Raw genomic sequence first — 57,671 nt, forward strand, 5'->3', positions numbered from 1 at the left:
GGCTTCGCCACTGGGCTTGGCGTTGGGGCTGATGGCCCGGTCGGAATAAGTGACTCGCCCATCAGGGCCTACACTGCGATAAAGGTTCTGGGCCTGGCTGACTCCGCTCGCCAATGCGGCAAAGGCGGCTACAAGCATCGTCAGCTGCAGGGCGTTGCGGGAGGTCGGTTTCTGGGCCGAAGGCCGGGCAATGAAAGATCGTGGCATCTCAATCTTGATCAATGAAGTGCAATGAAGAGGTCTGAGGGCGCGAGCGCCAATGGACAGAGCATAGCCTGCATGAAGGACTGTCTGCTCCCACGCTCCGACTTGCCTTGATCAGGTTCCGGTGCGGGAGTCAGCCAGTGTCAGTTTATGGCAATCACCGGCATGAAAAAGCGCCCTTGGAAGGGCGCTTTTGAGGAGGCGGCAGCAGAAGACTCAGGCCGCCTGACTCATGCCTTGATGGCGCAGCAGCGCGTCGATCTGTGGCTCGCGGCCACGGAAGGCCTTGAAGGACTCCATGGCAGGACGGCTGCCGCCGGCCTCCAGGATCGACTCGCGGTACTTGCGGCCGGTCTCGGGATTGGGCGAGCCATCGGCCAGCATGGTTTCTTCGAAAGCCGCATAAGCGTCCGCGCTCAGCACTTCGGCCCATTTGTAGCTGTAGTAACCGGCGGCATAGCCACCGGCAAAGATATGGCTGAAGGTGTGGGCCATGCGGTTGTAGGCTGGTGATTGCAGCACGGACACCTCGGCGCGCACCTGGTTCAGCAGTGCCATGAAGTCGTCTGCCGGGTTGTGCTCGGTGTGCAGCAACATGTCGAACAGCGCGAACTCGATCTGGCGCAGGGTCTGCATGCCGGACTGGAAGTTCTTGGCGGCAATCATCTTGTCGTACAGCGTGCGGGGCAGGGCATCACCCGTGTCCACATGGGCGGTCATGTGCTTGAGCACATCCCATTCCCAGCAAAAGTTTTCCATGAACTGGCTGGGCAGCTCGACCGCATCCCATTCCACGCCGGCAATGCCCGAGACATCGCGTTCGTTGACCTGCGTGAGCATGTGGTGCAGTCCGTGGCCGGTTTCGTGGAACAGGGTGATTACGTCATCGTGTGTGAGCAGCGCGGGCTTGCCGTCCACGCCGGACGCGAAATTGCAGACCAGATGGGCCACAGGCGTTTGCAGCTTATGGGTGTCGGGGCGCAGCCAGCGCGTGCGCACATCATCCATCCAGGCGCCGCCACGCTTGCCCTTGCGCGCCTGAGGGTCCAGATAGAACTGGCCGACCAGCTGAGGGCCTTGTGCGGTGGAGCGCTCGATCCGGTAGAACTCCACGCAGGGGTTCCAGACTGGAGCTTCATCGCGGCGGATGGAGACTTCGAACAGCGTCTCGACAATCTTGAACAGGCCTGCCAGCACCTTGGGAGCCGGAAAGTACTGCTTGAGCTCCTGCTCGCTGAAGGAATAGCGGGCTTCCTTGAGCTTTTCGCCGATGAAGGCCCAGTCCCAGGGCTGCGGGTCGGCAATGCCGAGTTCAGCCTTGGCAAAGGCACGCAGATCGGCTGCATCCTTTTCAGCATAGGGGCGGGCACGTTTTGCCAGATCGCGCAGAAAGTCAATGACCTGCTGGGGCGAATCGGCCATCTTGGGCACGATCGAGACTTCGCCGAAGTTCCTGTAGCCCAGCAACTGGGATTCTTCCAGGCGCAGCGCGAGGATTTCCTTCATCACTGCAGTGTTGTCAAAGCGTTTGCCATCGCCCTCGGCCTGATCGGACGCTCGGGTCACATAGGCCTGATAGATTTTCTCGCGCAGTGCGCTGCTCTTGGCAAACTGCATCACGGGCAGATAGCTGGGCATCTTTAGCGTCAGCTTGTAGCCTTCCTTGCCATCGGCATCGGCGGCAGCCTTGGCCGCGGCGATCACATCGGCCGGAACGCCGTCCAGCTCGTCAATCCTGGCGTAGTAGGCAAAGGCATCGGTGGCGTCCAGCGCGTTCTCGCTGAATTTCTGGGCCAGCTCTGCCGAGCGTGCCTGAATCTGCGCAAAGCGTTCCTTGGCAGCTCCCTGCAGTTCGGCACCGGAGAGCACAAAGCCCCGCATGGCATGGTCCCAGGCGGCGCGCTGTTCCTTGTTGAGGCTGGCTGGGTCGATAGCTTTGTATTTGGCGTACAGGCGTTCGTCAGCGCCCAGATTGGTCCAGAACTCGGTGACTTTGGGCAGGGCTTCGTTATAGGCCGCGCGCAACTCTGGCGTGTCGGCCACACTGTTGAGGTGATTGATGGCCGACCAGGCGGTGCCAAGCTTTTCGGTCGCCACGTCCAGCACGGCAGAGATGGCTTCCCACTGTGCGGGGAAGTCCGGTGCAACCACGGTCTCCAGCGCCTCGCTGGCACGGGCCAGCAAAGTGTCGATGGCGGGTGCCACATCCGCTGGCTGAATGCGGTCAAACAAGGGCAGGGAGGAGGATTCGAGAAGTGGATTGCTCATGCTGTATTAGGTGCCGGCAAGGTCGGGAAAATCAAGCGCTCTCAGGGTATTTATTGCTATCGCCTTCATAGCGTCAGCCTGCGGTCAGAAGCGTGCTTGCGCCTGGGAAGCGAACAGGCGCCGCGCGGGGCAAGCCGTCGCCCTCTCGGGCGCTCGGCGCCAGAGAGGGGCAGGCCGCGAAGCGGCTCTGAAGGATCAGCCCGCGGCGCGCTCAGCAGACTCCATGGTGTTGACCAGCAGCATGGTAATCGTCATGGGGCCGACACCACCGGGCACAGGGGTGATGTAGCCCGCCACTTCCTTGACGCCGTTGAAGTCCACATCGCCGCAGAGCTTGCCTTCGGCGTTGCGGTTCATGCCCACGTCGATGACCACGGCACCGGGCTTGACCATGTCGGCTGTCAGCACGTCGACCTTGCCCACGGCTGCGACGACGATGTCGGCTTGGCGAGTCATGGCAGCCAGATCGGCAGTGCCGCTATGGGTGATGGTGACCGTTGCGTTGGCGGCCAGCAGCATCATGGCCATGGGCTTGCCCACGATGTTGGAGCGGCCGATGACCACGGCGTGCTTGCCGCGCAGATCCTTCATGCCGATGGATTCCAGCATCTTCATGCAGCCATAGGGCGTGCAGGCCTTGAAGCCGACTTCGCCGACCATAAGTGCGCCGGCGCTGGCCACGTGGAAGCCGTCCACATCCTTGGCGGGGGAGATGGTTTCGATGACCTTGTGGTCGTCGATGTGCTTGGGCAGGGGCAACTGCACCAGAATTCCGTGAATGCTGGGGTCGTTGTTCAGCGCTTCGACACGTGCCAGCAGTTCGGCTTCGGTCATGGAGGCATCGTACTTTTCCAGCACCGAGTGGAAGCCCACGTCTTCGCAGGCCTTGACCTTGTTGCGCACATAGACCTGGGAAGCCTGGTTGTCGCCCACCAGAACTACGGCCAGGCCGGGCGTGATGCCCTTGGCCTTGAGTGCTGCCGCGCGTGTGGCGACTTCCTTGCGCAGTTGTTCTGAGAGGGCTTTGCCGTCGATGAGTTGGGCTGTCATTGCTGGAGTACCAATAAAAAATGCTGCTAGCCCTTGAAGTACAAGCACTAGCAGCTATCAGAATAGGAGTTGGCTAAAGCGCGAGGCCTGGCCAGTGCTCCCTGGATTATCTCGCGATTGGAATGGCTTCCAATTTCGCGGGGAGCACTTAATTGACGGCTGCCGCCGCCTTGGCCGCAGCGCTGGTCTGGCCCTGGCCCAGCGCAATCTTGAGCAGATCGGCCACGGTGTTGGCGTTGAGCTTTTCCATGATGTTGGCGCGGTGGGCCTCCACGGTCTTGATGGAGATGCCCAGATCGTCGGCGATCTGCTTGTTCAGGCGGCCGGCGACGATGCGTTCGAGCACCTGGGCTTCGCGGCCCGTGAGCTTGGCCAGCAGCGCATCGCGGCTGGCGGCCTGCTGGTGGCCGGTAAAGGCTTCGCGGGCGTGATCCAGCATGCGCTCGACCAGACCCAGCAGCTCTTCTTCGTTGAAAGGCTTCTGGATGAAGTCCAGTGCGCCTTTCTTCATGGTGTTCACAGCCATGGGCACATCGCCGTGACCGGTGATGAACACAATGGGCAGAGGAGACTTGCGCTCGATCAATCGGTCCTGCAGTTCCAGGCCGGTCATGCCGCCCATGCGGATGTCGACGATCAGGCAGGCCACTTCACGCGGGTCGTAGCGCGACAAAAAGGTCTCGGCTGAGTCAAAGCAACGCACGCGGTAGTCTTTGCCTTCCAGCAGCCATTGCAGCGAATCACGGACTGCTTCGTCGTCGTCAACTACGTAAACAGTGCCTTTTTTGGGAATCAAACTCATGCAATCGTCCTCTTTATGGGTTCGCTTGTCGTGGTGAGTGTTGTCGTCTCCACACCCGTTGCCAACGGTAGCCAGAATGAGAACCGGCAACCAGTGACTTCGCTTCCATTGTAGAGGTTCTCGGCATGCATTCGACCCTGATGTGATTCGACAATCGAGCGGCAAAGGTTCAGGCCTATGCCCATGCCTTCACTCTTGGTGGAGAAGAAGGCTTCGAACAAGTGTTCCAACACTTCCGGCGGCAGGCCCTTGCCCGTGTCTTCCACGGTGAACTCCACACCCGGCAGGCTTTCAAAGACCTGGGGGCGCACGCGCAATTCCACATTGCGCTGACCCAGAGGGCGGTCGGACATATCAATTGACTCAGCACTGTTTTTCATCAAATTGATGAGAACCTGCTCGATGAGGATGGCATCGGCCATTACCGGCGGCATGCGTTCGGCAATATGCGAGGTCAGCTGCACATTGCGGCGGCGCAACTCGATACCGGCAAGCTCCAGCGCCTCGCTCACCATTTCGCCCACCTGGGCCAGCATGCGATTGGGCTCGCTCTTTTTCACGAAGGAGCGGATGCGCTGAATGATCTGGCCGGCACGCTGGGCCTGATGTGCCGTCTTTTCCAGTGCGAACTTCATCTGCTCGGGTGTGAGCGTGCCGTTTTCCAGGCGTGTCAGCATGCCGGAGCTGTAATTGCTGATGGCGGTCAGGGGCTGGTTGAGCTCGTGCGCCACGCTGGATGCCATTTCGCCCATGGTGATGAGGCGGCTGGCGGTCTGGGCCTTTTCGGCCTGGGCCGCAGCCTGCTCCTCGGCCAGGCGGCGCTGGGTGATGTCGGTGGCAATCACCATCTGGGCCAGACGGCCGTCCACCCAGCTCAGATAGCGCGAGCGGACTTCCAGCCACTTGCCCAGGCTGGGCACGAAGATTTCAGCGTTTTCGCTGCGCGATTCGGTGATGGAGCCCGTGGGTAAACCCATCAGCCCGTCCTCGTTCTCGGCTTCGGGCTGGTGGCGAACCGGCAGCTTGCCGGCCTGCGCGACCAGTTGCAGATGCCCTTCGGTATGAGAGCCAAACCACTGGCGATACAGCTTGTTGGCAAACAGCAGCTCGGCGCTGCCCAGAGGGGCCACCGAAACAGAGGCATCCAGCGCTTCCAGCACGATGGTGAAGCGCTCGTATGAGGCGGAAAGCTGTTCGCGAATCCGGTTGGGCTCGGTAATGTCCGTCATGGACGACATCCAGCCTGTATGCTGGCCGTGGGCATCGATCAGCGGCGAGACATACAGGCGCGCGTCGAACAGGCTGCCGTTCTTGCGTTTCACACGTACCTGAAAGCCGCCAACGATGGTCTTGCCCGACAGCTCTTCGCGCAGCTGCGAATGCAGATTGTCGTAGTCGTTATCGGGCCAGTAGGAATAGGGCGGAACCTGGCCGACCAGATCCTTCTCGCTCCAGCCCGTCATCTGGCAGAAGGCCGCGTTCACATAGGTGATGCGGCCGTGCAGATCCAGTGCTCGCATGCCGGTCAACACGGAATTCTCCATGGCACGGCGGAAATTGGTCTCGGCCACCAGAGCCTCCTGGGCACGCTGACGGCGGCGCGTGTGGCGCCAGGTGGCCAGCAGCAGCCAGGCCGTCATGGCCGACAGCGTGCCCACCAGCCAAAACAGGCCGCTGCCGACAACGCCCAGCGAAGTCTGGTAGGCCTGGGCGCGCATCATCAGCGCCGTGCCCACAGGGGAGACTGGCACTTCGTATTCATTCGCTATGGCACGCCAGTGCAGCAGCTCGGTCGGTGTCTTGCGCGGTGCCAGTGGAGTGCCGGCCAGCACATGGTTGTCGGCATCGCGCATGGTGATGGCGTAACGGGCCATCACTTCCGTGGGTGTGCCATAGCGCAGCAGACTGTCCACCGAAAACTCGGCCAGCAGCTCGCCCTGGTAGCGGCTGTTGGAGCTGATGGGCACATGCAGCTGCAGCAGTGGCGGCAACTCATTGGGCTGGGCTTTTTCCTGCACATAGATGGGCTGCAGCATTTCGCGGGCCTGCTCATAGGCTTGCAGGGTTTCGCCTTGATGCAGGTTTTCGCCCACGGCACGCAGCTGATCCGTGGCCACCGTCGGAGCTGACTGGCTGTACACAACCTGACGCTTGTCATTGATCCAGGTAATCGATTGCAGCTCGGGGTACTGGCTGATCAGCGCTTCGGTGCGGCCGTCAAAGTCGGCTTTGCGCATCTCGCGGTTGCCGATGTCCCGGGCCATGCGCATCAGTTGCTCCTGGCGTTCCAACAGGCGCAGGCGCACGCGCTGCTGGGCGTATTCCACATCGCGGCGCAGTGCCTCCTGCTCGCGATCCACTTCTTCCGTGCGCAAATACCAGAACGACGCAATGATTGCAGCCATGAACATCAGCACCGATGCCAGCGGCGCGAGCGCGGCATAGCGATCCTGCCGGGTCGGCGACAGGCTACGCCACCAACTGCGCCACCAGCGCACAGGGGATGCAACGGATTGCGCGCTTTTTGCGTCCTCTTTTTCTCGTTCGTGATTGCTTGTTTGCATGTCTCCAGTGTAGGGGAGAGACCTAGTGGAATCTGCGACTATTTCTGTCGCGTAAAAGACAATCTATAGAGGCTTCACTGTATGTGCATTCGCAGCATTTTTTTATATAATGAAATCACAAAGCACAATTTGAAATTCAAAAAAAATGTGCGAAACTCGCCAGCGATCGACACAGTGAATCGGTTTAATCCGGGGAGCACCCGAAGGTGCTGTGCCACGCGTTATGCGGTGTGGCGCTTGCCGCACCCGTGTGATGCCGCACTCACTGCTTCGTGATAAAGCTACCCCCCTCTCGAAGGAGACACTCACAATGACAGCTCAGACTGATCCCAAAGGCGCTGGCTTTCCCGCCGGCCTGGACCAACAAGAATCGCGCGAGTGGATGGATGCCCTCTCTGCGGTGATCGACCGCGAAGGTGCGGACTATGCTCACAGGCTGATCGAGGATCTGCTTGAACACGCTCGCCAGAACAGCGTGGACATGCCTTTCTCGGCCAATACCGGCTACGTGAACACCATCGAAGTCGACCAGGAAGAAAAGTGCCCCGGCAACCTCGAAATCGAAGGTCGTCTGCGTGCCTATATGCGCTGGAACGCCATGGCCATGGTGGTCAAGGCCAACCGCATTCACCCCCCCGAAGGCGGTGATCTGGGCGGTCACATCGGCTCCTTCGCTTCGCTGGCCAATATGTTTGCGGCCGGTTTCAACCATTTCTGGCACGCGGAAAACGAAAACCACGGCGGCGACTGCCTGTACATCCAGGGGCATGTTTCGCCCGGCATCTATGCCCGCGCCTACCTGGAAGGTCGTATCTCCGAAGAGCAACTGCTGAACTTCCGCCAGGAAGTGGACGGCAAGGGTCTGTCGAGCTACCCCCACCCCAAGCTGATGCCCGACTTCTGGCAGTTCCCCACGGTGTCCATGGGTCTGGGCCCGCTGATGGCCATCTACCAGGCGCGTTTCCTGAAGTATCTGCACGCACGCGGCATTGCCAACACCGAAAACCGCAAGGTCTGGGTGTTCTGTGGCGACGGTGAAATGGACGAAGTGGAGTCCCTGGGCGCCATCGGTCTGGCCTCGCGCGAGAACCTGGACAACCTGATCTTCGTGATCAACTGCAATCTGCAGCGTCTGGACGGCCCCGTGCGCGGCAACGGCAAGATCATCCAGGAGCTGGAAGGCGAATTCCGCGGTGCCGGCTGGAACGTGATCAAGCTGCTGTGGGGCAAGGGCTGGGACGAGCTGCTGGCCAAGGACAAGGACGGCGTGCTCAAGAAGATCATGATGGAGTGCAACGACGGCGACTATCAGGCCTTCAAGGCCAACGACGGTGCCTATGTTCGCCAGCATTTCTTCGGCCGCGATCCTCGCGCCCTGAAGATGGTCGAGCATATGTCCGACGACGAGATCTGGAATCTGCGCCGCGGCGGCCACGATTCGCAGAAGGTCTACGCAGCGTTTGCCGCTGCCAACGGCCACAAGGGTCAGCCTACCGTGCTGCTGATCAAGACCGTCAAGGGCTTCGGCATGGGCAAGGTCGGTGAAGGCAAGAACAACGTTCACCAGACCAAGAAGCTGAGCGACGAGGACATCAAGGCCTTCCGCGACCGCTTCAACATCCCGATCCCCGACAGCCAGATCGCGGACATTCCCTTCTACAAGCCGGCCGACGATACGCCGGAAATGAAGTACCTGCACGAGCGTCGCAAGGCCCTGGGCGGCTACCTGCCACATCGTCGCCAGCAGGCTGACGAGCAGTTCACCGCTCCTGCGCTGGACACCTTCAAGGCCATCCTGGAGCCCACACCCGAAGGCCGTGAGATCTCCACGACCCAGGCTTATGTGCGTTTCCTGACGCAGCTGCTGCGCGACAAGAACATCGGCCCCCGCGTGGTGCCCATCCTGGTGGACGAGGCCCGTACCTTCGGTATGGAAGGCCTGTTCCGTCAGGTCGGCATCTACAACCCCCACGGTCAGCAATACACCCCGGTCGACAAGGACCAGGTGATGTACTACCGCGAGGACAAGGCCGGCCAGATCCTGCAGGAAGGCATCAACGAAGCCGGCGGCATGTCCAGCTGGATCGCTGCAGCCACCAGCTACAGCCATAGCAACCGGGTCATGATCCCGTTCTATGTGTACTACTCGATGTTCGGCTTCCAGCGCATCGGCGACCTGGCCTGGGCGGCTGGCGACCTGCAAGCGCGCGGCTTCCTGCTGGGCGGCACCTCGGGCCGCACCACGCTGAACGGCGAAGGCCTGCAGCACGAAGACGGTCACAGCCACATCCTGGCCAACACCATCCCCAACTGCGTGACCTACGACCCCACCTTCGCTCACGAAGTGGCCGTGATCATGCAGGACGGTCTGCGTCGCATGGTGCAGAACCAGGAAAACATCTTCTACTACATCACGCTGCTGAACGAAAACTACCCCATGCCTGGCCTGCAAGCCGGCACGGAAGAGCAGATCCTCAAGGGCATGTACATGGTCAAGCCTGGCCAGAAGGTGCCCGAGAGCGGCCTGCGCGTTCAACTGCTGGGCTCCGGCACCATCCTGCGCGAATCCTTCTTCGCCCAGGAACTGCTGGAAAAGGACTGGGGCGTCGCTGCCGATGTCTGGAGCTGCCCGTCGTTCAACGAACTGACCCGCGAAGGTCAGGAAGTGGACCGCTTCAACATGCTGCATCCCCTGGAAGCCGCCAAGGTTCCGTTCGTGTCCCAGCAACTGGCTGCCCACCCCGGCCCCGTGATCGCTTCGACCGACTACATGAAGGCCTACGCCGAGCAGATCCGTCCCTACATGCCCAAGGGCCGTACCTACAAGGTGCTGGGTACCGACGGTTTCGGCCGTTCTGACTTCCGCGCCAAGCTGCGCGAGCACTTCGAAGTCAACCGTCACTACATCGTGGTGGCTGCACTGCGCGGTCTGGCCGATGAAGGCAAGATCAACGCCACGACCGTGGCCGAAGCGATCAAGAAGTACGGCATCAACGTCGACAAGATCAACCCGCTGCACGCCTAAGAAGGGGAGACAGACAACATGGCATTGACAGAAATCAAGGTCCCCGATATCGGCGACTTCTCCGAAGTCGGCGTGATCGAAGTGCTGGTCAAGGTGGGTGACACCATCAAGGTCGAGCAGTCCCTGATTACCGTGGAGTCCGACAAGGCCTCCATGGAAATCCCCTCCAGCCAGGCTGGCGTGGTCAAGGAAATCAAGGTTGCCCTGGGCGACAAGGTCAAGGAAGGCTCCGTGGTCGTGATGCTGGAAACCGCTGATGCGGCTCCCGCACCTGCCGCTGCAGCACCTGCACCTGTTGCCGCCCCCGTGGCTGCTGCACCTGCTCCTGTGGCTGCAGCCCCCGTTGCCGCCGCTCCTGCAGCGTCTTCCACCGTGGACATCAAGATTCCCGATATCGGCGACTTCAAGAACGTGGCCGTGATCGAGATGCTGGTCAAGGTGGGCGATACCGTGGCTGTCGAGCAATCGCTGTTCACCGTGGAGTCCGACAAGGCCTCGATGGAAATCCCCTCACCCTCGGCCGGCACCATCACGGCGCTGACCATCAAGCTGGGTGACACCGTCAACGTGGGCGACGTGGTCGGCCAGATGACGGTGCAGGGCGCAGCAGCCGCTCCCGTGCAGGCTGCAGCTCCCGTGGCGGCACCTGTTGCCGCCCCTGTGGCTGCAGCATCGGCACCTGTGGCCGCTGCTCCCGTGGTTGCAACTCCTGCTTCCGCACCTGTGGCAGCGCCTGCAGCCCACAACCCCACCGTCGCGCCTTCGGGTCAGCTGCCCCATGCCTCGCCTTCGGTGCGCAAGTTCGCTCGCGAACTGGGCGTGCCTCTGGCAGAAGTCAAGGGCTCGGGCAACAAGGGCCGCATCACGGCGGAAGACATCCAGTCCTTCACCAAGTCGGTGATGGCTGGCGCCGTGCAGACCCTGGCTCAGCAGGCTGTGGCTCCAAAGTCTTCCGGCGGCAATGTCGGTGGTCTGGAAGTGCTGGCCTGGCCCAAGGTCGACTTCGCCAAGTTTGGCGCTGTCGAGCGCAAGGAACTGTCGCGCATCAAGAAGATCTCGGGTGCCAACCTGCACCGCAACTGGGTGGTCATCCCTCACGTCACCAACAATGACGAGGCCGACATCACCGAGCTGGAAGCCTTCCGCGTGTCCACCAATGCCGAAAGCGCCAAGGCCAAGAGCGATGTCAAGGTGACGATGCTGGCTTTCGTGATCAAGGCCGTGGTGGCTGCGCTCAAGAAGTTCCCCGAGTTCAACGCCTCTCTGGACGGCGACACTCTGGTCTACAAGCAGTACTTCAACATTGGCTTTGCCGCCGACACGCCGAACGGCCTGGTCGTTCCCGTGCTCAAGGACGCCGACAAGAAGGGTATTCTGCAGATTAGCCAGGAAATGGGCGAGCTGGCCAAGAAGGCCCGCGACGGCAAGCTGGGCGCTGCAGACATGCAAGGCGGCTGCTTCTCGATCTCGTCTCTGGGCGGCATCGGTGGCACCAACTTCACGCCCATCATCAATGCGCCTGAAGTCGCCATTCTGGGGCTGTCCAAGGGCGCCATGAAGCCCGTGTGGGACGGCAAGCAGTTCGTGCCGCGCCTGATGCTGCCTCTGAGCCTGTCGTATGACCACCGCGTCATCGACGGCGCAGCTGCCGCACGCTTCAACGCCTATCTGGGCGCTGTGCTGGCCGACTACCGCCGTATCCTGCTCTAAGCAGCTGACAGGCAGGCCGATTTTTAGCGAAATCGGCCTGTAGCGCTTATCTGAATTGCGCAAGCAGCTATCTTTTTAGATGCCTTGCGCTTCACCTTGCCAGCCCATGAGTGAGATGAAGAACCTGAGACAGCATCCCATCGAGCATCTGCGTGGCGTCATTCCCGGTATCCGGCCTTTTCCGGATACGGCTGACGTTTTCGCCGAGCCGGTCGAGAAGTACGCGCGGCATTTTCTGCCGCTCGTCACCATCGATCTGGCCTTGCTCGACGATGCCTGGAGCGGGTCGATTCATCTTGTCGCCCCTTGCGAGCCCTACGAAGGGCAAGTCGGGGAGTGGGGGGGCGAGGAGTTTGGCAACGCGCTGCTCAAGCCTGACTGGCTGGCTTTCAAGCTCAACGATCAAGGCAGGTACGAGCTGCTGGGCGACTGGCGCTACTTCATGCTGGAGCAGGACAGGGCTGACTGGGCAGAGAAAACGCTGGACTGGCGCGAGGTACGCACCCAGCATCGTGAACTGGTCAAGCTGGGTGCGCAGCCTCCGTTCGAGCTGCACCACGAGGCCAAGTACTCATGGCGCGATGTGATGGAACTGCATTACGCAACCCAGCACGCGGCATATGAGCAGGCCAGACAGGACTTTCTGGCCCATGGCTGGAATGCGGCGAACGAGTGGGACGACCCCGCTGAAGTTGCCAAGCTGCCGCTGTATGAGCCAGGCACCGATTGCTACGAAACCAGTTCTGGACGTTATCTGCTTGGAGTGCTGGGTGGCCCTTCCTGGGGCGGCAACTGGAGCAATCTGACGAATGAGCTGCTGAGCGACACTGGCACGGACGATGGCATTCACCCCATCCACCCAGAAACCGGCGCGCACTTCGAGTTCATCTGCAGTGCCAATGCTGACGCCTTTGCCGCAAGCGGCACTGAAACCCTGCTGTTCTACGAGCCTGAAAGCCGTACCGTATTGCTGACTTTTGACTGGAGCTAAGGCGTCAGCCGCCAGGCTTCAACCCGGAAATACCGTTTTCAGCTGCCCGAGCGAATCGGGCGGCACAGAGACAAAAACCAAGATAGGAGCGCATATGAGCCTCATCGATATCAAGGTACCCAATATCGGCGACTTCGCCGAAGTGGGCGTGATCGAACTGCTGGTCAACCCCGGCGACACCGTGGCCGTGGACCAGTCCCTCATCACTGTGGAGAGCGACAAGGCCTCCATGGAGATTCCTTCCAGCCACGCCGGCGTCGTGAAGGAAATCAAGGTCAAGGTCGGCGACAAGGTTGCCGAAGGCTCGCTGGTGCTGACTTTGGAAGCCGCAGCCGGCGCCGCCGCACCTGCTCAGGCAGCAGCGCCTGCGCCCGTCGCTGCCGCTCCTGCACCTGCACCTGTGGCAGCCCCCGTGGCTGCCGCTCCGGCTCCTGTGGCCAGCAACTTTGCCGGCACCGTGGACATGGACTGCGACGTCGTGGTTCTGGGCGGTGGCCCCGGCGGCTATTCGGCAGCCTTCCGTGCTGCCGACCTGGGTCTGAAGGTCGTGCTGGTCGAGCGCTACGCCACCCTGGGCGGCGTCTGCCTGAACGTGGGTTGCATTCCTTCCAAGGCTCTGTTGCATGTGGCTGCCGTGATGGACGAAGTCAAGCACCTGGAAGTGGCCGGCGTGAAGTTTGCCGCTCCTGAAGTGAACATCGACCAACTGCGCGGCCACAAGGAAAAGGTCATCGGCAAGCTGACCGGCGGTCTGGGCCAGATGGCAAAGATGCGCAAGGTCACCGTCGTGCGCGGCTACGGCAACTTCGTGTCGGCCAACCACATCGAAGTGGAAGAAACCACTGGTTCCGGCCAGGAAAAGACCGGCAGCAAGAAGATCGTTCAGTTCAAGAACGCCATCATCGCTGCAGGCTCGCAAGCCGTGCATCTGCCCTTCATGCCCAAGGACCCCCGCGTGGTCGATTCCACCGGTGCCCTGGATCTGAAGGAAGTGCCCAAGCGCATGCTGATTCTTGGCGGCGGCATCATCGGCCTGGAAATGGGCACCGTCTACAGCACGCTGGGCGCACGCCTGGACGTGGTGGAAATGATGGACGGCCTGATGCAGGGCGCCGACCGCGATCTGGTCAAGGTCTGGCAAAAGATGAATGCACCGCGTTTCGACAACATCATGGTCAACACCAAGACCGTGGGTGCCGAAGCCACGCCCGAAGGCATCAAGGTCACGTTCGCTCCTGCCAAGGACGGCGTCACCGTGCCCGAACCCCAGACCTACGACCTGGTTCTGCAAGCCGTGGGCCGCACGCCCAACGGCAAGAAGATCAGCGCCGAAAAGGCTGGCGTGGCCGTGACCGACCGCGGCTTCATCGACGTCGACATCCAGATGCGCACCAACGTGCCCAACATCTTCGCGATCGGAGACATCGTGGGCCAGCCGATGCTGGCGCACAAGGCCGTGCACGAAGCGCACGTGGCCGCAGAAGTCATTGCCGGCGAACTGCAAGGCAACAAGGAACTGGCTTCCGCTGCCTTCAACGCCCGCGTGATTCCTTCGGTCGCCTACACCGACCCCGAAGTGGCATGGGTGGGTCTGACCGAAGACCAGGCCAAGGCACAAGGCATCAAGGTCAAGAAGGGTCTGTTCCCCTGGGCTGCCTCGGGCCGCGCCATCGCCAACGGCCGCGACGAAGGCTTCACCAAGCTGCTGTTTGACGATTCCCCCGAAGCTCACGGCCACGGCCGTATCCTGGGCGGCGGCATGGTCGGCACGCATGCCGGCGACATGATCGGTGAAATCGCCCTGGCCATCGAAATGGGCGCCGACACCGTGGATATCGGCAAGACCATCCACCCCCACCCAACCCTTGGCGAGTCCATCGGCATGGCTGCGGAAGTGGCGCATGGTTCCTGCACGGACGTGCCACCAGCACGCAAGTAAGCGCTGAGATCGGGTCTCGGGACCTGTTCGAAAACAAAGGCAGCTCATGGGCTGCCTTTTTTATTTTGATAGCTGCTCGCGCTTAATTGGCAATCGCTGGAGGCATATTTGATTTTTATCTATGCCTGCCGATCTTCAATTTGCCGATCGGCAACCATGATGCGCATTCGGGAAACTTCAAAACTTCATAGCTGCTTGCGCCAGATAAATATGCGCTTGAGCCTGATTTGAACGATATTGGATGCCGTTGACTTCAGTGCTTGCCTCAAAGCCCCCCTTGATGGAGACAAACCCATGCCCAGCCCCCGCCTTGATTTTTTCCGACCGCTCCAAGCAGCCTGCCACTGCGGCGCAGTGCGCTTTACCGTTCTGCTAAGCGACGGCCTGAACACTGCGCGGCGCTGCAATTGCTCGTTTTGCCGCATGCGCGGTGCCGTGGCGGTGTCGGCCGAGCTGAGCGGAATCGAGGTGCTGCAAGGGCAGGATGCACTGACGCTCTACCAGTTCAACACCGGACAGGCCAAGCACATCTTCTGCAAGCATTGCGGCATCTATACCTTTCATCAGCGGCGCTCGTCGCCGCATCAGTACGGCGTGAATGTGGCTTGTATTGACGGCATGAGCCCGTTCGACTTTGCCGAAGTGGTGGTGAGCGAAGGGCGCTCGCACCCCAACGACCGCCGCGCAGGCGCTGCTGCGGGCAAGTCTGTGGCGGCAGGCTGGCTGAGTTACAAGGCGAATCCCTTGGCCGAAGCACAGCTTGAAGAATGATTTTGATAGCTGCTAACGCTTGACAGATAGCGTTAGAGGTCTTTTTGTATGGTTTTTCTGCGTTCGGGACCGGAACAGCCAGTCGGATAGACCTGCAGTAGCTCGAGGTGAGGGTGCTGCCCGGCAAGCGCCGGGCATGGCTCATCCGCGCCTGGTCTTGGCGTCGCGCACCGCCACCATCAGCACCAGTGCCGAGAGGACCAGCATGACCAGCACCAGATAGATGCTGTAGTGCCTGTTGCCAGTGTATTGGGTCAGCAGGCCGGCCAGTGTGGGGCTGGCGGCCGAGCCCAGGTTGCCCAGGCTGCTGATGAGGGCGATGCCGCCCGCGGCCACGGCCGGTGACAGATAGTCGCTGACCAGGGCAAAGAACAGCGGGGGCAGGGCCGCCAGACCGATCAGCGTGAAGGCCAGGGCAGTCAGCGAGCCTTCGAGATGGCCATGCATCTGAAGGGTGACGATCAGGCCGGCAATGGCCATGCCGCAAGCGATGAACAGATGCCAGCGGCGGTCGCGGAACCGGTCGGAGCTGGCACCGAAGGCAATCATGCCGAAGAAGCCTGCGACAAAGGGAATGGCCGAGTAGATACCGACATGCAGCACGTCCTGCACGCCCAGGTCCTGAATCACGGTGGGCATCCAGAAGACAAACAGATAGGTGGCGCCGTGCATCATGAAGTACACCAGTGACAGGGCATAGACCTTGGGGTCGCGCAGCAACCGGCCCAGAGTGGCGCTGCTATGGGCGGCCTTGTGCCCGTGGCCGCCGTGTTGAGCTGCCTGACCGCTATCGTTGGCCAGGTTGTGCTGCAGCCGCGCTTTTTCGGCGTCTGTCAGCCATTTAGCGTCGGCTGGCCTGTCTTGCAGATAGAAGTAGAGGATCAGGCCCAGCATGCAGGCGGGCGGGCCCTGGATGAGAAACAGCCATTGCCAGCCATGCAGGCCGTCGATGCCATCCATGTATTTGAGAATGGCGCCGCACAGCGGGCCGGCCACAATCGCCATGGCCATGACGGCTGAGAGAAAGATGGAGATCACACGGCCGCGGCGCGCCGAGGGGTACCAGTAGGTGAAGTACAGAATGACGCCGGGAAAGAAGCCGGCCTCGAACGCGCCCAGCAGAAAGCGCGCCACATAGAACTGCATGGGAGTGAAGACCCAGGCCATGGCCGTGGCGATGAGGCCCCAGACCAGCATGATGCGCATCAGCGTCTTGCGCGTGCCTATCTTCTCCAGCAGCAGATTGCTGGGCACTTCAAACAGAAAGTAGCCGATGAAGAACAGACCCGCGCCAAAGCCGTAGGCAGCGTCGCCGAAATCCAGCGTCTGCTTCATCTGGATCTGGGCATAGCCGATGTTGATGCGGTCCAGGTAGGCGACCATGTAGCAGATCAGCAGCAGGGGCAGCAGCCGCCAGCTGACCTTGGCATACAGGGCGTTGTCTGCATCGATGTCATGGCTGGTGTCTTGCCTGGGCGTTGCGCCCGAAATGGTCGTCGCGCTTGGGGTCATGCTTGTCTCTTGGAAGTTGGTATGGGGCACGGGGCGGATCCCTGCTGCACGAGTTGCAGGCATCACGGCGTAGACGCTGCAAGCCGCAGTGCTAGGACTAGGCAGGGCTTTTAGTTGTTGTCTTGATGCAGGGGGGGGACTGCGCAGGCCCACAGCGTCAAGCCTGTAAGGCTTTGGCTGCCAGGTCTTTGTGCCAGGACCTCGCCAGGCCAGTGCGGTGACTGTGAGCAGTGATTGGTGTGCTTGCCGTCGACTTCCCGGTTCATTTCCTGCTATTGCCCTTCATGGTCTGGACCTGGCTGCGCACGGGGTATGCATCAGCCTGTCTTGACCTCTGCAGGGGCAGAAATCAAGGAGTTCGAGGGGCAATGTAGGGCCGGTGCCGTGAATGGACTTAACGCATGCCGCAATTTAATTGCCAGATCATGACAGCCGAGGGTAAGCCTTAGGGTCGGCCCTGCCGTGGCAAGGCGGTGGAAGAAGCGGCAGTTTTGCGCGGCGATGGCGTGCGCCATCGAGAGCCATGTTCCCCTGAGCCTGCAGTTGCACGGGGGACAGACAGCCGTTTCATGGGCGGATGGCTGATGTGGCTGAGTCTGTTTTTTGATACGGCAGCGCTTTGAGATCAGTGCAGGGGCCGATCGGGCTTCTATTTGCACCAGCGGATTGCCAGAACTTTTGAGCCGCTACATGGTGCTCGAAGGAACGCCCGGCATGGCTCCGGGCGTTGGGTGGATCGCAGGGGACAGCGATGGGGAGGGCCGCGTCAGGCCTTTTTCAGAAACTCGGATTTGAGAATGAATGGACCCTGATCCGTCTTGCAGTCCACGTCATGGTCGCCGTTGTCATAGACCAGGCGGATGCCTTTGATCTTGGTGCCTTTTTTGATGACGGTAGAGGAACCCTTGACTTTCAGGTCCTTGACCAGCAGCACGCTGTCGCCGTCGGCCAGCGGCGTGCCGTTGGCATCCTTGATGATGCGGGGGCCGTTGTCTTCATCGGCAATGGTTTCTGTATGGGCCGACCATTCATGGGCGCAATCGGGGCAGATCAGCAGATCGCCATCGGGATAGGTATTGTCCAGGCCGCATTGGGGGCAAGAGGGGAGGGTGGCTGTGCTCAAGGATTCGCTTCCGTTCAAAGAGTAAGCACCAAGCCTAGCTGCTAAACAGTAGTGTCCCGGATTGGTGCGGATTGCAAGACGGCCATGCCCGAGGCTAGGGCGCAGCCGCATGGCATGAATTCTACGTTTTTGATAGCTGCTGGCGCTTTCTGGGTAAGCGTCAGAGGTTGTTTTGTCTTGAGTTCTTGTGGGGAATCAACGCACCAGATGCTCGGCCAGAAAGTCGATGAACACCCGTGTCTTGCGTGGCAGGTGGCGGCTGCCGGGGAAGACCAGGTGAATCGGCTGGCTGGGCAGGGCGTACTCGGGCAGCACGCGCTGCAGCTGGCCGCTGCGCACATCGTCCTGCACCAGCCAGTCGGGCAGCACGGCTACACCCAGGCCCGCCAGCGACAGCGTACGAATCGCGCTCGATGAATTGGACTGGTGGGCGGCGCGGCCCTGCACCTCGGTCTGCTGACCCTGGGCGCTTTCCAGCACCCAGTGCGTGGGGCTGTCCAGATTGCTGTTGGCAATCCAGGGCAGATCGGCCAGGTCTTGCGGCTGCTGCACGGCTTGCAGGCCAGTCAACCGGGGCGATGCGACCAGCCAGATTTCATAATCCGCCAGCTTGCGGCTTTTGAGGCTGGAATCGGCCAGGCTGCCCAGGCGCACAACCAGGTCGAGCTTTTCGGCTACCAGATCGCTGAGCGAGGAATTGGCATCGTGGCTGATGGCAATGCCTGGGTAGCGCTGCACAAACTGCGGGATCAGCGGCAGCACATAGCGCTCGCCAAACTCGGCAGTGGTGCTGATGCGTAGCTGCCCGCGCAGGCGGCGGCTGCCGTGCTGGGCATTGTCAAATGCAGCTTCGATATGGCCGAAGATCTGCTTGAACTCGTCATAGAACTGCTGGCCGCTTTCCGTCAACGCCACCGACCGCGTGCTGCGCACCAGCAACGTAATGGACAGGGCTTCTTCCAGCGCCTTTACATGCAGGCTGGCCATGGCCTTGCTGATCTTCAGGTAGTCGGCGGCCTTGGTGTAGCTGCCCAGTTCCACCACGGCCAGAAAAGTCTGCACGCGGTGAAGCTGGGTGTGGATGGCAGTGCTTGTGGTGGCGGCCATTGTTCAGTTTGATCAAACAAAGTATCAAGCATAGCGGTATCGACGTGGGCAACTGCGCTGCCTACTATGCGCAGCTCAAAGGACAGACATGAGCTACCGTTACCGCATTGCCCTGGTGTTTTTGACCGGGTTTTTTATCGACTGCATCAATATCTTCATGCCCGCAGTCGCCTTGCCACGCCTGGCTGCCGAGTTCGAGACAGCCAGCCTGGACACCGCCTGGGTGGGCAATGCCTACATCCTGGGCCTGACCTTGGTGATTCCCATCAGCACGCGGCTGGCCGGCCGCTGGGGCGCGCGGCGTTTGCTGGCAGCTTCCATGCTGGTGTTTGCACTGGCTGTGGCGGCTTGCGGCATGGCGGGCAGTTTTACGGCCGTGGTGGTTTGGCGCTTCGTGCAGGGAATGGCCGGCGGGCTGTTGATTCCCGTGGGGCAGGCCATGGCCTTTGCCTTGTTTCAGGGGGCGGAGCGTGCACGCATTTCCACCCTGGTCATGGCCGTGGCCCTGATTGCACCGGCTTTGTCACCGGGACTGGGCGGGCTGATTGTGGACAGCAGTTCCTGGCGCTGGGTGTTTTTTGCCAACATTCCGTTGGCTCTGGCAGCCGCGCTGCTGGCCTGGTGCTGGGTGCGCGATTCGGCAGAGTCATTCGAGCCGCCGGTTGCAGCCAAGCCGGATATGACCGGACTGCTGCTGATCGGCACGGCACTGACTGCCGTGCTCATGGGCATGTCGCTGTACGGTGCAGGCCGTGGCCGGGTCGGGGCGCTGCTGTGTCTTGCGCTGGGTCTGGCAGCCAGCGCGCTCTATCTGCGCCACTGGCGCAATGCGGCAGACCCAGTGGTCGAGCTGCGCCTGCTGCGCAGCCCACGCCTGCGGGTGTCCATGGCCGTGTACTACGCCGTGCCCGGCGTGTTTACCGGCGTCAATCTGCTGAGCCTGTTTTTTCTGCAAGACCTGCTGGCCCTGAGCGCCCAGCGCTCGGGCATGTTCATGCTGGTCTATGCCGGCGGCGCGCTGCTGGCCATGCTGATGTGCGGCCGCATCTACAACCGCGTGGGGGCGAGGCCGCTGTTTGTGGTCGGTCTGCTGCTGCACAGCCTGGGTATTGCCTGCCTGATGGCGGTGAACAGCACGGGCGATCTGCTAGCCCTGGTACTGGCCTATGCCCTGATGGGCCTGGGCGGCGGCCTGGCTGCCAACGCCGCGCAAACCACGGCGCTGATGGATTTTCACGGCTTGGAACTGCCCCAGGCCAGCGTGGTCTGGAACATCAACCGCCAGATGGCATTCAGCGTAGGCGCGGCCCTGTTTTTGATGATCTTCAACCTGCTGCAGCCGCATATCGGTGCGCTGGCGGCCTATCACGCAAGCTTTGCCGTTGCCGCCCTGGTGGGGCTGCTGCCGCTGACCTGTTTACACACCTTGAAAAAAGCCAGGCATGAACGACCAGAACCTCAAAGCCGCCGCACAAAGCATTAACGATGTGCATGCCCTGATCCAGACCGTTTTTACTCAAAAGGGCGATGCCGCCCAAGCTGCTGCCAAGGCGCTGATGCAGGTGTTTGCCGAGGGCTTCAGCATGGTCACCACAGGCGGCAGGATCGTGACGCGTGCCCAGTTACAGCAGATGTTTGAGGGCGCTGCTGGCGGCAGGCCCGGTTTGCAGATGGCGGTGGATGAGCTGACAAGCATCTGGCAGGTGGGCTCACATATCGCGCTGCGCTACCGCGAAACACATATGCTGGCCGGCGTTAGCCATGCGCGCTATTCCACGGCGATTCTGGAAGTCGCAGCTGACGGCGTGCTGTGGCATGCGCTGCACGAGACAGCTATTGCTTGATCTTGAATCTCAGTCCATCACAAAGATAGGCGCAGCTGTGCGAAACGGCAGCCTGCGGCCCGCAGGCAGCAGATAGGCATGCTCGCGTGGCACGCGCAGCGGGTCGCACTGGCCATCGGTGATGATGAGGATGGGGCCGTCCTTGGGAAAGTCGTCGGCCTGAAGCAGCAGATCCACGCCCGGTTGCAGCACGGTGCCGCCACGGCCTTTGAGGGCGATGCGCTGGGCAAGGTCGGCGGCCGGCAGATAGCCCAGGTCATAGGCCGCGGCATCGCAGCAGATCAGGCGCACAGCGGGCACATCCTTGGCCTCGGCATAGCTGGCGATGGCACCCAGTGCCTTGGCCAGCACATGGCGCTCCATGGAGCCCGAGGTGTCCAGCACCACGCCGAAGGTGCGGCCTTCCAGCCAGCGGCTGTCTGCCTGAATGCGGGGCCTGGGAATATCGGGCGTGGCGCTCTGGCGGCGGCTGATGCGGGCATAGCTGCGCCGCGTTTCAATGGGCGGAAAGTGGTGGTCGAACCAGCGTGCCAGCTCGACCTGCCAGTCAATCGGCGGCTGCAACAGAGCGCGGATTTCTTCGATCAGTCCCGCGGGCAGCAGCCCGCGTGCGCTTTGCTCGTGGCGCAGAAGGCCTTTACCCAGCTGGGTGCGGCAGAACTCGTCGATATCGGTGTAGTCGCCCGCGTTGCGCTGACCGCCCGCATTGCGCTCCAGCATGTCCCCCTGGCCACCGGCCAGGGTGCGCAGCTTGCGCATGCGGCGCAGATCGCTCGCGATGCGGTCGTAGACCTCTTCGGCGCTGAGCCCGCGCAGCTCGGGGTCGTAGAGCAGGCCAATGCCTGGCGGCTGGCCCACGTCCATCTGAATCAGCCAGTCGTTGATGACAAAGTCGCAGGCCACGTTCCACAGAAACGGCTCACGCCCGCGTCGGCGCAGCAGATGTCGCAGTGCGACGTGCAGGACTTCGTGGGCGATGACAAAGCGCAGCTCCAGCTCGGACAGGTGAGGGCCGGGGTTGATGTAGATGGTGCGCAGCACTTCGTCGACCGCGGCGACGGAGATGTCCTCGCGCTCGCAGATGCTGGCGTCCTCGACGATGTCAAACGCAGCGACCATGCTGCCCAGCAGTGGAAAGCTGTCCATGAACCAGTGGCGTGCGCGGTCCAGCGCGCTGCTGGCAGGGCGGCTCTGGCCAAACTCGCGGCGCACGCCTGCGGCCATTTCCACGGGCTGGGTGACGGAGCGGGCCAGGCCCGCGGCAAACATTTCGGGCCAGTTGCCGTACCTGCGCCAATACGGCTGAGGCTTGCTGGTGGAGGAGGCGGGCTGCGGCCATTGCTGCGGCAGGGCCAGGCTGGGGTGAGCGCCGCCCTGGCCGGGACCGGCCAGGCTCAGCGACTGCGCCCAGGCGGGTATGCCTTGTTCGCAGAACTGCACATACCACTGGGCCTCGTCGCGCTGGGGCAGTCCGTCGGGCAGTTCCATGCCTTCGGGCGGACGGCCCAGCTTGATGGTCTGGATGAAGCGGGCCGTGACGACATCGCAGGCCGCGCTCCAGTGTGCCCAATGGCTGCGGTCACGCTGAAACAGCTCCAGCGCGTAGCTGAGCGTTGCCCGCCCCAGGCAATACGCCCATTCCTCGGGGCTGGCCATGCGTTTGGGATGGATGTCGATCTGGCCGGTAAAGCGCTGGTGGTTGAGGCTGGCCTGAGCCCAGCCATGGGCCGGACACAGGGAATGTGCGCTGCGCACAAAGCCCAGACTGCGGCTGAGCTCGGTGAAGATGGGGTGTGCCTGCAGCAAGGCCAGGCCCTGCGTATAGGCCTGGGTGGCCGGCGTTTCGCGCGTTGGGGCTTTGGCCATCAGGCGTCAGGCCCTGGCCGTTTCGCGCGCTTCGACCAGTCGCGGCAGGTCGCGCACGATTTCCACCATATACCAGGCGGGCAGGGTCTGGCCGTCGCTTTCGGCGGTGACGATCTGGGCCATTTCCAGGCTGATCTGGGCCAGCTCCTTGAGCATGGCCTTGGACCGGTGCACGTTTTGCTGCAACTCGCCGCCGCTTTGCTGCTTGTCGGCGGGCAGGATCTTGAGCAGACGCGCGCGGAAGGCCTGGGCCAGGAAATACAGCACATCTCGGTCCTGCGGCGCATGGGGCCAGTTGGCGTCGCCCTTGAAGATGGCGTCCAGACGATGGCGGTCCTCGGCGAGTTTGTAGAAGGCCTTGAACTGCGCCGCATGCTGAGGCGTGAGGCAGCCGCTGCTCAGGGCCTCGAACGTATGCAGGTTCAGCGCATCGCCATAGGACTGCAGGGCGTCGCTCAGCATATGCCAGGAGCGCGGCGTGGAAAACGCCTCCTCATGCTTGGGCGGCTGGCTCCACAGATGGTCGGGACGCTGGGCCAGGTATTCGAGCACCAGAGTATGCAACTGGGCCTGCTGTGCCCATTGCAGCCACTCGCTGGCGCTGACCTTGAGCTGCACATGAATCATGCGGTTGACCAGGGCCGAGGACATGGTGCGCACAATCGCGGAGTCCTGGGCGCGGTTGCCTGCCGCAATCACGATGGAGCCCTCGGGCATCAGGTATTCGCCCACGCGGCGCTCCAGAATCAGGCTGTAGAAAGCCTTTTGCACATCCTGGCTGCAGGCGTTGAGCTCGTCCAGGAACAGGCAATAGGGCTGCTCGCGCGCAATCATGGCGGGCGGGCAAAAGCGGGTCACGCCGTCAATGATCTGCGGCACGCCCAGCAAATCTTCTGGCGCGAGCTGGCTGCCCAGCAGGGACACGCAGTCAAGCCCCACGCTTTGCGCAAAGTTCTGTACCAGTGCCGACTTGCCGATGCCTGGCGGCCCCCAGATGAACACGGGGCGTACGGTGGCGACGTTGAGAAGGAATTCGCTCAGTTGCGACGGAGTGAGAGCCAGACTGGTTTGCATGCTGCGTGCAGTCTAAGGCAAGTGCAGCGGTGTCCTGAGTATGCTCAGGCGTCCATGACCCGGGGTCTCGCGCGTCGCCGGTCGTCGCTCAAGGCTCCTGGAACGCCTGCATGCCTTGCATGCAATACAGCAGAAAGCGATTGGCCGCCGGGGACAGATGGCGGCCGGTGCGGGTGATGAGTTGCATTTCGGCGTCAAGAAATGCAGGGTTGTGAATGGGAATGGCGCGCAGGCGCCCGCTTGCCAGCTCGGCCGTGACGGAGCAGGGCGGCAGCAGGGTCACGCCCTGACCGCTGGTGACAAAGGCCAGCAGTACGCTGATGAGATTGCTGGTCAGCGCGGGGCTGAGGTGGATCTTGTCCTTGTGTTCCGCATACTCCACGAGCTGGCGAATTCCATACACGCCTTGCAACATGGCAACAGGCCATTGGCTGAGCTCCTGCAGCGAGGTTTGCTCAGCGCTGGCCAGCGGGTGCTGCGCATGCACGATGGCATGCATGGGCTGGCGCGCCGCACCGCGTGCGGTGATATGACTGTCGGCGGGCGGGTAGTAGACCAGGCCGATCTCGGCAGCATCCTCGCGAATGCGGCGCATGATCTCGGTCGTGCCGTAGATTTCCAGCGAGATGCTGACGCCCGGATATTGCTGGCGAAAATTGCGAATGGGGCCGTCGATCAGCTCCTGCGCAAAGCCCTCGCCACTGACCACGCTGACACTGCCGCTGTGCAGGCCGCGCAGCGCATCGACCTTGGCCAGCATGTCGTGGCGGTGGGCCGTATGTTCGCGGTGATAGTCCAGCAGCAACTGGCCGGCCTCGGTGGGCACCACGCCGCTGCGATGGCGCTCCAGCAGGGTCAGGCCCAGTTCCTCTTCGAGCAGGCTGATCTGGCGGCTGACGGCCGAGGGCACGATGCCAAGTTTTTCGGCTGCGGCACGAACGGAGCCGCAGTAGACGGCTTCAAACAGATAGCGGGCGCGGGAGTCTTGAAAGGCGGGCATGCGGCGATTGTCGTCGCCAAATTGCATCTGTATTCATACGTATGTTCACTTTTTTAGAACAGAAAAAGAATGCATATGCAATAAATGCATTGTTATATTCAGCGCCCGCATGGGTGAGCGCCAGCTTGGGCTGGCCGTGCCCATTTTCAGGGTTCAAAGCTATTTCAGCGCGTCGGCAGCGGCCGTCGTGCGCAAGGAAAGTTGATGCGTACAGAGGTGCAGCCGGCCAAGGCCGCGTTGAATGTGGGCAGCGTGGTGCAGGTATTTGCGCTGGCGCTGGTGATTGCGGCATTGTCCGAGTGGCTGGGGCCGCTGCCCATTTCGCTGGGCGTGGGCAAGGTGGTGCTGCTGCCCATGATCTGGGCACTGCTTATCGGCCTGGTGCTGGGTCTGCTGCGCAAGCGCATGCCCGGCCCGCTGCAACTGGGCCTGTACAGCCAGAACCTGGCCGCTGCCGTGCTGTCTTGCGCGCTGTTTCTGTTCATTGCCAAGCTGGGTCTGCTGGTCGGTGGGTCGCTGCCCAAGCTGGCGGAAGTCGGCTGGGGACTGGTGTTGCAGGAGTTGGGCAATCTGGTCGGTTGCGTCGCCCTGGGCATGCCCGTGGCACTGCTGCTGGGCATCAAGCGCGAAGCCATTGGCGCGACGTTCTCCATCGGTCGTGAGCCGGGTCTGGCCATCATCGGCGAGCGTTTCGGCATGGATTCGCCCGAAGGCCGTGGCGTGCTGGCCGAGTACATCACCGGCACGCTGATCGGCGCCATTTTCATCTCGCTGCTGGCCGGCTTTGTCTCCAGCCTCAATATCTTCCACCCGCTGGCCCTGGGCATGGGCGCCGGCGTTGGCTCGGGCAGCATGACGGCTGCCGCTGTGGGCGCGATCGCCGCCCAGCATCCCGAGATGAGCGACCAGATCGCCACCTTTGCCGCTGCTGCCAATCTGATTGCGACGACGGTGGGCACTTATCTGACGCTGTTCATCTCGCTGCCCCTGGCCCTGCGTGCCTATCAATGGCTGGAGCCGATTCTGGGCCGCAAGCGCAAGCAGGCCGTGGTGGAGCAGGCGGTAGACCTGTCTGCCGCCAAGGACGAAGAACAGGCGCAGGTGCCGGCGCTGGGTCTGGGCATGCGCTTCGCTTCCTGGGTTCTGGTCGGCGCCATGGTGCTGATCGGCAACCGCATCGGCCATGGCGTGCCCGTGATGGATGCGCTGCCCGGCGTGCTGCTCATCATTGCCGCTGTGTTTGTCGGCGACCTGATCTATGTCGGCACGCGCCGCATGCTGCCCGCCGTGTGCTGGATTTCGTTCATCGCCATGGCCATGACCTTCCCGCTCACGCCTTATGCCGCCGAAGTGGCAGCTTTGACCGGCAAGGTCAACTTCCTGGCCATGATCACGCCCATGCTTACGTTTGCGGGCCTGTCGCTGGCCAAGGACATCCCGGCCTTCCGCCGTCTGGGCTGGCGCATCGTGGTGGTTTCGCTGCTGGCCAATGCCGGTGTGTTCCTGGCCGCGACGCTGATCGCCCAGACCTTTGTCCACACGCTGTAAAACCGGAGCAAGACCATGATGAACACCATCAAATGGCCCGGCCAGCAGGAGCTGCAAGCCTGGCGTCACGACTTTCATCGTCATCCCGAAACCGCGTTTCAGGAGCACCGTACCAGCGCACGCGTGGCTGAGCTCCTGAAGAGCTTCGGTCTCGAAGTGCACACCGGCCTGGCCGGCACCGGCGTGGTCGCCGTGCTCAATGGCAGTCTTGGCGTCGGACCCTCCATCGGCCTGCGCGCCGATATGGATGCGCTGAATGTGACGGAACTCAACCAGTGTGAGCATGCGTCCACGCACGCCGGTCGTATGCATGCCTGTGGCCATGACGGGCATACCAGCATGTTGCTGGGGGCGGCCCAGGCTCTGAGCTCGGCGCCCGATTTTGCGGGGACCGTGTATTTCATCTTCCAGCCCGCCGAGGAAAACGAAGGTGGCGCGCGCGCCATGATCGAAGAAGGGCTGTTCAAGCGCTTTCCCATGGACGCGGTCTACAGCATGCATAACTGGCCGGGTCTGCCGGTGGGTACGGCGGCCGTGCATTCCACAGCCGTGATGGCGGCCTTCGACATCTTTGACCTGACGCTGAGCGGCAAGGGCTGCCATGCCGCCATGCCGCATCTGGGCAAGGACGCGCTGCTGGCGGCCTGTCAGCTGGTGACGCAGCTGCCCGCGCTGATTGCGCGCGAACAGGAGGTTCACAAGCCGGCCGTGCTGAGCGTGACCAGCTTCAACGCCGGCGATACCTACAACGTGATGCCCGAAGTCATCAAGTTGCGCGGCACCGTGCGCTGCTTCGACATGCCTCAGCGCGCGCGCATCGAACAACGTTTTCGCGATGCGATTGCCGCGACCTGCGCGCTGCACGGCCTGGAGGCCCATCTAGACTACCGCGTCAGCTATCCAGCGACCATCAACAACCCCAGGCATGCGGAAGTCTGCGCCGAGGTGCTGACCAGCGTGCTGGGCGAAGGCAAGGTGCGCCGCGATATGGTTCCCAGCATGGCCTCGGAAGACTTTGCCTTCATGGCGCAGGAATGCCCGGGCGTCTATATCTGGCTGGGCAATGGCGAGGACAGCGCCTCTCTGCACAATCCCAAGTACGACTTCAATGACGCCAATCTCCCGCTGGGTATGCGTTACTGGGTGGCGCTGGTGGGTACGCTGCTGAAGGACGGCAAGCTGCCAGCCTGAGAGCGCAGTTTTTGCCATACATACCTACGCCGGGTCAACGCAGAGTTGAGCCCGGCGTTTTTTATGATTTGGCGGTTTGCAAAACTGCACCAAGCAATGCATTCGGTCACAGAAATGTCGGAAGGCTGACACCCTTTAACGCCATTGGATGCAGGAGCCCTATGATGTTTGTAGCGCTCCGAGATAGTTCCTCTCGTTATCTGAACGGGAACTGGGGCGTGCGTGGCGGCCACCTTGATCCTGTGGGTGAAGAGCTGGTTGCGCAATAGCAGGTGTTGCATTCCGGCGCATGGCCGGGATTTCACGCGGCGCTGACCGCATCTCTTTCGCAACGCTGCCTGCACCAACCCTGGTGCCACGACTTTGTCGCATTGTCCGGGTCTTGATACAGGAGGGCGCTATATGCCGTTCGGCAATCTGGAGGCGGGCATCTGGCCTGCCGGATTTCCACCGCTGCTGAGCTGGTGCGTGCTGGTTTCGGCCGCCGCCTTGCTCGGTCATCTGGTTCATCGCTTTACCGGCTATCCACGCATGCTTGGCTACACGATGGTCGGTCTGCTTGCCGGCTGGGTGGGGTTTGGTGACCTGCCCTGGCCTCTGCAGGGCAGTTCGGCGCTGTTGCTGGAGCTTGCCGTGGGCGCGAGCTTGTTGCTGGCTGCATCTCAGGTTTCTCTTCCCTGGCTGCTGCGTCAGCCCTGGCTGCTGCTGCAAAGCCTGGGTGAGTCCTTGTTGACTCTGGTGGTGGTGACTGCCGCCTTGCTGGTCCTGGGGTGGGGCTGGGCCGTCGCGCTGGCCGTCGGCGTGATATCCATGGCGGCATCGCCGGCTGTACTGCTGCGCATTGCCGATGATTTGCGTGCCAGCGGTGCAGTGACGGATCGCAGTCTGCTGCTGGCAACCATCAGCACCTTGCTGGCGCTGCTGGGGGCGCTGGTGCTGACGGTGGTATTTGTTCCGGCCACGGCTGCGGCGGGCGGCGGCCTGCAGTTCTCGGCTGCGGGACTGGGGCGTTTGCTGCTCAGCCTGCTGTTGACCCTGTTCTGGGCCTTGCTGGTCACGGCTGCTTTCTGGCCGGTGTTGCGTTGGCAGTCATCGCGCAGCGACAGCACGGCCTTCTATCTGCTCGCGGCCATGACTGCGGTCTGCCTGCTTGCCGAGCAATGGGGCGGTTCGGCTGCGCTGGGCTTTATGGTCGCGGGGCTGATGCTGCGCAATCTCAGCCCCATGCCCTTGATCTGGCCCCAGGCCTTTCAGGCGGCCAATGCCATGCTCAATCTGCTGATGTTTGTACTGGTTGCCAGTATGGCCGCCCAGGTCGGCATGTCGTTCGCTCTTGTGTCGGTAGTGGCTAGCGCTGTACTGGCAAGGGCAGTCGGCAAATTCTCTGCGGTTTTGCTATTGGGACACGGTACGGCCATAGGCTGGCGCAGACAATGGCCCGTGGCCTGCGGACAGTTTGCGCTCTCGGGTGTGGCCCTGCTCATGGTCTCTGTCCTGGTGTTGCAGTGGACTGCCTTCAACGCCAGCGTGGCCCAGCAGCTCGCGGCCATTGCCTTGCCCATGATTGCCTTGTGTGAGGTACTGGGTGTGCTGTTGGCTGCAACGGCGCTGTGGCGCAGCGGCGATGCCCATCGCGGCGTGGGCCGCGCAGCCTTGCAAAGAGGGGAGAGACGTCATGACGCATGAAGTCGAACACATCCAACCGACTGCAGCAGAGGCTGGTGGCCTGGGCGAATTCGCTCCATCTCAGGCGTTGACGCTGGGCGTGGAGCTGGAGTTGCAGCTGCTCAACACCCATCACTACGATATGACGCCTTATGCGCCCGATATGTTGGCACTGCTCAAGAACGCCAAGGTTCCAGGCTCCATCGTTCCCGAGGTGACGGCCAGCATGATCGAAATCTCGACCGGCATTTGTAGCGATGCACAGGACGCGTATGAGCAGTTGGCGGTCACGCGCGATGCCCTGGTCAAGGCGGCTGACCGGCTCAATATCGCGCTGGCCGGTGGCGGTACGCACCCGTTTCAGCAATGGCACCAGCAGCGCATTTACGACAAGCCGCGCTTCAAGGAACTGACGGCGCTGTACGGCTATCTGACCAAGCAGTTCACCATCTTCGGCCAGCATGTGCATGTGGGCTGTCCCGGTGCCGATGATGCGCTGATGATGCTGCACCGGCTCTCGCGCTATATCCCGCATTTCATTGCGCTGTCCGCATCCAGCCCCTTTGTGCAGGGGCAGGACACGGCGTTTGACTCTGCGCGCCTGAACTCGGTGTTCGCATTTCCTCTCTCGGGGCGCGCGCCATTTGCCTTGCACTGGGAGGACTTCGAACGCTACTTTGTCAAGATGGCTGCCACGGGCGTGATTCACAGCATGAAGGACTTCTACTGGGATATCCGTCCCAAGCCGGAGTTCGGCACTGTGGAAGTACGTGTCTTCGATACGCCATTGTCCATCCATCGCGCGGCGCAACTGGCGGCCTATGTTCAGGCGCTGGGCGCCTGGTTCCTCAGTGAGCAGCCCTTCGAACCCAGCGAAGACGACTATCTGGTCTACACCTATAACCGCTTCCAGGCCTGCCGGTTTGGTCTGGACGGCACCTATGTGGACCCCGCCTCCAGCGAGCAACTGCCGCTGCGCGAGCATATTGAGCAGACGCTGGAGCGCATCATCGCCCATTCGCCGGCATCCGGCAAGAGCGCTTTGCGGGAGCTGGCCCAGGTGCTGCAGGGCGGCAACGATGCGAGCTGGCTGCGCGGGAGCTATGCCCGGGTGCAGCAGTTGCCGGAGGTGGTACGCCAGGCTTCGCTCAGATTTGCCGGCAGGCCCTGATTGGCGTTGACATTATCGGCTCGGCGCAAGGCATTAGAGTTGCCAGCACTTAAGAGTGCGGGTTGATAAGGCTTGAGTAAAGCCTGTGCCAGTCCTGCTTTGACCCGCGGGTCCGGCTTTCCTCATGGCCTGAGCCAAGCGGCGCCTGCCTTTATCGGAAATGAGCGATTTCATGGTTGCGACCGTCATCCTTGGCATGCTCTGCGTGCATCTGTTGTGTTTTTGCGTGCTGTTCATGCTGATCAGTCGCAGGCTGCCCGGCAGAAAAATGGGCATGGAAGTCTTTGCTCTGGGCAATCTGCTGCTTGGCTGCGCGTATATATTGCAGCTGCTGGGCGGCAAGCCTGGCTGGAGTGTTATGAGCCTCGTCAATCACACGCTGACGCTGTGCGCGCCGGTAGTGTATGTGCTGGGCGCGATGCGGTTCTTCAATCAGCCGACCCCGGTATGGCGTCCGCTGGTGGTTCTGGCGCTGGCCTACAGTGCGGCTCAGGTGCTGGTGCAGTCTGCGCTGGGTCCGGAGGCGCGTCATGCCATGTTGGCTGCGGCCTGCGCTTTGCTGTTTCTCTGCATGACGATCGCTTTGCTCTGGGGAACGCGCAGCTTTGCCAGGAATATGGCCGTGGAGATGGTGGTGTTTGCCATCCTGATCGCGGGCATATGTGTTCTCAATGCCATGAAGTTCATGCTGATTCTGAAGGGGGGATTGCAGGCTTTGGACATGAACAGCCGGTTCCAGATGGTGTTCTATGTCTATATGTCTTTCCTCGGTACGGTGATTCCGCCAGGCGCTGTCTGGCTGGCCTTGCGCCGTCTGACCGATGAACTCGGCAGCATGGCAGCGCAGGACCCGCTGACCAAGCTGCTCAATCGTCGTGGTTTGCTAGATGGTCTGGAGGCGCATTTCGCAGCCAGGAAAGCCGAACCTGTCCACCTCTTGATCGTGGACATTGACCATTTCAAGCGCATCAACGACAACTATGGACACCAGTTTGGCGACAACGTGCTGTGTCGCGTGGCAGAAGCGATTCAGCAGAGCACGCGCAGAAGTGATCTGAAATGTCGTCTGGGCGGCGAGGAGTTTCTGGTCCTTTGCCCGGGCCTGAAGGGCGATGAAGTTCTGCAACTGGCCGAAAGAATACGTGCGGCGATTGCAGCAATCGCGATACCTGGAATCAGCCTGCACGGCTCTGTCACTTGCACGGCGACGATTGGCGTTTCCAATCCGTTCATCACTTCTAAGGCATTTGACATCACGCTGCAGCAGGCCGATATTGCTCTTTATCGGGGCAAGAGCGCCGGGCGCAACCGCGTTCAGCGTGCGGACCCCGAATACCTTGTGCCTCAGGTGCCAGAAAGCAAGGCAAGAAGATCAAGCCTTTCTAACCGGGAAAGGGCCTGAGGGCAGTCAGGCGGCGATCACCGTCACGGCATAGCCCTTGCCGCTGGCAATCACGTCCAGAAGGCGATCGATATTGGGATGGGCACCGGGGCGTGCCTTGGCGTCTTCGGTATGCTCGGCAAACAGCTGCAGACCTTCTTCGGCAGCGGCGACATTGATGCTGCCATGTCTTGCGTAGAGCGCGTTGTAGACCGTGACCGAGCCGGCTTTGCCAGGCGCATTCGGGATGCTTGCGGCCAGCTTGCCCTCCGAGTCGATCAGCTGCAGCTCGGCGATATGGGCGATGGAGGGAAGTTGCTTGAGGTTGTCGGAAAAGGCCATGGTGTGCTCGCGATGGTCGCTATGATGGAACCCGCTATTGTGGGGCAGCCTGATGGCCTGTTCAGTTTCGGGCCTTGTTTTGCTCCAGCGCCCGCAGCGCCTGCTGCATCTGCGCAAGCGCTGGCGCATATTCGGGCAACTCGGCAATTTCATCCATTTCGCGCTGCATCAGTTGCTGAACCTGTGCTGCGAGGTCCTGCCACTGCGGGGCGCTCATGAGTGCCTGCGCCGCCTGCAAGAAATCAGCTTCAGTCTCGTAGGACAGCGAAAGCTTGCGCACCACATTGAGGGCAAATGGCGGGCACAGCAGAATCTGAAATGCAGTGGAGCGCGCGAAGGCACGATTGCTGTGGCCCTGCTTGCCGTGGCGCAGGGCCAGCCAGCTCAGGCAGGCGGTGCTGAGATAGATCAGCGCGAGTGCGATCAGCTGCAGCAGTTCGGAATGCAGCACCAGCAAGGCGGCGGGAAGACCGAGAAACAGCAGTGCCGCCAGCAGATACAGCGGCAGCGCAAACGCCTTGAAGCTGCGGGCATGTGCCTCCACTGCCTTTGAAAATACCGCGTCACCGGGCAGATGAATCCGGGTGGTGCTCCAGCGCTGCCGGTAGGCGGGCCGGTGCAGTGCAAAGACAGGCAGCCATAGCAGGCGGTTCTGACGCAGCTCGAAGCCCTGGCTGGCCAGTTGTGCCCGCCATCCCGATCGTAGCGGGCTCAGCAAACCCTCTTCTGGCTTGAGCAGCAAGGCAGTGTCATAAAGATAGAACAGTACGATGGCCAGAACTACCTGCAGCTGCGTGGAGATCGTGAAGTACAAGACGGCTTTCGTGACAAGACAAACCCCGCGATCTTAGCGATGCGCGGGGTGGGGTTGCAGGAGTGAAGCTGCGGCCGACCTAATGCTTTATTCAGCGGCTTTCTTGCGGCCAAGCAGTTTGCCTATGCCAGCGAACAGCGCGACCGCTGCGGCGGCGATGATCTTCCAGCCTGCAGCCAGAAAGCCTGCAATCGCACCCCAGAGGCCTTTCTTGGTGGCCACTGCGGCAGCACCGCCGAGTACCAGTGCACCCAGGCCGATGGCGGCGACCTTGTCACCGTTCTTGAACTCGGCATAGGTCTGGCCGCTGTTGTAGTCGAAGCCGGCGAGTACCTTTTTGAACTCATCGGTGTTCTGGGCGAGTGTGGCGGTGTCGGATACCAGGGTGGCTGTCATCACGCCGCTGCGGCCCAGAATGCGCGAGGTGTAGTTGACATTTTTCTCGCCCGACTCTCCGCGCAGACGCAGGCCCCACTCAAGTCGCTTGGTGGCGGTGTCGTAATGTGGGGGAACCTGCCAGCCATCGGTGTACAGCGCTTCAAGACCCAGCTTCTTGCGTTGCTCGTTGCCGGCCTTGTCGCCTGATTGCATGGATTTGAGCAAGTCGTTGGCATCGATCTTCTCGTCATCCTTCACGTAACCAGTTTCGTCATAGGAGAACACTGCAAACCAGTCCAGCGATTTGGGCGCAATCAAAAAGTGATCGCTGCTGGGCGGGTTGCCAAATGCCTGCAGCAGCTTGGACGTGTCGGCCTGTGCGAGAAAGGCATAGCCCGATGGAATCTTGATGCTGGCCTTGTCGGCGATTTCTCCCTTGCCGCTTTCCTGCCAGTGCAGGGCCTTGATTTCAGGAGGTAACTCCTGAGTGGCTTCAGTCTTGGCCGAGACGCCCAGAGAAAGTGACAGGCCGAGAACGGCGGCCGCGATGGACTTGAACATTCAATGAACTCCCGTGTTATGAATTTATTGAGGAAAGCTATTGGTAATAGCGAACTTGATTTCACATACATATTCGAATCATCGTCGTCGATTCGCAAGCGAAGCATAACGTGGCTCAAACTGAGCTGACACAAGTAGCCGGATTGATAGCGCAAAGCGTCAGTAATATCAGACAAACAGCATGTTTTTAGGAATTTTCTTGGAGATCGGTCATATGCACAGTGCCATAGCTTTCTTACAGGGACATGCCAGTCTGGGCATGGGTAGCTGGCATCTTGGCCAGGGGCGGCGTAGCTGGGACGAGGAGAAAGCGGCCTTGCTCACGGGGTTGCAGCTCGGCCTGAGCGTGATCGACACTGCCGAGATGTATGGCGACGGCCTATCCGAGAAACTGATTGGCGATGTGCTGCGTGAGTGGCCGTCCAGCAAGCCCCGGCCCTTTCTGGTCAGCAAGGTGCTGCCCATGCATGCTGGCCGCAAGGGAGTGATGCGTGCGTTCGGTGCCAGCTGCGAGCGCTTGGGAGTGGACTGCATGGACCTGTATTTGCTGCACTGGCGTGGCAGTACGCCGCTGGCCGAGACGGTGGCAGCGTTCGAGGACCTGAAGATGCAGGGCAAGATTCGCCATTGGGGCGTCTCCAATTTCGACACCGACGATATGAAGGAGCTGTGGCAAGTGCCGGGCGGACGCAACTGCGTGGTCAATCAGGTGCTCTACAACGTTTTCAGCCGCGGCATCGAATATGACTTGCTGCCCTGGTGCCAGAACAACGGCGTGACCGTGATGGCGTATTGCCCGCTTGGACATGGTGAGCTGATCGAGCAAAGTTTGCTGGCCGAAATCGGTGCTCGCCATGGTGTCAGTGCCAGTGTGGTGGCTCTGACCTGGGCGCTGCGCAGCGGCCATGTGCTGCCAATTCCCGAGAGCGGCTCGGCAGACCATATCCGAGACAACGTCTGCGCACTGCAGCTCAGGCTCAGTGCCGAGGAGCTGGCGCTGATCGATGCTGCATCGCCCCCGCCGCGCTTCAAGCAGCCGCTGGACATTCTCTGAGCAAGAAGGGCGTCAGCGTCGGTCGAGGTGGCGTTGCCGGTGGCGGTCCCTGCCTGTGCCGGCTCCCAGACCAATGCCCCTCGCTCCCATTTCTGCTCCCGGATCGCTGGCGCCTGCGTCATCATTGCCACCAGCACTCTGACCTTCGACGGCTTTGCAGATCCCTACGGCTGCCCCGTGCTCGGCCGTGTTCTTGCGCGATCCGGGCTAAGCGCTGCCTGTGTTGACAGTGCTTGCGAGCCTGCTTGTCTATCGGCCTCATGTTTTGTCATATGCTAGATAGTTGACATATCACCTAGCTGAGAAAAAGAGACAACGTGGTGGAGCCTGTGACTAGCCGGGGTCTGAACCCCTCATGGATCATCGTCGCTGCGGGCGTCAGTGCCTCGCTGCATGTGGGCAAGCTACCGCCCGCCGTACCCCTGCTGCAGCAGCAACTGGGCATGTCCCTGGTGCAGGCGGGATTCTTGCTCTCCACCGTCCAGGTGGCAGGCATGGTGCTGGGCCTGGTGGTGGGCCTGGGGGCAGACAAATGGGGGCTGCGCCGCAGCCTGCTGACAGGGCTGATGATGATGGCACTGTCCAGCTTGGTGGGGGCTGCGGCCACGGACTTCACCTGGCTGCTGGCGCTGCGCGCTCTGGAAGGTCTGGGTTTTTTGCTGGTTGCCATGCCTGCTCCAGGGCTGATTCGTCGCAGCGTCAAGCCGTCAGAACTGGGGGCGCGCATGGGCTGGTGGGGCTCTTATATGCCCATTGGCAGTGCCTTGGGCTTGCTGCTTGGGCCATGGGTGCTGCAGGCGACCAGTTGGCAGACTTGGTGGCTTGCACTGGGCTTTACTTCCGCCTTGGCGGCCTATGCCGTCTGGCGCATGGTGCCTGCGGATGCAACTGCAACTGCAACTGCAACTGCAACTGCAGCCGTCGCAGCCACTGCCGATGAGAGATGGCGTCCGCGTCTGGCGCTCACATTGCGCAGCCCCGGCCCCTGGCTGGTGTCACTGGGCTTTATGGTGTATTCGGGTCAGTGGATGGGCATTGTCGGCTTTCTGCCCACGCTTTATTCGGAAGCAGGACTTAGTGCCAAGCTGGTGGGCCTGCTGACGGCCGTGGTCGCCGCCAGCAATATGCTGGGCAATGTGGCGGCAGGCAGGTTGTTGCACCGCGGTTGGAGTCCAGCGCACTGCCTGCAGACCGGCTATGTGCTGATGGGGCTGACGGCGCTGCTGGCCTATGTGCAGATCGGGGGCGAGCCGCTGGCTCCTCTGTGGCTGCGCTTTGTGGCCGTGGCGCTGTTCTCTGCGACGGGCGGCCTGATACCGGCGACCTTGTTCACAACGGCCATGCATCTGGCGCCCAGCCAGGCCACGGTGTCCACCACCGTGGGTTTCATGCAGCAATGGTCTTGCGTGGGGCAATTCGCAGGTCCTCCGCTGGTGGCGGCCGTGGCCATGCAGATGGGAGGTTGGCAGTTCACCTGGATGGTGACGGGCAGCATGTGCGTGTTGGGCTGGTTGCTGGCGCTGGGAGTGGGTCGTTGCTGGAGCCACCTCAGGGATTGAGACCAGGGAATGATGCTCTGTATTGATGAGCTTGCAGTTCTTGTCGGATAGGCGCGGTAGCCCGATTTGATGCATTGTTTTGAGTTGACGCACAGGACCCAATTGCCAGCTCAAGCATGATTCGAGTCTGAACTGCGGTTACGCTGCAGTCTTGTGGAGGTCCATGATGCAAAAGCGCCAGTTTCTCGCCACCGCAGCCTCGCTGACGGTATTGTCATCAACGCCCTGGCTCGCGGGCTGTGCCTCGCGTCGTACCAAGACGGCGGTCAAGCCCGCCGAGCTGATCTATTACGGCGGCCCGATTCTCACCATGAACGACGCTCAGCCCCAGGTGGAAGCCGTGGCGGTGAGTGCCGGGATGATTGCCGCCATTGGCTCGGCTCAGGAACTGGAGGCCTTGCGCGGCGCTTCCACGCGCATGGTGGACTTGCAGGGGCGCACGCTGATTCCGGGTTTTGTGGACCCGCACAGCCATATCGGCGGCGTGGGGTTGCAGGCCATTTCGGCCAATCTGCTGCCTCCGCCCGACGGCGGCAACGCCTCTATCGCCGACCTGCAGCAGACGCTGCGTGAGTACATCAAGACTTCACCCGAGGTCAAACAGCTGGGCATCGTGCTCGGCTTTGGTTATGACGATTCCCAGCTTCAGGAGCGGCGCCATCCCACACGTGACGACCTCGATGCCGTCTCCCGTGATCTGCCGATTGCCGTGATTCACCAGTCCGGGCACTTCGGTGCACTCAATTCCGCGGCCCTGGCCCGTGCCGGCATCGGGCCCGGCACTCCCAATCCAGAGGGCGGCGTGATCCGCCGCCGTGCCGGCAGCCCGGTGCCCAACGGGGTGCTGGAGGAGAACGCCTTCTTCCACAGCCTGGGCAGGATCATGCCCAAGCTCACGCTGGAGCAATCCATGGACTGGCTGGAAAAAGCCCAGCAGCTCTATCTGGAGTTCGGCTATACCACGGTGCAGGACGGTCGCTCCGACGCAGCTGCCATTGCCTCGGCCATGGCGGCTGCCGAGTCCCGTCGGCTGGTCATCGACGTGGTGTCCTATCCCGACATACTGCAACTGGGCGACGGCGCGCTGGCCAACAGGCTCAAGTTCAGCCGCAGCTATACCAATCGCTTCCGCATTGGCGGTGTCAAGCTCACGCTCGATGGCTCGCCCCAGGGCAAGACGGCCTGGCTGACCGAGCCCTATCTGGTACCGCCCGATGGCCAGCAGCCCGGCTACCGCGGCTACGGGGTGCTCAGCGATGTCAGGGCCAACGAGCAGGTGGCCAGGGCCATCCACAACGGCTGGCAGATTCTGGTGCATGGCAACGGCGATGCGGCGATCGATCAGTTCATTGCAGCCGTGCGAGCCAGCGGTCCCGTGGAGCAGGCGCGTGCTGTACGCCCGGTGCTGATCCACGGTCAGACGCTGCGGCGCGACCAGGTGAGCCAGCTCAAGGAGCTGGGCATTTTCCCGTCGCTGTTTCCCATGCATACCTTTTACTGGGGCGACTGGCACCACGACTCGGTGCTGGGCGATCCGCGTGCGCAGAACATCTCGCCGACAGGCTGGGTGCTGGGCGAGGGCATGGTGTTCACCTCTCACCACGATGCGCCTGTGGCCCTGCCATCGTCGATGCGCGTGCTCGATGCCACGGTGAATCGCACGACGCGCTCAGGGCGTGTGCTGGGGCCGGAGCATCGCGTCTCGCCCTGGGTGGCGCTCAAGGCGCAGACCATATGGTCGGCCTACCAGCATTTCGAGGAAGACCGCAAGGGCTCCATCGAGGTCGGCAAGCTGGCCGATCTGGTTGTGCTTTCGGACAACCCGCTGACCGTGCCGCCGCATCAGCTTGCCAATCTCCAGGTGCTGGAGACCATCAAGGAAGGGCGCACGGTTTACAAGCGCGACGGGTCAAACTTCTGATTTGAGGGCTGCCTGCGATGAATGGGTATGCGTTTGGGTGAATGTTTTTCACGCATCGCGCGAGCCGATAAGGGCGCGCAATGCACGCTCCAGTTGCTGGGCATTTTCGTGCACCAGCCGCCATTCGGGCTGAAGTACTTCTGTCGGTGCAGTTGATGCAGGGCAGCTGTCCATGGTCGCCAGTGGATCATCAGCCTTGAGCGCTACCACGGTTGGCTGGTTGGCCAGATCCAGACAGGCATGCGTCAGCCAGCGGCAGTAGTCGGCCATCGCCGCAGGCGGCGGCTTCCCGGTGTGGGCGGTGGCACGGTTCAGACTTTCGGCCAGCAGCAGAGCCGTGGCATAGACGCGCACGGCATGGCGGTCATAGCGGCGGGTGACAAAAGCCAGTCGTTCTGCATTGAGCCGTCCGCGCAATGACCAGCGGCGCGAGGAATGGGCCTGGCCTACGGCGGCGCGCAGGGCGGCCAGCGATTCATGGGCCAGTGATAGCTGGCCGAGGGCAGTTTCGGCCGCATCGGCTTTCTGCTGCTGGCAGGCCTTGAGAATCAGATCCAGACCGTTGGCAAGCTGCTTGAGAAAGATCGAGGCGGCCCGGCCCATATCCTTGATGGGATTGGAGGTCAGCAACACCTGGCTGAAGATAAGCCCGACCGCAGCACCGACCGTGACGTCCAGCAGACGGGCTCCGCCCGCCATGCTGGGGCCGAGCACCAGCACCAGAATCACCGAGACCCCGGCTTGAATCGGCACCACGGGCGCGGGGCCGATGATGGCGCCGAGCAGGATGGAGAGGAATGCGCCAAGACTCATGCGCAGCAACAGATGCTGCTCGGGCAACTGCCACAGCAGATCGCCGATCACGATACCCAGTGTGCAGCCTATGAGCAGACTGCGCGCCTGTTTCAGATGGCTGGGCAGTCCCGGGGCGAGGCAGATCACGGCAGTGACCACGGCGAAGGCGGGCTTGGGGTGGCCCCAAAGCTGCTGGGCGATGACCCAGGCCAGCATGCTGGCCAGTGCTGCAGCAATCGCATCACGCAGGGCCAGCCTGGCCCGCGATGGAAAAGTGGTCTTGGCACGACGCCAGGCCAGCATGAACGGGGTGCTCCAGCGCAATCTCAAACTCCTTGGCATGGCGGTCGATCAGACTCTGATTCAAGGATGTTAGAGGACGCGGCGAGATTGCCCTGTGGGAAATACGCCACGCCACCCGAAAATGCTGCGCGGCGGATCAGTCCGCCGAGTCGTCATACTGGGGCGCAGTCTTGCGAAAGCCACTGGTGATGATGGCCAGATAGACAAGGCCGATGCTGCCCCAGATGAGGCCCGAACTCAGCGAGCTGGGCTCCACCTCCAGCCACATGGCGCCTACACTCATGAAGCCCAGCACCGGAGTGACAAGATAGCGCAGCAGGTCGCCCGGGGTGTGCCAGCGGCCCTGGCGCCATATATATTCAGCCAGCACCGACAGATTGACAAAACTGAAAGCCGTCAGCGCGCCGAAGCTGATCAGGGCGACCACATATTCCAGGCTCAGAAATCCAGCGGTCAGCGCTACCGCGCCCACCAGCAGAATGTTGTAGGAAGGCGTGAAGGACTTGGGGCTGACATGGCCGAAGAAGCGCTTGTGGATCACGCCGTCGCGGCCCATCGCATACATCAGGCGCGATACACCAGCGTGAGCCGCGATGCCCGAGGCCATGACGGTGACGATGGCAAAGGACAGCACCACCGACTTGAACAGCGCGCCCCCCACCAGATAGAGGATCTCGGGTTGGGTTTCGTCCACGGCCTCGAAGTACTGTCTCGGGTTGCCGGGGAAATAGAGCTGCAGAAAATAAGTGGCCGCAATGAAGATCAGGCCGGAAATCAGCGCCGTCAGAAAAATGGCCTTGGGCAAGGTGTTTCGGGTGTCGTGGGTCTCTTCGGCCAGTGAACTCAGCGAGTCAAAGCCCGTGAACGAAAAACAGAGAATGGTGGCTCCGGTAATCAGTGCGCCGATTTCGGCCTGGGAGCTCCAGAAGGGCGACAGCGTCCACAGGCCCTGGCCGCCATGTTCGGCAATCGCGCCCAGGACATTACGGCCTGCATGCAGATCGCGCCAGACCATGCAGGTGAAGATGGCGATGATGAGCAGTTGGAAGAACACGATCAAGCCATTGAAATGGGCGACAAAGCGAATGCCGCGCAGATTCACGCAGACCATCAGCGCGGTCAGGCCGACGATCCAGACCCAGTGGTTGACCTCGGGGAACATGGAGGTCAGATAGATCCTGGCCAGCAAGATATTGACCATGGGCGAGAGCAGGTAGTCCAGCAATGACGACCAGCCCACCATGAAGCCCACGTTGGGGTGAATGGCCTTTTGCGCATAGGTATAGGCCGAACCCGAGGATGGGTAGCGACGGATCATGTGGCCGTAGCTCAGCGAGGTCAGCAGCACGGCCAGCAAGGCGACAAAGTAGGAGGTGGGCACATGCTGCAGCGAATCGCGCGAGACCATGCCGAAAGTGTCCAGCAATGTCATCGGCTGGATATAGGCCAGGCCGATGATGATCACATGCCATAGCAGCAGAGTCTTTTGCAGGCGAACGGGGGAGGTGGTCGAGGCTGCCAAGGGCGGGCGATCAGTCAGTGCAGTCATCTTCTACAAGAACAAGAGAGCCGGCACAAAACCCGCACCGGCCTGCGCGTGGCAATGCGCCGCAGAGATGGGTCCCAGCTTGGTTGCCACTGTGTTATCAATGGTTTGGACATGCCCTGAAGCAGGGCGCCATTCTTGGGTTCCGCTGGGCCTCGGGTCAGGCAACAGCGAAAAGCCGGCATTATCGGATTTTGTTGCTGCCGAGGTTGCTTATGATGAGAAACGCATTAATTTCAGGCCGGTATCAGCGCAGCTTGCTATGACTGGAAGAGCATGAATATGCTCAGCCTCTACTCCCCTGCAGCAGAGACTGAATGCATTGCCATTCGGCTTCGGTCACGGGGGTAATGGAGAGACGATTGCCTTTTTGCAGCACGCGCATCTGCGCCAGTTGAGGTTGTTCGCGTAGTTCTGGCATCAGCAGTGGGCGGATCTTTTTCAGCGCCTGCACATCCAGCATAAGCCAGCGCGGTTTGTCTGCCTGGGACTTGGGGTCGTAATAGGGGTCCGCAGGGTCGAACTGGGAAGGGTCCACGCGCAGATTGCCGGCAATGCGGGCAATGCCGTAAATCCCAGGTTCGGCGCAACTGGAATGCCAATACAGCACGCCGTCACCCACCTGCATATCGTCACGCATGAAATTGCGTGCCTGGTAATTGCGCACGCCATTCCAGGCAATGGTCTGCTCGGGGGACGCCAGAGCATGGTCGATGGAATACTCGTCGGGCTCGTTCTTCATGAGCCAGTAACGATGGGCTTGGAGGCTGCTGTCGTTCATAGGTGCATTGTCTGCGAGGAGGTTGCTGTCTCAGTCTTCACGGCCACGCTGCCAGGGACCTCGGTCTTGCTGCCAATTGCGCACCAGATCGCTATTGCGTTGCAGCAGATTTCGGGTGTCCAGCCAGCGGCCTGGAATGTCCAGCTCGGCCTCTTCCACCACCCGCATACAGTCCTGAATATGGCGCTCGCCCAGATAGCGCAGCGTCGCGTAGCCTATGGATGCAGCTGCGAGCTGGCCCAGTAGCGGCACATATCTGGCGGCCTGCCTGGTGCTCATGCGCAGTCCCATGGCTTTGCCGAGGCGCAGCACCATGTCGCGGGTGATGAACTTGCCGATCAGCACGGAGCCAACCATGGCGATTGCTTTCTGGACTTGCTCGCGCTTTCCTGGCGTGAGTTGGTCGAGTTGCTCTGGCGTCAACCCGAACTCCTGGTTGATGCGCGGATAGAGCTGTGCGAGCAGGGCGGCATCTGCAGCCCAGTCCAGACCGGGTATGGGAATGACACTGGCGGCAGCGCTGACGAGTGCCCGTCTTCTCAGTAGTTTGCGGGCCCGTTCAGCGGCTTGGGCAATGTCTTTGCGCTCCGCTCTGGTCGCACTAAGATTTCTGAAGCTCGGGTCTTTTTTCCACATATTCGATAAGGAGATGACGGAAATAGAAAAAGGGGCTTGTCGGCCCCTTTTGGTCGGAATTCAGATTCAGTTGGCCTTACCGCGTACCATGCCATAAATAAACAAAAGAATCACCGCACCAATGACCGATGCGATCCAGCCTGCGGTTTGTCCGGGCTGGTACCAGCCCATGGCCGAGCCCAGATAGGTAGCTACAAACGAGCCGACGATACCGAGAAGAATCGTCATGATCCAGCCCATGCTGTCATTGCCCGGCTTGATGGCCCGCGCGATCAAACCGACGATAAGACCGACGATGATGGTTCCGATGATGGACATATTCTGTTCCCTGTTGGTGCTCTAACGAAAGTGACTCTACCCGGCCCGATGGTTCGACTATGTCGGACGATTCTGAATGTAGGCGCGAGCGCGGTTCTTGCGTGAAAACACACGGAGGCATGGGCTACATCAGGGACCAAGGGAGAAACAAAAACGCCTGCAGAAGCAGGCGTTTTGGTCAGGCCCCGATTCGGAATCAGGGCTGCAATGGGCCCAGGGCGCTATATGCAGCAGCCGTGGTCGCCGAGGCGTCAGCGCCTTCGACGCGGCGGGCGCCGTCGAAGCGGCGCGCCCAGTAGGAGGTCTGCATGCTTTCCACACGCACGCTTGCGCCGGTGCGCGGTGCGTGGATGAATTTGCCGTCACCCACGTAGATGCCCACATGGCTGAATGTGCGGCGCATGGTGTTGAAGAACACCAGATCACCAGGCTTGAGGTCGCTGCGGTCGATCTGCTGGGTGGCATTGGCCTGTTCAGCAGAGACGCGAGGCAGAACCTTGCCCATGGTCTGGGAGTAGATGGCGCGCACGAAACCGCTGCAGTCGAAGCCGGTTTCGGCGTTGGTTCCACCCAGGCGATAGGGAACGCCAAGGAAGCCCATGGCCGTTACTACCAGATCGGAGGTTTTTTCGGCCACGTTCTGACGTGCTTCGCGCACGAAGTCAGTCGTCTTCTCGGCCACAGAGTGGCGAGCTTCACGCAACTGGGTGATGAGGCCGCGGCTGACCAGCAACTGGGCCATGTCGTCGTCACGCTGCTCGCTAGGCGCTGCGTGCGCTGAGGTAACGCCGACAAATAGAAGTGCAATAAGCCATCGGGACATGGGGCGTGAGGGTAACACGTTCATTTGTAGGATGGGGGCTCTATTTCCAATTTTTTCTCTTGGTTTTTGATGCAGCACAGCAAGTGAGCTGCGGGCATAAGCTTATTGCGTAAGCTGCTCTCAAATTTGCAGCGTATGGCCGTACGTAATTTCCCCATTCTGGTGAATGCGGGTCGGGAATGCACCAATTCATGGTATTGACATGTGAAAGGCGTTGCATTGACGGACTTTCTACCCCGGCATGCGCTTACAGCGACAATAGCGCCATCGATTGCAGCCGATGTGACGCGCTTCCTCAGCGCGCCGCGCGTCTGTCCTGTGCGAGCGCCGCTCTTTTTTGGCAGCGGCTTGACACGGTTTTAAGAAAGATTTGCCATGTTGTTAGAAGCTTCCGAGTCGCAACTGGTTCTGGTGGACTACCAGGACAAGCTGATGCCCGTCATCCACGAAGGCGCGCAAGCGCTGGCCAATGCGGTCAAGCTGGCCAAGATGGCGCAGCTGCTGGATGTGCCTGTCTGGGGAACGGAGCAGAACCCCTCGCGCCTTGGCGCCAACAATGCGGAGCTTAAGGCTCTGTGCCAGAAGACGCTGGAGAAAATGTATTTCAGCGCCGTGCCGGAGGGGCTGGGCGAATGGCTGCGTCCTCCCGCCAAGCCCCAGGGCGGCAATGCGCGCAGCCTGCCCAAGCATCTGCAAAAGCCCCAGCAGCAGGCGCCCGAGCGCAATATGGTGGTGATTGCCGGCTGCGAAACCCATGTCTGCCTGTTGCAGACGGCGCTGGAGCTGCTGGAAGACGAGTTCGATGTGTGGGTGGTGACGGATGCCTGCGGCTCGCGTACCGAGCGCAACCGGGATGCAGCATTTGACCGTCTGGCAGGTGCCGGCGCCGAGCTGGTGACCACCGAGATGGTGATGTTCGAGTGGCTGCGCACCTGTGAAGACCCTGCCTTCAAGGAGATGCTGGCTCTGGTCAAGTAAGCCGAGGCGCGGGCCCCGGCCTTGCAGCCCTCAGGCGCTCTGCGGAGCGCCTTTTTTCATTTCAGCCTGCAGCACTCTGAACCAATGAGGATGGAGTCTCAAGCTTGGAATAGACCGAAACGCAACCCCTGCGGATCGCGGCAATTGTAGAAACGGCCGAATCCCGACTCGCTGGAGCCGGGCTCATCGACTTCGCCGCCCAGCTCACGCACTTGCGCTGCCGATTTCTCGATGTCGCTCACGCGAAAATAAATCACGGCATGATTGCCGGCATCGTTTCCGTGAAGCCCTGCCTTGATGTTCGGTGTCTCGAACCAGCCATCGCCCTGGTTGCCCATGGCGTGAAACGGCCAATTGAAGAGATCTGCGAAGAACCGTGACGTGATTGCCGCTTCGCTGGCTCCAAACTCGATATAGCCCACTTCTCCATTCATACATTTTCTCCTGCGGCGGTGATGCCTGGCTGAGAAGGTAAACCCAGCTACGGGGGCGCGTATTGAATGAAAATGACCGGGCTCTAGCCTGCGGCTTTCTTCGCCGATGTCCCTGGCAGGTCAGAAAAGCGGGCTTTTCGGTGGGCATCCGGCGAACGGCCCGCAAACTCAAGGAACTCGCGCGTTAGGTGGCTCTGATCGGCGTAGCCACACACATATGCGATATCGGCTAACGATTCTCTCGAATCTTCTGCAAGACGACTGGCGCGGGCGAAACGCATCATGCGCATGGCTGTTTTGGGCAGGATGCCGGTTTCATGGCGAAAGCGTTGCCCGAAGTGACGACCGCTCCAGCCGATTTCATCTGCCAGTTCTCGGATCGAAGCACGGCCGTTGCCACTTTCCAGCTTTTCCCAGGCCCATTGGATTTCCGGACTGATGCGCCGCACTCCGGCACTGAGCCGACCCACAATGAACGCCTCGACCAAGGCAAGGCGGTTGTGCCAATCGGTGGCATCTGAGAGAGCTTCGAGCAATCGATCAGCACTCGAACCCGTCAGATCGGCAAGCGGCAATGGTTCATGGTGGAAGGGGCGGCCAAATGCGGCGACACCTGCCCAGGCAGGCAGATCGATTTCAACGCAGGTCAAGACGCCATCATGTCCTGCGCGTAGCGGTCCACAGGACGGACCAACTACAAAGGCCTTGTGCGTCGTCGGTGCGTCGCTCAGCCGACCGAGAGCAATGTCTTGCTGAGCCAGGATGATCTTGAGACGTGGCTGGCATGGCTCAAGGCGCGAAACTGAGCGGCCGGCAACTTCTGCAAAGCCAGCAAGGCCGAACACCACTCCATGAGCGGCTCGTCTCTGATAGATCGTTTCCGAGTTCAAATCCATTTTCCTTGCAAAAAGCATTGTGCTTGGGGCAATTGATCCGAAGGCAAGCGACCTCAATCGGCGCCGAGCTGCGCTGGTTGTCGACCACCCTGTTCCTGGCCACCTCGGGCAGCGCTTCGGTTGCCGATTATTTCTATGGCTCCGTCCACATCAATTCCTCCAATTACAAGGCCCATGGCATGGACTCCAGCGCTCACCCGGTCTGGGGCAGTTCATGCCTGGCGGCGACAGCCGCCGCGCCACGGAGGCTCCCTGGTCCAGGGCTACCAGCTTCCCTCAGACTGGCGCCTGGAAGCCGAATAAACCATGCCCAGGAGCAACGAGTTCGCCAGCGGATCCACGCGCTTTCCCGCGAGCTTCAATCACCACAGCATCGGTTCGCTGCGCCTGATCGTCAATGCGTACAAGGATTTTCCCCTGAACGTGCAGTTTTCCGTGTACGGCACGCCAGGCCCGGGCCTGGCGCACCTGCAGTCCAGCAGCTGGCAAGGCAATGTGAACCGCCAGTACTTCAGCGATTCCCAGAACAATCTGGCTTATGTGCTGGTATTTGGCATCAGCTACTTACCGGTCCAGAAGGTCAGCATTAAGCTGGGCTAACGCTATGTGGGCATGGGCAAGACCCATGGCGTTGCCAACAATTTCACCCATGTCCGTGGCCTGCAGGGTGGGCAGATGCACGCCAAGCTGAGTTCCAGCCAGATCTCGGTCGGCCTGCGCTACAGCTTCTGAGTTCGACGGGCCCGTCTGTCTGTCCGCGCAGCGCGGAGTTGTCAGCTTTTGGCAAGCGCATTATGAATAATTATGAATTCAGAAAGCTCTCTGCAAAAGACGGAGAGTCAAGGAGACATATTCATGACCACGCGTTTCGAAGATTTTTATCAGCGTTCCATTGATGACCGCGACGGCTTCTGGGCAGAGCAGGCCGGGCTGATCGATTGGCAGCAGAAGCCCCAGCAGATCTGTGATTACAGCCAGCCGCCATTTGCCAAATGGTTTGTGGGCGGCACCACGAATCTCTGCCATAACGCAATCGACCGTCATCTGGCGATGCGCGGCGATCAGAATGCGTTGATCGCCATTTCTACCGAAACCCGCACCGAAAAGGTCTATAGCTACCGCGAGCTGCATGCGGAAGTCAACCGCATGGCCGCCGTGCTGCAGTCGCTGGGTGTGCAAAAAGGCGACCGGGTGCAGATCTATATGCCCATGGTTGCCGAGGCCTGCTTTGCCATGTTGGCCTGCGTGCGTCTGGGCGCCATTCACTCCGTGGTGTTCGGCGGCTTTGCCTCGGGCGCGCTGGCGTCGCGCATCGATGATGCCGAACCCAAGGTCATCATCAGCGCCGATGCGGGCTCGCGCGGCGGCCGCGTCGTGGCCTACAAGCCTTTGCTGGATGAAGCGCTCAGGCAGTCCAGCCACCAGCCCGCTGCCGTGCTGATGGTCAACCGCGGACTGGCCGAAATGCCCATGAAGGCGGGCCGCGACCATGACTGGTCGGCCTTGCGTTCCCGGTACTTGGATGCGCAGGTGGACTGCGTCTGGGTGGAATCAACCCATCCCAGCTACACCCTCTATACCAGCGGCACCACGGGCAAGCCCAAGGGCGTGCAGCGCGATACGGGTGGCTATACCGTGGCGCTGGCGGCCAGCATGCCGCACATCTTCGATGCCCAGGCCGGACAGACCTTCTTCTGCACCAGCGATATCGGCTGGGTCGTGGGTCATAGCTACATCATCTATGCGCCGCTGATTGCGGGCATGGCCACGGTGATGTACGAGGGGCTGCCGGTCAACCCCGATGCTGGCATCTGGTGGAGCATTGTCGAGAAATACAAGGTCACGCACATGTTCTCGGCGCCGACGGCGATTCGCGTGCTCAAAAAGCATGATGCGGATTACCTCAAGCGCTACGACATCTCCAGCCTCAGGGCCCTGTGGCTGGCTGGCGAGCCGCTGGACGAGCCCACGGCGACCTGGATCAGCCAGGCCATCAACAAGCCCATCATCGACAACTACTGGCAGACCGAGACCGGCTGGCCCATCATGACGCTGTGCAACGGCGTGCAAAAGCAGGCCACGCGTTTTGGCAGTCCGGGCCGGGCTGTCTATGGCTACAACGTCAAGCTCATCGATGACGCCAGCGGCGAGGAGTTGACCCGGGCGAATCAGAAGGGCGTGCTGGCGATTGAAGGTCCGCTGCCGCCCGGTTGCATGCAGACGGTCTGGCGTGACGACAACCGCTTTGTCAACACCTACTGGAAGAGCATTCCGGGTCGCCTGATCTACAGCACCTTCGACTGGGGCATCCGCGATGAAGACGGCTACTACTTCATCCTTGGCCGTACCGACGATGTGATCAATGTGGCTGGCCATCGCCTGGGCACGCGCGAGATCGAGGAGAGCATCTCAGCCCATGCCCAGATTGCCGAAGTGGCCGTGGTTGGCGTTGCCGACAATCTCAAGGGCCAGGCTGCGCTGGCCTTTGCCGTGGTGCGCGATGCTGCCTTGGTGGCCGATGAGGTCTCCAGCAAGGCCCTCGAAGCCGATGTGATGAAGCTGGTCGATTCGCGTCTGGGTGCGGTTGCGCGTCCGTCTCGCGTGATTTTCGTCACGGCCCTGCCCAAGACGCGCAGCGGCAAGCTGCTGCGCCGGGCCCTGCAGGCCGTGGCGGAAGGTCGTGATCCCGGTGACCTGAGTACGATGGAAGATCCGGCGGCTCTGACCCAGGTACAACAGCGGCTGTAACTTCCGCAGCGGTGGTTGCGGAGCTTCACTCCCGCGGCTAGCGACGGCGGGACGGCGCGCAGGGATTCCGGCGAATCCAAAGTTCAAGGCCTGCGACCATCAAGGCGCGGGCCTTGCCGTTTGCAGCCTAAAATCGCCCGATCACGCCACGCGGTCCGCTGCCTGGCGCCATGGAATTGAAAAACTTCGAGAAAGAGCTGTCGTGCAAGTTGCATCCTCCATCTTCAAGGCCTATGACATTCGCGGCATCGTGCCGTCGACACTGACTGAAGAAGTCGCCCGTGGCATCGGCCGCGCATTCGGCATGGCAGCGCTGGTTGCCGGTGAAAAAGCCGTGGCGGTGGGCCGCGATGGTCGTCTGTCGGGTCCCGCCTTGTCGGCTGCATTGATGCAGGGCCTGACCGAGGTGGGTGTGGATGTGATCGACATCGGCCTGGCCACCACGCCCATGCTGTACTTTGCCGCCGCCACCTTGTGCACCAGCGGCATTCAGGTGACCGGCAGCCACAATCCCAGGGATTACAACGGTTTCAAGATGGTGCAGGCAGGCCGTGCCATTTATGGCGAGGAAATCCAGGCCCTGCGCGTGCGCATGGAGACGGAGGACTGGACGATTACCGGTGCCGGGCAGATCAGCCGCGCCGATGTGCTGGCCGATTACACTGCCCGCATCGTGGGCGACGTGAAGCTGGCGCGGCCCATGAAGATTGTGGTGGACTGCGGCAACGGTGTGGCCGGTGCATCGGCACCCGCCATCTTCCGCCAACTGGGCTGCGAGGTGATCGAGCTGTTCTCCGAAGTCGACGGCAACTTCCCCAATCATCATCCCGATCCCAGCAAGCCCGAGAACCTGCGCGATGTGATCGGGGCCCTGCAGACAAGCGATGCCGAGCTGGGTCTGGCCTTTGACGGTGACGGCGACCGCCTGGGCATTGTGACCAAGGACGGCCAGAACATCTTCCCCGACCGGCAGATGATGTTGTTCGCCAAGGATGTGCTTTCGCGCGTGCCTGGCGGCTCCATCGTGTTCGACGTCAAGTGCACCCAGCGTCTGGCCCCCGAGATCGAAGCTGCCGGAGGCAAGGCAGTGATGTACAAGACCGGCCATTCGCTGGTCAAGGCTCGCATGAAGGAGCTGGATGCGCCGCTGGGTGGCGAGATGAGCGGCCATATCTTCTTCAAGGAGCGCTGGTACGGCTTTGACGATGGCACCTATGCGGGCTGCCGTCTGCTCGAAATCGTCAGCCGTGAAGCCGACCCCAGCGCACTGCTCAACGCATTGCCCACCAGCTTCTCCACGCCCGAACTCAATGTGGCCTGCGCCGAAGGCGAGCCCCATCGTCTGGCGGCCGAGTTGCAGACGCTCGCTGCCACGGAGTTTGCCGAACCTGCCCGGGTCAGCACCATTGACGGCCTGCGCGTGGACTGGGCTGACGGCTTCGGTCTGATCCGCGCCAGCAACACCACGCCCGTGCTGGTGCTGCGCTTTGAAGGCCATACACAGCAAGCCTTGCAGCGCATAGAAGCGCAGATGCTGGCCTTGCTCAAGCGCGTCAAGCCTGACGCCCAGGTGGGCGCGGCTGCGCACTGATCGGCGCGGCACTTCAGCATGGCCAAACCGGCTCCCATGGGCTTTGCCCGTGCGCTGTTCAGTGCGCTGGCCTGGGCGGTGCAGCCGCTGCTGCGGCGCAAGCTGCGGCGGCGCGCGCGCCTCGAGCCGGGCTACGGCGTGGCCGTGCCTGAGCGCTTCGGCCATTACCAGCCTGCAGATCTGGGGCGCGATGGACGCGGCCGATGGGTGTGGATTCATTCCGTGTCGCTGGGCGAGACCCGAGCTGCCGCCATCCTGGTCAAGGCCTTGCGCGAGCGCATGCCGGCCATGCGTCTGCTGCTGACGCACAGCACTGCGACCGGGCGAGAAGAGGGTGCAAAGCTGCTGCGCCCGGGCGATGTGCAGGTCTGGCTGCCCTGGGACTCCCTGGGCGCCACCAGGCGTTTTGTCGCGCAGTTCCAGCCTGCCGTGGGCGTGCTGATGGAAACCGAGATCTGGCCGAATCTGATTGCGGCGTGTGTCAACACGGGTATTCCTCTGGCCCTGGCCAATGCACGTCTCAACGAGAAATCCGAAGCCGGTGCTCTGAGAGTCAGGCCTTTGTCTCGCCCCGCATACGGCGCACTGACTGCCGTCTGGGCGCAGACCGAAGCCGATGCCGGGCGCCTGCGCAATGTAGGCGCCCACGTGGATGCGGTGCTGGGGAATCTCAAATTCGATGTGCAGCCCGATGCCGCCCAGATCGCTCAGGCCGGCCAATGGCGCACTGCGTTGGCGCGCCCCGTGCTGCTGTTTGCCAGCAGCCGCGAGGGCGAGGAAGCGATGTTCATCGATGCGCTCAAGACCCTGGGCCAGGCTGCAACGGCGGTGCAATGGCTGGTCGTTCCGCGTCATCCTCAGCGCTTTGACGAGGTGGAGAACTTGCTGGGCAAAGCAGGCTTTGCTGTGTCGCGGCGCAGCCAGTGGGAGCAGATGCCTCCCCGGCAGTCCGGCGCGATCTGGCTTGGCGATTCGCTGGGCGAGATGCCCCTGTATTACGGCCTGGCATCGGTGGCCCTGATGGGGGGGAGCTTTGCACCGCTGGGCGGGCAGAACCTCATCGAGGCGCTGGCCTGTGATTGCCCCGTGATACTGGGGCCGCATACCTTCAATTTCAGCCAGGCCTCCGAGCAGGCATTGCTGGCCGGCGCAGCCCTGGGCGTGCAGGATATGGAAGCGGGCTTGGGTCAGGCCCTGGACCTGGTGGCCAAGCCAGATCATCTGCAGGCTGCCGCACAAAGCTGTCGGCAGATGGTGCAGGGCAATCGCGGTGCGGCTGCGGCCACAGCCGAGGCGATTCAAGCGCTGATGATTGCTCCTTGATTAGGAGCGCTTGGCACCCTGTGGGTAAAGGTTTGAGTTTGATATGACCTTGAACCCGAAAGCCTGCTTCTGAACCGGTCTTAACGTTTGAGCGTTCTGGCCGCAGGCTTTGCGGCAGCCATGCTGGTTGCGATGGCTGGCTTGGCTGCGGCATCAGGGGCAATGCCGGGCGTGCGTGTCAGCGCATCGATCATGCGCAGATCATCGTCGGTGAGCACTCCCGAGGCCTGGCGCAGCTTGAGCTGTCCCAGCAGCACCTGATAGCGCGCATTGGCCAGGTCGCGCTCGGTCTGGTAGACCTGACTCTGGGCGTTGAGCACATCGATATTGATACGCACGCCAACCTCATAACCCATTTTGTTGGCTTCCAGCGCACTCTGGCTTGAAGCGAGGGCCGCTTCCAGCGCCTTGACCTGAGCCTGGCCGGATTGCACGCCCAGGAAGGCCGTGCGCGTAGCCTGCTCTACGTTGCGGCGGGCATCGTCGAGCTGGGCGCGGGCTTTTTCCTCCAGCGCCACGGTTTCACGGATGCGGTTTTGCACGGCAAAGCCCGCAAACAGCGGCATGTTCATGATCACACCAATCTGGGCCGCGTTGGTGCGATAGCTCAGGGGAATGGATGGCGTCATGGAGCCGTTGGGGTAACGGTTGACCACATAACCCGCCTGCAAGTCCACCGTGGGCTTGTGACCGGCCTCGGCCTTCTGCGTGTCCAGCCTGGCGATGTCCAGTGCCAGCTGGGCCTGGCGCAACTGGGGCTGGGCGGCCAATGCCTTGTCCACCCAGGCTTGCATATTGTCGGGCTCCACTCCGGGCAGGGTCAGAGGCGCAGCCAGCGGCGTGGGCTGAATGCCGACGCGGCCCACGAGCTGATCAAGGGCCACGCGCTTGACCTGCAGGTCATTTTGCGCGGCGATTTCCTGGGCTGTGACCAGGTCGAAGCGGGATTGGGCTTCGCGCGAATCGGTGATGGTGGCCGTGCCGACTTCGAAATTGCGCTTGGCCATCTCGAGCTGGGTGCTGATCGCCTGCTTTTGCGATTGGGCGACCTGCACGCTGTCCTGGGCGGCCAGCACATCGAAATAAGCCTGGGCCACGCGCACGATCAGGTTCTGTGCGGCCGCATCCAGCTGAGCCTGGGCGACATCCACGCCGCGCTGCCCCTGTTCGTAGGCAATCTTGTTGGCAGGGCGGTACAGCGGCTGCTGGGCGCTGAGCTGCAGGTTCTGCTGCGTGTTGTTGAAGCTGCTGGCCATGCCCGGCAGGGGCACGGAGGTATGGATGTCGACATGGGTGCGGTTGGCACCGGCCGACATGCCCACGTTGGGCAGCAGCCCGGACAAGGCCTGATCGGCGCGACTGGCCGCAGCCCTCGAATCGGCTTGTTGGGCCTGCCATGAAGCGTCATAGCTGCGGGCCTGGGCCACCAGCTCAGACAAGGTCTGCGCCTGTGTCTGAGCGCCGGCCCATGCCAGCAAAACTCCCAAGGAAATGGCACGCAGAGCGTGGGCGGAGGGGGCTTGCAGAGGCCTGGGCAGCTTGGTCATAGATGTCAGGTTTGGGCAGTCTCGATCACAAGGGGGAACTCAACAGGCAGGATGCAGGAGTGCCGAACGGTCTCAGTAGCGGGGCACGCTGGCGTCGGCACTGAGCGACCAGGCATCAATGCCGCCGGTGATGTTGCAGACGTCCTCAAAGCCGTTGTTGACCAGAAACGCAGCCACGCTCATGCTGCGTGCGCCATGGTGGCACAGGCAGGCGACGGGGTGGTCCGGGTCCAGCTCCTGCAGACGGCCAGGGATATCGTGCATGGGAATGCAGCGCAACTCGAAGCCCTCACCGGGTTGAATACTGGCCAAGGTGACTTCCCAGGGTTCGCGCACATCCAGCACCACGGGCTTGACGCCGTTCGCGGCATGAGAGGCCAGCCATTGCTGGAACTGGGCGGGCAAGACCTGGGTCAACATAAAAACTCCTGGTGGCCGGCCTCCGAATCTGCGGGCCGGCCCTGACACTGAAAGACGGGCCCTGCCGGATGCATCGAAGTGACGGTTCCACAAAGCAGGGCGAACGCAGCAAGCGTTTAGAACGAGAAGCGCGAAGGCTCTTCAAAGCCTACGAGGCGCGTGGCGGCTGTATCCCAGGGTTGCTGGACTTCGAAGTTGTTGCCGTTTTTGGTCACCAGCGTGAAGCGCATCACGGGCATGTGACCGACGATGGCGGCAATGCGGCCACCTTCGTTGAGCTGGGCGTAAAGCGCATCGGGAACCTGGGCCACCGAGCCGCTGAGCACGATCACGTCGAACGTGCCCTGTGCCAAGGAGGCGGTGGCACCGTTGGCCAATTTGACTTCGACGTTCTTGACGCCAGCGCTGAGCAGATTCTCACGGGCCATTTCGGCCAGCTCGGGGTCGATCTCCAGCGTTACCACTTCCTTGGCCTGGGCAGCCAGCAGGGCTGCCATATAGCCGGAGCCAGAGCCGATCTCAAGCACGCGGTCTGTGGGCTTGATCTTGGCGTCTTGCAGCATGCGCGCTTCGATCTTGGGCGCCAGCATATGCCAGCCCTTGGCGGCAGCTTCTTCGGCAGTGCCCTTCAAGGGGACTTCGATGTCCATATAGGCCATGTTCGCGTATTCGGGCGACACATAGTCTTCACGGTGGACCTTGCCCATCAGCTCCAGCACGGACTCGTCCAGCACGTTCCAGGGACGGATTTGCTGTTCGATCATGTTGAAACGAGCCTGCGCGTGCACATCGCGCGGGTCCACTTGGGCATTCATTGGCAGGGCCATGGTATCTCCGGGGAAAGACTTATCAGGACAAACCATCGATTCTACGAGCCTCGGAGGCTTCGTGCGGCGGCTCAGCGCTTTTTGAGGGGGCGCCAGACCATTTACGGCGCATCCAGTTGGCAAAATCATCGAGATAGCAGTAAACCACGGGCACCACGACCAGGGTCAGCAGCGAGGAAGTGATGACGCCGCCGATCACGGCCTGGCCCATGGGGGCGCGTTGCTCGGAGCCTTCGGTGACCGCAAAGGCCAGCGGCACCATGCCGAAGATCATGGCCAGCGTGGTCATCAGGATCGGGCGCAGGCGCACCCGGGCCGCCAGCAGCAGCGCTTCGTTGCGCGGCAGGCCTGGCTCGCTCTGGCCGCTGACCTCGTCGGTGCGGGGTTCGCGGGCGCGGATGGCAAAGTCCACCAGCAAAATGGCGTTCTTGGTCACCAGACCCATGAGCATGACCACTCCGATGATGGAGAACATGGACAGGGCCGAGCCGAACATCATCAGTGCCAGCACCACGCCTATCAGAGTCAGGGGCAGCGAGGTCATGAGCGCCAGGGGCTGGAGAAAGCTCTTGAACTGGCTGGCCAGAATCATGTAGATGAAGATGATGGCCAGCATCAGCGCGGAAATCGCGTAGCCAAAGGATTCGGCCATGTTCTTGGCCGCACCGCTGAACTGGTAGCTATAGCCGGGCGGCATGGGAATGGTGGCCAGTGCCTGCTTGATATCGGCCGTGACCTCGCCCGTGCTGCGCAGATAGACATTGGCGTTGATGGCGACCTCGCGGTTGAGATTGCGGCGGTTGATCTGGCTGGGGCCGGTGCTGTCCACCACGCTGGCAATCTGGTTGAGGCGCACGATGCGCATGCCGCCATCTCCGGCCGCCAGTGCAAACGGCAGGCGCTCCAGGTCCTGCGGCGTGGTGCGCACCTCGGGCTCGAGCCGCACGTTCACGTCATAGGTCTGGTCGTCGCTGGCCCGCCAGTTGCCCACGGTCTGGCCGGCCACCCAGGTGCGCAGCGCGCCGGCCATATTGCCTATCGACAGGCCCAGATCGGCCGCGGCATCGCGATGGACCTCGATATTGACCATGGGCTTGTGGGGCTTGAGGCTGGAGTCCAGGTCGACCAGGCCCGGAATATCGTCGATTCGCTCCTGCACGATCTGGCTCAGGCGGGCCAGTTCGTCCAGATCCGGGCCCATGAGAGAGAATTCGACCTGCTTTTGCCCGCCCACGGCCTCGCGCAGGCCCACATGGGTGAGCTTGATGCCCGCTATCGCCTGCAGCCTGGGGCGCAGATAGGCCGAAATCTCGTCCACATTGCGGTTGCGCTGATGGCGGTCAACCAGGCGCACATAGATATTGGCGTAGTTCTTGCCGTTGGCATTGCCGGTGTTGATGGTGGTCAGCGTGTAGCGCACCTCGGGCAAGGCGCGCAATATGTCCGTCACCTGTCTGGCCTTGGCTTCGGTGGCTTCGATCGAGGAGCCTTCGGGGGTGTTGAAGCTGATCGAAGTTTCCGAGAAGTCCGCCTTGGGTACAAATTCGGTGCCAAGCAAGGGTACAAGCGCGATGCTAGCTATGAAAATAATGAATGCCAGCGCCAGGGTGAGCAGCTTGTGGGCCAGCGACCAGCGCAGTATGCCCTGGTAGAAGTCCGAGAGCCGGTCGCTCATGCGCTCCACCCAGGCCGTCACGCGCCCCAGCGTGCGGTCGTACAGGCTTTTGCTGTCATGTTCGCCGTGGGCGTGGATCGCCGGGTCATGCCAGACGCTGGAAAGCATGGGGTCCAGCGTGAAGCTGACAAACATGGAGATCAGCACGGCAGCCACGATGGTGATGCCGAACTCATGGAAGAACTGCCCGATGATGCCGCCCATAAAGCCTATGGGCAGAAATACGGCGACGATGGAGAGCGTGGTGGCAAGCACGGCCAGCCCGATCTCCTGCGTGCCTTCCATGGCTGCCTGATAGGCGTTCTTGCCCATCTGTACATGGCGCACGATGTTCTCTCGCACCACGATGGCATCGTCGATCAGCAGGCCCACGCAAAGCGAGAGCGCCATCAGCGTGACCATATTGATGGAAAAGCCGAACCAGTACATGAAGAGGAAGGTGCCGATCAGCGCGATGGGCAGTGTCAGCCCCGTGATCACCGTGGAACGCCAGGAGTTCAGGAACAGAAACACGATGAGCACCGTGAGCAAGGCACCCTCGATCAGCGTCTGGCGAACGTTGTCCACGCCCACGCGGATGGCGCGCGAGTTGTCGGCAATCGCCTGCAGGCGCACGCCGGGCGGCAGCTCGGGAGCGATGGCTTTGATCGCTGCATTCAGGCCGTCGACCACCTCGATGGTGTTCTCGTCCTGGGCCTTTTGCACGGACATCAGCAGCGTACGGCTGCCGTTGTACAGCGCCAGGGTCTGCAGCTCCTGCGCATCGTCCTGCACGCGGGCCAGCTGGCCGACGCGGATCGGGGCGCCGTTGCGGTAGGCCACGATGATGCGGGCGAATTCCTCGGGGCGCTGAATGCGGGCATCGATCTGCACCACGCGTTCCTGGGCCTTGGATCGGATCGCCCCCACGGGCAGATCCTGGTTCTCGGCACGCACCGCCTGGGCAACCTGCTCGGGGGTGATGGCGTAGGCCTCGAGCGCCCGTGGGTCCAGATAGACATTGATCTCGCGCTTGGTGGCTCCCACCATGTTCACGGCGCCCACGCCGCGCACGTTCTCCAACCGCTTTTTCAGCACCTGGTCGGCCCAACTGGTCAGTGCAATCGCATCGGGCGGCATCACGTTCTGGCCATCGGGGGCGGTCTCGCCGTGCAGGGCATGGGGGTCTGGCAGCACGGCCAGCGACCAGACTGCCGTGCTGGCCGGGTCGAAACGGATGACACGCGGTTCCTTGACCTCGTCGCGCAGAGTGGGGCGCACCGAGGCGACCTTCTCGCGCACATCGTCGGCAGCGCGGCGCCCGTCTATATGCAGCTGGAACTCGATGATGACGACGCTGGTGCCTTCGTAGCTGCGCGAGGTCAGGGCATTGATGCCGGCGACCGAGTTGACGCTTTCCTCGATCTTCTTGGTGACCTCGCTCTCCACGATCTCGGGCGAGGCGCCCGGATATTCGACTGTCACCACCACCACGGGAAATTCGATGTTCGGGAACTGGTCGACCTTGAGCCGTTGATAGGAAAAAATGCCCAACACCACAAATGCCAGCATGAGCATGGTGGCCAGAACCGGGTTTTTCAGGCTGATGCGCGTGA

At 61.6% G+C, this 57,671-nt stretch carries 46 protein-coding genes (2 of these 46 running past the window's edge); 20 read left to right on the plus strand and 26 right to left on the minus strand.

The window, feature by feature from the left end; genetic code table 11:
• The 5 genes from NOX35_RS12540 to NOX35_RS12560 form a co-directional block, all read right to left on the minus strand.
• Positions 1 to 207, minus strand: the start of a protein-coding gene (locus NOX35_RS12540; RefSeq protein ID WP_232538226.1) for a glutaredoxin family protein. The gene continues 492 nt to the left of window position 1, outside the view; 207 of the gene's 699 nt are visible here — the first part of the coding sequence; it begins with the start codon at positions 205 to 207; the stop codon falls past the left edge of the window.
• A gap of 213 nt (positions 208 to 420) precedes the next feature.
• Positions 421 to 2,472 (minus strand): M3 family metallopeptidase, encoded by a 2,052-nt coding sequence (locus tag NOX35_RS12545; RefSeq protein ID WP_182286984.1) that lies wholly within the window; start codon positions 2,470 to 2,472, stop codon positions 421 to 423.
• Between the two features lie 195 nt (positions 2,473 to 2,667).
• Positions 2,668 to 3,522 (minus strand): bifunctional methylenetetrahydrofolate dehydrogenase/methenyltetrahydrofolate cyclohydrolase FolD, encoded by an 855-nt coding sequence (folD, locus tag NOX35_RS12550; RefSeq protein ID WP_182286985.1) that lies wholly within the window; start codon positions 3,520 to 3,522, stop codon positions 2,668 to 2,670.
• 148 nt (positions 3,523 to 3,670) lie between these two features.
• Positions 3,671 to 4,324: a response regulator transcription factor gene (locus NOX35_RS12555; RefSeq protein ID WP_003055354.1), complete on the minus strand. Its 654-nt coding sequence runs from the start codon at positions 4,322 to 4,324 to the stop codon at positions 3,671 to 3,673.
• Entirely contained in the window at positions 4,321 to 6,888 is a 2,568-nt protein-coding gene (locus NOX35_RS12560; RefSeq protein WP_182286986.1) for a PAS domain-containing sensor histidine kinase, read from the minus strand. Before NOX35_RS12560 ends, NOX35_RS12555 begins: the two co-directional genes overlap by 4 nt.
• Positions 6,889 to 7,198: 310 nt before the next feature.
• Here NOX35_RS12560 and aceE point away from each other — a divergent pair, with 310 nt between their 5' ends.
• From aceE to NOX35_RS12585, 5 genes are all read left to right on the plus strand, one after another.
• Positions 7,199 to 9,913, plus strand: coding sequence for a pyruvate dehydrogenase (acetyl-transferring), homodimeric type (gene aceE / locus NOX35_RS12565; protein ID WP_182286987.1), 2,715 nt, complete (start codon positions 7,199 to 7,201; stop codon positions 9,911 to 9,913).
• Between the two features lie 18 nt (positions 9,914 to 9,931).
• Complete coding sequence (gene aceF / locus NOX35_RS12570) at positions 9,932 to 11,623, plus strand: dihydrolipoyllysine-residue acetyltransferase (protein WP_182286988.1); 1,692 nt, start codon at positions 9,932 to 9,934, stop codon at positions 11,621 to 11,623.
• A gap of 115 nt (positions 11,624 to 11,738) precedes the next feature.
• Complete coding sequence (locus tag NOX35_RS12575; protein WP_182286989.1) at positions 11,739 to 12,614, plus strand: hypothetical protein; 876 nt, start codon at positions 11,739 to 11,741, stop codon at positions 12,612 to 12,614.
• A 94-nt stretch (positions 12,615 to 12,708) separates the two neighbouring features.
• Positions 12,709 to 14,553: a dihydrolipoyl dehydrogenase gene (gene lpdA, locus NOX35_RS12580; protein WP_256496782.1), complete on the plus strand. Its 1,845-nt coding sequence runs from the start codon at positions 12,709 to 12,711 to the stop codon at positions 14,551 to 14,553.
• Positions 14,554 to 14,847: 294 nt separating this feature from the next.
• Positions 14,848 to 15,324, plus strand: a complete 477-nt coding sequence (locus NOX35_RS12585) for a GFA family protein (RefSeq protein WP_256496783.1) — start codon at positions 14,848 to 14,850, stop codon at positions 15,322 to 15,324.
• A 141-nt stretch (positions 15,325 to 15,465) separates the two neighbouring features.
• Here NOX35_RS12585 and NOX35_RS12590 read toward each other — a convergent pair whose 3' ends face one another.
• The 3 genes from NOX35_RS12590 to NOX35_RS12600 form a co-directional block, all read right to left on the minus strand.
• A complete protein-coding gene (locus NOX35_RS12590; RefSeq protein WP_256496784.1) occupies positions 15,466 to 16,836 on the minus strand; it encodes an MFS transporter in 1,371 nt (456 codons plus the stop codon).
• 766 nt (positions 16,837 to 17,602) lie between these two features.
• Positions 17,603 to 17,959, minus strand: coding sequence for a zinc ribbon domain-containing protein YjdM (locus NOX35_RS12595; RefSeq protein WP_256496785.1), 357 nt, complete (start codon positions 17,957 to 17,959; stop codon positions 17,603 to 17,605).
• A 195-nt stretch (positions 17,960 to 18,154) separates the two neighbouring features.
• The gene (locus tag NOX35_RS12600) at positions 18,155 to 19,066 is read right to left on the minus strand and encodes a LysR family transcriptional regulator (RefSeq protein ID WP_256496786.1); all 912 of its coding nucleotides are present in this window, start codon (positions 19,064 to 19,066) and stop codon (positions 18,155 to 18,157) included.
• A gap of 88 nt (positions 19,067 to 19,154) precedes the next feature.
• Here NOX35_RS12600 and NOX35_RS12605 point away from each other — a divergent pair, with 88 nt between their 5' ends.
• Positions 19,155 to 20,549, plus strand: coding sequence for an MFS transporter (locus tag NOX35_RS12605; protein ID WP_256496787.1), 1,395 nt, complete (start codon positions 19,155 to 19,157; stop codon positions 20,547 to 20,549).
• Positions 20,509 to 20,910 (plus strand): DUF4440 domain-containing protein, encoded by a 402-nt coding sequence (locus tag NOX35_RS12610; RefSeq protein WP_256496788.1) that lies wholly within the window; start codon positions 20,509 to 20,511, stop codon positions 20,908 to 20,910. Before NOX35_RS12605 ends, NOX35_RS12610 begins: the two co-directional genes overlap by 41 nt.
• A 9-nt stretch (positions 20,911 to 20,919) precedes the next feature.
• Here NOX35_RS12610 and NOX35_RS12615 read toward each other — a convergent pair whose 3' ends face one another.
• From NOX35_RS12615 to NOX35_RS12625, 3 genes are all read right to left on the minus strand, one after another.
• Complete coding sequence (locus NOX35_RS12615; protein WP_256496789.1) at positions 20,920 to 22,776, minus strand: hypothetical protein; 1,857 nt, start codon at positions 22,774 to 22,776, stop codon at positions 20,920 to 20,922.
• Positions 22,777 to 22,782: 6 nt separating this feature from the next.
• On the minus strand, positions 22,783 to 23,850 hold the full coding sequence (locus NOX35_RS12620) for an AAA family ATPase (protein WP_182286998.1): 1,068 nt from the start codon (positions 23,848 to 23,850) through the stop codon (positions 22,783 to 22,785).
• A gap of 88 nt (positions 23,851 to 23,938) precedes the next feature.
• A complete protein-coding gene (locus tag NOX35_RS12625) occupies positions 23,939 to 24,877 on the minus strand; it encodes a LysR family transcriptional regulator (protein WP_256496790.1) in 939 nt (312 codons plus the stop codon).
• A gap of 177 nt (positions 24,878 to 25,054) precedes the next feature.
• Here NOX35_RS12625 and NOX35_RS12630 point away from each other — a divergent pair, with 177 nt between their 5' ends.
• The 5 genes from NOX35_RS12630 to NOX35_RS12650 all read left to right on the plus strand — a co-directional run bounded on the left by NOX35_RS12630 (position 25,055) and on the right by NOX35_RS12650 (position 31,827).
• Complete coding sequence (locus NOX35_RS12630; RefSeq protein WP_182287000.1) at positions 25,055 to 26,398, plus strand: DUF3100 domain-containing protein; 1,344 nt, start codon at positions 25,055 to 25,057, stop codon at positions 26,396 to 26,398.
• Between the two features lie 15 nt (positions 26,399 to 26,413).
• Positions 26,414 to 27,589, plus strand: coding sequence for a M20 aminoacylase family protein (locus tag NOX35_RS12635; protein ID WP_256496791.1), 1,176 nt, complete (start codon positions 26,414 to 26,416; stop codon positions 27,587 to 27,589).
• A 402-nt stretch (positions 27,590 to 27,991) separates the two neighbouring features.
• Complete coding sequence (locus NOX35_RS12640) at positions 27,992 to 29,275, plus strand: cation:proton antiporter (RefSeq protein ID WP_256496792.1); 1,284 nt, start codon at positions 27,992 to 27,994, stop codon at positions 29,273 to 29,275.
• The gene (locus tag NOX35_RS12645; RefSeq protein ID WP_256496793.1) at positions 29,265 to 30,425 is read left to right on the plus strand and encodes a YbdK family carboxylate-amine ligase; all 1,161 of its coding nucleotides are present in this window, start codon (positions 29,265 to 29,267) and stop codon (positions 30,423 to 30,425) included. The genes NOX35_RS12640 and NOX35_RS12645 overlap by 11 nt, the downstream gene beginning before the upstream one ends.
• Positions 30,426 to 30,597: 172 nt before the next feature.
• Positions 30,598 to 31,827, plus strand: a complete 1,230-nt coding sequence (locus tag NOX35_RS12650; RefSeq protein WP_256496794.1) for a GGDEF domain-containing protein — start codon at positions 30,598 to 30,600, stop codon at positions 31,825 to 31,827.
• A gap of 6 nt (positions 31,828 to 31,833) precedes the next feature.
• On the opposite strand, the gene NOX35_RS12655 is transcribed toward NOX35_RS12650, so the two are convergent.
• From NOX35_RS12655 to NOX35_RS12665, 3 genes are all read right to left on the minus strand, one after another.
• Complete coding sequence (locus NOX35_RS12655) at positions 31,834 to 32,148, minus strand: DUF2322 family protein (protein WP_182287005.1); 315 nt, start codon at positions 32,146 to 32,148, stop codon at positions 31,834 to 31,836.
• 61 nt (positions 32,149 to 32,209) lie between these two features.
• Positions 32,210 to 32,962, minus strand: a complete 753-nt coding sequence (locus NOX35_RS12660) for a hypothetical protein (RefSeq protein ID WP_182287006.1) — start codon at positions 32,960 to 32,962, stop codon at positions 32,210 to 32,212.
• An 87-nt stretch (positions 32,963 to 33,049) separates the two neighbouring features.
• Entirely contained in the window at positions 33,050 to 33,901 is an 852-nt protein-coding gene (locus NOX35_RS12665; RefSeq protein WP_256496795.1) for a DUF2167 domain-containing protein, read from the minus strand.
• 214 nt (positions 33,902 to 34,115) lie between these two features.
• Between NOX35_RS12665 and NOX35_RS12670 the strand changes: the two genes are divergently transcribed.
• From NOX35_RS12670 to NOX35_RS12680, 3 genes are all read left to right on the plus strand, one after another.
• The gene (locus NOX35_RS12670) at positions 34,116 to 34,955 is read left to right on the plus strand and encodes an aldo/keto reductase (RefSeq protein ID WP_182287008.1); all 840 of its coding nucleotides are present in this window, start codon (positions 34,116 to 34,118) and stop codon (positions 34,953 to 34,955) included.
• A gap of 320 nt (positions 34,956 to 35,275) precedes the next feature.
• Positions 35,276 to 36,514, plus strand: a complete 1,239-nt coding sequence (locus NOX35_RS12675; RefSeq protein WP_256496796.1) for a CynX/NimT family MFS transporter — start codon at positions 35,276 to 35,278, stop codon at positions 36,512 to 36,514.
• Between the two features lie 166 nt (positions 36,515 to 36,680).
• Positions 36,681 to 38,435: an amidohydrolase gene (locus NOX35_RS12680; protein ID WP_371878545.1), complete on the plus strand. Its 1,755-nt coding sequence runs from the start codon at positions 36,681 to 36,683 to the stop codon at positions 38,433 to 38,435.
• Between the two features lie 48 nt (positions 38,436 to 38,483).
• Here NOX35_RS12680 and NOX35_RS12685 read toward each other — a convergent pair whose 3' ends face one another.
• The 6 genes from NOX35_RS12685 to NOX35_RS12710 form a co-directional block, all read right to left on the minus strand.
• Positions 38,484 to 39,554: an aromatic acid exporter family protein gene (locus tag NOX35_RS12685; protein ID WP_232538228.1), complete on the minus strand. Its 1,071-nt coding sequence runs from the start codon at positions 39,552 to 39,554 to the stop codon at positions 38,484 to 38,486.
• Positions 39,555 to 39,669: 115 nt separating this feature from the next.
• Positions 39,670 to 41,082: an APC family permease gene (locus NOX35_RS12690; protein WP_256496798.1), complete on the minus strand. Its 1,413-nt coding sequence runs from the start codon at positions 41,080 to 41,082 to the stop codon at positions 39,670 to 39,672.
• A gap of 283 nt (positions 41,083 to 41,365) precedes the next feature.
• A complete protein-coding gene (locus tag NOX35_RS12695) occupies positions 41,366 to 41,860 on the minus strand; it encodes an EVE domain-containing protein (RefSeq protein WP_182287011.1) in 495 nt (164 codons plus the stop codon).
• 30 nt (positions 41,861 to 41,890) lie between these two features.
• On the minus strand, positions 41,891 to 42,496 hold the full coding sequence (locus tag NOX35_RS12700; protein ID WP_182287012.1) for a hypothetical protein: 606 nt from the start codon (positions 42,494 to 42,496) through the stop codon (positions 41,891 to 41,893).
• A gap of 66 nt (positions 42,497 to 42,562) precedes the next feature.
• Positions 42,563 to 42,814, minus strand: coding sequence for a GlsB/YeaQ/YmgE family stress response membrane protein (locus NOX35_RS12705; protein WP_003079200.1), 252 nt, complete (start codon positions 42,812 to 42,814; stop codon positions 42,563 to 42,565).
• Between the two features lie 196 nt (positions 42,815 to 43,010).
• The gene (locus NOX35_RS12710; protein ID WP_256496799.1) at positions 43,011 to 43,637 is read right to left on the minus strand and encodes a C40 family peptidase; all 627 of its coding nucleotides are present in this window, start codon (positions 43,635 to 43,637) and stop codon (positions 43,011 to 43,013) included.
• A gap of 375 nt (positions 43,638 to 44,012) precedes the next feature.
• Between NOX35_RS12710 and NOX35_RS12715 the strand changes: the two genes are divergently transcribed.
• Positions 44,013 to 44,615: an isochorismatase family protein gene (locus NOX35_RS12715; RefSeq protein WP_004340903.1), complete on the plus strand. Its 603-nt coding sequence runs from the start codon at positions 44,013 to 44,015 to the stop codon at positions 44,613 to 44,615.
• Between the two features lie 98 nt (positions 44,616 to 44,713).
• On the opposite strand, the gene NOX35_RS12720 is transcribed toward NOX35_RS12715, so the two are convergent.
• Both NOX35_RS12720 and NOX35_RS12725 read right to left on the minus strand, forming a co-directional pair.
• Entirely contained in the window at positions 44,714 to 45,049 is a 336-nt protein-coding gene (locus NOX35_RS12720; protein WP_256496800.1) for a VOC family protein, read from the minus strand.
• A gap of 83 nt (positions 45,050 to 45,132) precedes the next feature.
• On the minus strand, positions 45,133 to 45,939 hold the full coding sequence (locus tag NOX35_RS12725; RefSeq protein ID WP_182287014.1) for an AraC family transcriptional regulator: 807 nt from the start codon (positions 45,937 to 45,939) through the stop codon (positions 45,133 to 45,135).
• Positions 45,940 to 46,251: 312 nt separating this feature from the next.
• Between NOX35_RS12725 and NOX35_RS12730 the strand changes: the two genes are divergently transcribed.
• From NOX35_RS12730 to NOX35_RS12745, 4 genes are all read left to right on the plus strand, one after another.
• Positions 46,252 to 46,545 carry a hypothetical protein gene (locus NOX35_RS12730; protein WP_256496801.1) on the plus strand — a complete coding sequence of 98 codons (294 nt, stop codon included), beginning with the start codon at positions 46,252 to 46,254 and terminating at the stop codon, positions 46,543 to 46,545.
• Between the two features lie 255 nt (positions 46,546 to 46,800).
• On the plus strand, positions 46,801 to 48,693 hold the full coding sequence (locus tag NOX35_RS12735; protein ID WP_256496802.1) for a propionate--CoA ligase: 1,893 nt from the start codon (positions 46,801 to 46,803) through the stop codon (positions 48,691 to 48,693).
• Positions 48,694 to 48,895: 202 nt separating this feature from the next.
• Complete coding sequence (locus NOX35_RS12740; protein ID WP_256496803.1) at positions 48,896 to 50,284, plus strand: phosphomannomutase/phosphoglucomutase; 1,389 nt, start codon at positions 48,896 to 48,898, stop codon at positions 50,282 to 50,284.
• An 18-nt stretch (positions 50,285 to 50,302) separates the two neighbouring features.
• Entirely contained in the window at positions 50,303 to 51,607 is a 1,305-nt protein-coding gene (locus tag NOX35_RS12745) for a 3-deoxy-D-manno-octulosonic acid transferase (protein ID WP_256496804.1), read from the plus strand.
• Positions 51,608 to 51,687: 80 nt separating this feature from the next.
• On the opposite strand, the gene NOX35_RS12750 is transcribed toward NOX35_RS12745, so the two are convergent.
• From NOX35_RS12750 to NOX35_RS12765, 4 genes are all read right to left on the minus strand, one after another.
• The gene (locus NOX35_RS12750) at positions 51,688 to 53,154 is read right to left on the minus strand and encodes a TolC family outer membrane protein (protein ID WP_256496805.1); all 1,467 of its coding nucleotides are present in this window, start codon (positions 53,152 to 53,154) and stop codon (positions 51,688 to 51,690) included.
• A 72-nt stretch (positions 53,155 to 53,226) separates the two neighbouring features.
• Positions 53,227 to 53,574: a rhodanese-like domain-containing protein gene (locus tag NOX35_RS12755; protein ID WP_256496806.1), complete on the minus strand. Its 348-nt coding sequence runs from the start codon at positions 53,572 to 53,574 to the stop codon at positions 53,227 to 53,229.
• Between the two features lie 116 nt (positions 53,575 to 53,690).
• Entirely contained in the window at positions 53,691 to 54,401 is a 711-nt protein-coding gene (locus tag NOX35_RS12760) for a protein-L-isoaspartate O-methyltransferase (protein ID WP_256496807.1), read from the minus strand.
• 22 nt (positions 54,402 to 54,423) lie between these two features.
• Positions 54,424 to 57,671 carry the 3' portion of an efflux RND transporter permease subunit gene (locus NOX35_RS12765; protein WP_256496808.1) on the minus strand. The gene runs 7 nt beyond the window's last position, so 3,248 of the gene's 3,255 nt are visible here — the last part of the coding sequence; the start codon falls outside the window, past its right edge; the stop codon is at positions 54,424 to 54,426.

Origin of the sequence: Comamonas sp. C11 (assembly GCF_024496285.1) — a bacterium.
Classification (GTDB): Bacteria; Pseudomonadota; Gammaproteobacteria; order Burkholderiales; family Burkholderiaceae_C; genus Comamonas; species Comamonas testosteroni_F.

Coding starts and splice junctions, on each gene's coding strand:
- NOX35_RS12715 (WP_004340903.1), top strand. CDS start 44,013: ATGTTGTTAGAAGCTTCCGAGTCGCAACTGGTTCTGGTGGACTACCAG.
- NOX35_RS12555 (WP_003055354.1), bottom strand. CDS start 4,324: ATGAGTTTGATTCCCAAAAAAGGCACTGTTTACGTAGTTGACGACGAC.
- NOX35_RS12695 (WP_182287011.1), bottom strand. CDS start 41,860: ATGAACGACAGCAGCCTCCAAGCCCATCGTTACTGGCTCATGAAGAAC.
- NOX35_RS12705 (WP_003079200.1), bottom strand. CDS start 42,814: ATGTCCATCATCGGAACCATCATCGTCGGTCTTATCGTCGGTTTGATC.
- NOX35_RS12605 (WP_256496787.1), top strand. CDS start 19,155: ATGAGCTACCGTTACCGCATTGCCCTGGTGTTTTTGACCGGGTTTTTT.
- NOX35_RS12560 (WP_182286986.1), bottom strand. CDS start 6,888: ATGCAAACAAGCAATCACGAACGAGAAAAAGAGGACGCAAAAAGCGCG.
- NOX35_RS12650 (WP_256496794.1), top strand. CDS start 30,598: ATGGTTGCGACCGTCATCCTTGGCATGCTCTGCGTGCATCTGTTGTGT.
- NOX35_RS12730 (WP_256496801.1), top strand. CDS start 46,252: ATGCCCAGGAGCAACGAGTTCGCCAGCGGATCCACGCGCTTTCCCGCG.
- NOX35_RS12690 (WP_256496798.1), bottom strand. CDS start 41,082: ATGACTGCACTGACTGATCGCCCGCCCTTGGCAGCCTCGACCACCTCC.
- lpdA (WP_256496782.1), top strand. CDS start 12,709: ATGAGCCTCATCGATATCAAGGTACCCAATATCGGCGACTTCGCCGAA.
- NOX35_RS12760 (WP_256496807.1), bottom strand. CDS start 54,401: ATGGCCCTGCCAATGAATGCCCAAGTGGACCCGCGCGATGTGCACGCG.
- NOX35_RS12700 (WP_182287012.1), bottom strand. CDS start 42,496: ATGTGGAAAAAAGACCCGAGCTTCAGAAATCTTAGTGCGACCAGAGCG.
- NOX35_RS12590 (WP_256496784.1), bottom strand. CDS start 16,836: ATGACCCCAAGCGCGACGACCATTTCGGGCGCAACGCCCAGGCAAGAC.
- NOX35_RS12655 (WP_182287005.1), bottom strand. CDS start 32,148: ATGGCCTTTTCCGACAACCTCAAGCAACTTCCCTCCATCGCCCATATC.
- folD (WP_182286985.1), bottom strand. CDS start 3,522: ATGACAGCCCAACTCATCGACGGCAAAGCCCTCTCAGAACAACTGCGC.
- NOX35_RS12645 (WP_256496793.1), top strand. CDS start 29,265: ATGACGCATGAAGTCGAACACATCCAACCGACTGCAGCAGAGGCTGGT.
- NOX35_RS12665 (WP_256496795.1), bottom strand. CDS start 33,901: ATGTTCAAGTCCATCGCGGCCGCCGTTCTCGGCCTGTCACTTTCTCTG.
- NOX35_RS12575 (WP_182286989.1), top strand. CDS start 11,739: ATGAAGAACCTGAGACAGCATCCCATCGAGCATCTGCGTGGCGTCATT.
- NOX35_RS12610 (WP_256496788.1), top strand. CDS start 20,509: ATGAACGACCAGAACCTCAAAGCCGCCGCACAAAGCATTAACGATGTG.
- NOX35_RS12630 (WP_182287000.1), top strand. CDS start 25,055: ATGCGTACAGAGGTGCAGCCGGCCAAGGCCGCGTTGAATGTGGGCAGC.
- NOX35_RS12615 (WP_256496789.1), bottom strand. CDS start 22,776: ATGGCCAAAGCCCCAACGCGCGAAACGCCGGCCACCCAGGCCTATACG.
- NOX35_RS12670 (WP_182287008.1), top strand. CDS start 34,116: ATGCACAGTGCCATAGCTTTCTTACAGGGACATGCCAGTCTGGGCATG.
- NOX35_RS12600 (WP_256496786.1), bottom strand. CDS start 19,066: ATGGCCGCCACCACAAGCACTGCCATCCACACCCAGCTTCACCGCGTG.
- NOX35_RS12640 (WP_256496792.1), top strand. CDS start 27,992: ATGCCGTTCGGCAATCTGGAGGCGGGCATCTGGCCTGCCGGATTTCCA.
- NOX35_RS12735 (WP_256496802.1), top strand. CDS start 46,801: ATGACCACGCGTTTCGAAGATTTTTATCAGCGTTCCATTGATGACCGC.
- NOX35_RS12545 (WP_182286984.1), bottom strand. CDS start 2,472: ATGAGCAATCCACTTCTCGAATCCTCCTCCCTGCCCTTGTTTGACCGC.
- aceE (WP_182286987.1), top strand. CDS start 7,199: ATGACAGCTCAGACTGATCCCAAAGGCGCTGGCTTTCCCGCCGGCCTG.
- NOX35_RS12680 (WP_371878545.1), top strand. CDS start 36,681: ATGCAAAAGCGCCAGTTTCTCGCCACCGCAGCCTCGCTGACGGTATTG.
- aceF (WP_182286988.1), top strand. CDS start 9,932: ATGGCATTGACAGAAATCAAGGTCCCCGATATCGGCGACTTCTCCGAA.
- NOX35_RS12750 (WP_256496805.1), bottom strand. CDS start 53,154: ATGACCAAGCTGCCCAGGCCTCTGCAAGCCCCCTCCGCCCACGCTCTG.
- NOX35_RS12635 (WP_256496791.1), top strand. CDS start 26,414: ATGATGAACACCATCAAATGGCCCGGCCAGCAGGAGCTGCAAGCCTGG.
- NOX35_RS12620 (WP_182286998.1), bottom strand. CDS start 23,850: ATGCAAACCAGTCTGGCTCTCACTCCGTCGCAACTGAGCGAATTCCTT.
- NOX35_RS12710 (WP_256496799.1), bottom strand. CDS start 43,637: ATGTCCCGATGGCTTATTGCACTTCTATTTGTCGGCGTTACCTCAGCG.
- NOX35_RS12625 (WP_256496790.1), bottom strand. CDS start 24,877: ATGCAATTTGGCGACGACAATCGCCGCATGCCCGCCTTTCAAGACTCC.
- NOX35_RS12745 (WP_256496804.1), top strand. CDS start 50,303: ATGGCCAAACCGGCTCCCATGGGCTTTGCCCGTGCGCTGTTCAGTGCG.
- NOX35_RS12585 (WP_256496783.1), top strand. CDS start 14,848: ATGCCCAGCCCCCGCCTTGATTTTTTCCGACCGCTCCAAGCAGCCTGC.
- NOX35_RS12720 (WP_256496800.1), bottom strand. CDS start 45,049: ATGAATGGAGAAGTGGGCTATATCGAGTTTGGAGCCAGCGAAGCGGCA.
- NOX35_RS12755 (WP_256496806.1), bottom strand. CDS start 53,574: ATGTTGACCCAGGTCTTGCCCGCCCAGTTCCAGCAATGGCTGGCCTCT.